The 48,495-nt window shown below is 44.3% G+C and carries 30 protein-coding genes; 24 read left to right on the top strand and 6 right to left on the bottom strand.

What is annotated here, in order from left to right; genetic code table 11:
* The 14 genes from QL982_RS07240 to QL982_RS07175 all read left to right on the top strand — a co-directional run.
* A partial coding sequence (locus QL982_RS07240; protein WP_290190249.1) for an Ig-like domain-containing protein occupies positions 1-3,141 on the top strand: 3,141 nt, incomplete at its 5' end.
* 605 nt (positions 3,142-3,746) lie between these two features.
* A complete protein-coding gene (locus QL982_RS07235; protein ID WP_290161535.1) occupies positions 3,747-4,511 on the top strand; it encodes an ABC transporter ATP-binding protein in 765 nt (254 codons plus the stop codon).
* Between the two features lie 50 nt (positions 4,512-4,561).
* On the top strand, positions 4,562-5,575 hold the full coding sequence (locus QL982_RS07230) for an ABC transporter substrate-binding protein (protein ID WP_290161533.1): 1,014 nt from the start codon (positions 4,562-4,564) through the stop codon (positions 5,573-5,575).
* Positions 5,572-7,749, top strand: a complete 2,178-nt coding sequence (gene fhuB, locus QL982_RS07225) for a Fe(3+)-hydroxamate ABC transporter permease FhuB (RefSeq protein ID WP_290161531.1) — start codon at positions 5,572-5,574, stop codon at positions 7,747-7,749. Before QL982_RS07230 ends, fhuB begins: the two co-directional genes overlap by 4 nt.
* 309 nt (positions 7,750-8,058) lie before the next feature.
* A complete protein-coding gene (locus tag QL982_RS07220) occupies positions 8,059-9,408 on the top strand; it encodes a diaminobutyrate--2-oxoglutarate transaminase family protein (RefSeq protein ID WP_290161529.1) in 1,350 nt (449 codons plus the stop codon).
* 129 nt (positions 9,409-9,537) lie between these two features.
* Positions 9,538-11,043, top strand: coding sequence for an aspartate aminotransferase family protein (locus QL982_RS07215; protein ID WP_290161527.1), 1,506 nt, complete (start codon positions 9,538-9,540; stop codon positions 11,041-11,043).
* Position 11,044: 1 nt separating this feature from the next.
* A complete protein-coding gene (locus QL982_RS07210; RefSeq protein WP_290161526.1) occupies positions 11,045-12,874 on the top strand; it encodes an IucA/IucC family protein in 1,830 nt (609 codons plus the stop codon).
* A 275-nt stretch (positions 12,875-13,149) separates the two neighbouring features.
* The gene (locus tag QL982_RS07205; protein WP_290161524.1) at positions 13,150-14,547 is read left to right on the top strand and encodes a SidA/IucD/PvdA family monooxygenase; all 1,398 of its coding nucleotides are present in this window, start codon (positions 13,150-13,152) and stop codon (positions 14,545-14,547) included.
* A gap of 69 nt (positions 14,548-14,616) precedes the next feature.
* Complete coding sequence (locus tag QL982_RS07200; protein ID WP_290161522.1) at positions 14,617-15,219, top strand: GNAT family N-acetyltransferase; 603 nt, start codon at positions 14,617-14,619, stop codon at positions 15,217-15,219.
* Entirely contained in the window at positions 15,219-16,718 is a 1,500-nt protein-coding gene (locus tag QL982_RS07195; RefSeq protein ID WP_290161520.1) for an MFS transporter, read from the top strand. Before QL982_RS07200 ends, QL982_RS07195 begins: the two co-directional genes overlap by 1 nt.
* Before the next feature lie 120 nt (positions 16,719-16,838).
* Complete coding sequence (locus tag QL982_RS07190; RefSeq protein WP_290161518.1) at positions 16,839-18,788, top strand: IucA/IucC family protein; 1,950 nt, start codon at positions 16,839-16,841, stop codon at positions 18,786-18,788.
* Between the two features lie 4 nt (positions 18,789-18,792).
* On the top strand, positions 18,793-20,910 hold the full coding sequence (locus tag QL982_RS07185; RefSeq protein WP_290161516.1) for an IucA/IucC family protein: 2,118 nt from the start codon (positions 18,793-18,795) through the stop codon (positions 20,908-20,910).
* 4 nt (positions 20,911-20,914) lie between these two features.
* Entirely contained in the window at positions 20,915-21,580 is a 666-nt protein-coding gene (locus QL982_RS07180) for an RraA family protein (protein ID WP_290161514.1), read from the top strand.
* Between the two features lie 375 nt (positions 21,581-21,955).
* Positions 21,956-24,331: a TonB-dependent receptor gene (locus QL982_RS07175; RefSeq protein ID WP_290161512.1), complete on the top strand. Its 2,376-nt coding sequence runs from the start codon at positions 21,956-21,958 to the stop codon at positions 24,329-24,331.
* 71 nt (positions 24,332-24,402) lie between these two features.
* Here the strand turns inward: QL982_RS07175 and QL982_RS07170 are convergent, their stop codons facing one another.
* Positions 24,403-25,698 (bottom strand): dicarboxylate/amino acid:cation symporter, encoded by a 1,296-nt coding sequence (locus QL982_RS07170; protein WP_290161510.1) that lies wholly within the window; start codon positions 25,696-25,698, stop codon positions 24,403-24,405.
* A gap of 446 nt (positions 25,699-26,144) precedes the next feature.
* Between QL982_RS07170 and QL982_RS07165 the strand changes: the two genes are divergently transcribed.
* The 4 genes from QL982_RS07165 (at position 26,145) to QL982_RS07150 (ending at position 31,663) form a co-directional block, all read left to right on the top strand.
* The gene (locus QL982_RS07165) at positions 26,145-27,056 is read left to right on the top strand and encodes a LysR substrate-binding domain-containing protein (protein ID WP_290161508.1); all 912 of its coding nucleotides are present in this window, start codon (positions 26,145-26,147) and stop codon (positions 27,054-27,056) included.
* Positions 27,057-27,334: 278 nt separating this feature from the next.
* Positions 27,335-28,612, top strand: coding sequence for an aspartate aminotransferase family protein (locus QL982_RS07160; RefSeq protein WP_290161506.1), 1,278 nt, complete (start codon positions 27,335-27,337; stop codon positions 28,610-28,612).
* A 69-nt stretch (positions 28,613-28,681) separates the two neighbouring features.
* A complete protein-coding gene (locus QL982_RS07155; RefSeq protein ID WP_290161504.1) occupies positions 28,682-30,124 on the top strand; it encodes a VOC family protein in 1,443 nt (480 codons plus the stop codon).
* 141 nt (positions 30,125-30,265) lie between these two features.
* Positions 30,266-31,663 carry an FAD-binding oxidoreductase gene (locus QL982_RS07150; RefSeq protein WP_290161545.1) on the top strand — a complete coding sequence of 466 codons (1,398 nt, stop codon included), beginning with the start codon at positions 30,266-30,268 and terminating at the stop codon, positions 31,661-31,663.
* Between the two features lie 203 nt (positions 31,664-31,866).
* On the opposite strand, the gene arcC is transcribed toward QL982_RS07150, so the two are convergent.
* From arcC to arcD, 4 genes are all read right to left on the bottom strand, one after another.
* A complete protein-coding gene (gene arcC / locus QL982_RS07145; protein WP_290190248.1) occupies positions 31,867-32,820 on the bottom strand; it encodes a carbamate kinase in 954 nt (317 codons plus the stop codon).
* Positions 32,821-33,069: 249 nt separating this feature from the next.
* The gene (locus tag QL982_RS07140; protein WP_290161500.1) at positions 33,070-34,080 is read right to left on the bottom strand and encodes an ornithine carbamoyltransferase; all 1,011 of its coding nucleotides are present in this window, start codon (positions 34,078-34,080) and stop codon (positions 33,070-33,072) included.
* Between the two features lie 261 nt (positions 34,081-34,341).
* Positions 34,342-35,586 (bottom strand): arginine deiminase, encoded by a 1,245-nt coding sequence (gene arcA / locus QL982_RS07135; RefSeq protein WP_290161498.1) that lies wholly within the window; start codon positions 35,584-35,586, stop codon positions 34,342-34,344.
* A gap of 143 nt (positions 35,587-35,729) precedes the next feature.
* Entirely contained in the window at positions 35,730-37,166 is a 1,437-nt protein-coding gene (gene arcD, locus QL982_RS07130; protein ID WP_197102690.1) for an arginine-ornithine antiporter, read from the bottom strand.
* 697 nt (positions 37,167-37,863) lie between these two features.
* On the opposite strand from arcD, the gene QL982_RS07125 reads away from it, so the two are divergent.
* The 4 genes from QL982_RS07125 to QL982_RS07110 all read left to right on the top strand — a co-directional run bounded on the left by QL982_RS07125 (position 37,864) and on the right by QL982_RS07110 (position 44,570).
* Positions 37,864-38,937, top strand: coding sequence for an HlyD family efflux transporter periplasmic adaptor subunit (locus QL982_RS07125; protein WP_290161494.1), 1,074 nt, complete (start codon positions 37,864-37,866; stop codon positions 38,935-38,937).
* Positions 38,938-39,051: 114 nt separating this feature from the next.
* Positions 39,052-41,823, top strand: a complete 2,772-nt coding sequence (gene rbbA / locus QL982_RS07120) for a ribosome-associated ATPase/putative transporter RbbA (protein WP_290161492.1) — start codon at positions 39,052-39,054, stop codon at positions 41,821-41,823.
* Entirely contained in the window at positions 41,824-42,942 is a 1,119-nt protein-coding gene (locus tag QL982_RS07115; protein WP_290161490.1) for an ABC transporter permease, read from the top strand.
* Between the two features lie 158 nt (positions 42,943-43,100).
* Positions 43,101-44,570 (top strand): TolC family protein, encoded by a 1,470-nt coding sequence (locus QL982_RS07110; protein ID WP_290161488.1) that lies wholly within the window; start codon positions 43,101-43,103, stop codon positions 44,568-44,570.
* A gap of 6 nt (positions 44,571-44,576) precedes the next feature.
* Here QL982_RS07110 and QL982_RS07105 read toward each other — a convergent pair whose 3' ends face one another.
* Positions 44,577-45,509, bottom strand: coding sequence for a LysR family transcriptional regulator (locus QL982_RS07105; RefSeq protein WP_290190247.1), 933 nt, complete (start codon positions 45,507-45,509; stop codon positions 44,577-44,579).
* A gap of 151 nt (positions 45,510-45,660) precedes the next feature.
* On the opposite strand from QL982_RS07105, the gene QL982_RS07100 reads away from it, so the two are divergent.
* Both QL982_RS07100 and QL982_RS07095 read left to right on the top strand, forming a co-directional pair.
* On the top strand, positions 45,661-46,101 hold the full coding sequence (locus tag QL982_RS07100; RefSeq protein ID WP_290161484.1) for a DoxX family protein: 441 nt from the start codon (positions 45,661-45,663) through the stop codon (positions 46,099-46,101).
* Between the two features lie 341 nt (positions 46,102-46,442).
* Positions 46,443-48,128 (top strand): NAD-dependent malic enzyme, encoded by a 1,686-nt coding sequence (locus QL982_RS07095; protein ID WP_290161543.1) that lies wholly within the window; start codon positions 46,443-46,445, stop codon positions 48,126-48,128.
* Positions 48,129-48,495 lie beyond the last annotated feature (367 nt).

Raw genomic sequence — 48,495 nt, 5'->3', positions numbered from 1 at the left:
AATGGCACCGTGCCACAAGTGGGTTACACCGTGACCGATGCTGAAGGCAACACCGACAGCACCACCTTAGACATCACTGTCACACCAGTCAATGATGCGCCAGTGGCTGTGGATGATGAAAGACTGGATCAAATATTTGGTAATGCAATTACTGTTGCTGTAGTCGGAAACGACACTGATGCTGAAAATGATCTTGACCCAACCAGCGTGGTGATCACGCTATCGCCAGCGGGTGGCACCATTGCCGCTGACGGTAAATCAGTTGATGTAGCCAGCGAAGGCGTATGGACGGTTGACCCAGTATCAGGTGATATCACCTTTACCCCAGAAGCAGGCTTCACGGGCAACCCAACCCCAATCAGCTACACGGTTGAAGATACAACTGATCTATTATCTAACGAAGCGACTGTCACCATCGACTATGACCAATTGACTAAGATTGAAGTGGAACCACCAGGTCGCGTTTCTGAAGAAGGGTTAGCAGGAGGCAATCCAGACTCTGATCCAAATCCAGAGCTTGATACCACTGACTCATTAACTGATTCCGATAATAATTGGATCAAAGTAACGGACACGGATACCAGTCTTACTGACTCTGTTGTTAAATTTGTATTACCAACCGTGGATAACGGCATTACGAGTCAAGGCAACCCAGTGGTTTTCAGAATTGATCCAACTACGGGTGACATCATTGGTGAATATACCTATATAGACAGCGCTGGTGCCACTCAAGTTCAGAATGTACTGACCGTCGGTTTAAATGGTAGTAAAGAGGCTATTGTTGATGGCTATCAGTTTGGATACAACGTCACATTGGGTGCACCTGTAGATCATGCTCAAGGTGACAATATTGAAGGCATACTGTCTGTGAATTTTGGTATTGAGGTGTTTGAAAATGCCACAGCTGCCAATCCTCTGATTACATCTGATGAGTTGCTGGCTATCATCGAAGATGATTCTCCTGCTCCCCAACCAGTTGTTTGGAACGTTGATGTTCAGCAAGAAACCGTTACCATCACTGGTTTGCAAACAGGCTTTACTGAAACATTATTTTCTCAGCCAGCAGCGACAGCAACAGGTTATCTAGTGGCTAATAATCCTGCAGCTGGTAGTGCTGGTACTACGGTCTCATCTAGGGATTATGGTGCAACGGGAATATTGTCTGCAGAACAAGATGCGACGTATACAGCACCTGATGGAAATACCTACATAGACGCTATGGATGAAGGTATTTACTGGGGTAGACCAGGAGATGCCGACAGCTCTCCTGCAGGCTATACCACCTATGAAAGCACCAACTATCAAGGTGCAGGTGAAGAAATTAAGTTTGAAAGCGATATTGATTTAGGTGATTTCTCACATATTAATTTTGGTATCTTTGGAGATGGCGGTACTTTGATTAATACGATACTAAATATCAACTTTACGGTTGATGTTAATGGTAACTCGGAGCCAGTCAATGTCGATTATTTGTTGAAACATAACGAAACGCCCAATAACTTAACGGCTGCTTCCTATGGTTTAGATTCTACAATTTACTCAGATGTGTTTGTTCAAAGTGATTTCATTGTTATACCAAATGCTTCTCAGGTTGTAGAGATTGCTGGTCAGCAATATAACCTTGATTTAATGCTCGTGAATAAAGATCCTAACGCTGCTATCGACTCTGATAAAAACAAGGCGTTTTTGAAGGCATATCAAAATAACAATGGCGTCGATGACAATGGTGATGGGCTAATTGATCAGTCAATGTATTCTACTCTTGGTAAGTTAATTAATGGGTTCAATGATCAGGCTGCGAATGGTACTTTTTACTATAACTTGAATGGTAACGGCACTATAGGAGATGTAGGCGACGCGCAATATGTAGGCGATACGACAGGTGGCTATAGATATACCGTTATCGGTAACAGTAATTTTGCTTATATGGATTTAGACAGAGACTTAGTCTCAGATGGCATTGATTTCGATGGTGATAACATCATTGATACTGTTCTAGATACTGCTGGTAATCTCGACTATGTTGTCTTTAGTACGAATGGCAGACGCGCTGAAGATACCAATAATGACGGTATTATTGATAAATATGACAGTGATGGTGATAACATCGTTGATACCGACTTTGCTTTGAATGAGTACGATCCTGCTTTAGATGATGAAGGTACTTTTGTGGTCAATAGTGAAGAAGGTCAGGAAAATATCTATGACATCATCGGTAAATTAACGCCTCTGAACCCTTTACCTAAGTTAGATAATAATATCGTCATTGAAGGAAAGGTAGCGGTTGGTGGTGATGCGGTTGATTATCTCAACTCGACTACCACTGGTATTGTCTGGTCAGGTGTGTCAACAACTGATAGTGATGGAGCGATTGCAGTTATCGATACCGATGGTGACACGACCAATTATGAATTCCAAACGGACTACGGATTATTTATTGGCTATGCTGATGGTAGTTATAAGTTTGATCCAGTGGAAAACATTGCAGATATCGTCACGCCTGGCGTAGATGATATTGATGTATTCTCATTTGCTTATCAGGACTCTGATGGTGACATGGCCAACTCAACAGTTACCTTAAACTATAATGAGTACGCAACACCGCAAAGCCCAGATTCAATAGATGATATTGCGCCACGTGGTACCGCTGATAATGACTATTTGGTCGGTACTAACCAAGCAGAAACGCTAAGTGGTGGCAAAGGAGACGATACGTTAATTGGCCTGAGTGGTGCAGATAGATTGCTGGGTGGTGACGGTAACGATATTTTGATATTTGATAAAAATGATATCGAAATTAACGGCGGCGAAAACTCAGATGGTAGCCTAGACAATGATACCTTGGTGATTACTGATACGAGTATTGTGTCTAGTATCGATTTGAGTAACGTGACTAATTTTGAAACCATCAATATGACCAATGATACCGCCCAAACGCTTAGCTTAGGATTGAGCGATGTTATTAGCATGACGGATACTAATAACGAATTGTTTATCAAAGGCGATAGTATTGATGCTGTCAATGTGTCTGGTATGACTAAGTCTGGTACTTCTGACCAAGCGGGTTATGATCTGTATCAGGACAGTGGTAATTTGGCGAAGTTGTACATTCAGACTGCTGTAGATGACAATGTTATCTGATAATGACATTTAAGCTGTAAAAAAACGCTCCTAAAAGGGAGCGTTTTTTTGTATGGGTTTAGGTCATAGATAGTCTTTATCGGTGCAATATTCAATATTCAATAGACCCTAAACTACTACAGCGTTACCCATCCCTAGATGTACGACTTGTACAATCTGCAGTCAGCTGCCATGTATCCGTTTTAGACTTTTTTGACTGTAGCTAGGGCATGTCCTCAATTCAATCGATAGTTATCTAAATGGGTTAAAAATGGCTAAATCTTGCCAAATGGCGTCAAATAGCTGACTAATATCTCGATATTATCTGCGCTATTTTCCTTGTTTGACTGCGATTTATCTCATTTTTATCACCATTTTTAAAATGAGGACACGCCCTAGTATATGCAGGGGTTAGCCAAGTATTTTAGGAACACTCCCATACTCACCATCAGCGTAGCATTGAAGGTAAAGCGAGCGATTTTTAGTTAATGATAATTGTTTTTGTTATCGTTTACGAGTAAAATCAGTTTTTATTGCTGTTTGATCATCAAAAAATTGAGCTATCACCAATAATCGATAAGCAATGATTTTTATTAAATATACCTTTATCAATAATGAGAGCTTATATGCTACGTGCAGATCAACTGACTATCAACCGTCAAGGAAATACTCTATTAGACAATGTGAGCTGTGAGATTGATACCAATCAATTGGTGGCTTTGGTTGGGCATAATGGCTCTGGCAAGTCGACCTTGATAAAAGCGTTAGCGGGCGAAATGGCAAGTAGTAGCGGCACTATCACATTAGATGAGCACAGTATTAATGATTACGGCAATAAAGAACTGGCGCGGCAAATGGCATATCTGCCGCAGCAGTTGCCAGAAGCTGCTGGATTCACGGTGCGTGAGTTGGTCATGCTAGGGCGCTATCCCCATCAAAAATGGCTGCAAAAGCCCACCCAAATTGATAAAGATAAAGTGGCACAAGCATTAAAGGTGACTCAAACCGAAGCCTTCGCTGATCGAATCACGGCCACGCTATCAGGTGGTGAGCGCGCTCGTGCTTGGCTTGCCATGTGTCTGGCACAGGATACCCGTTACCTGTTGCTCGATGAGCCACTTGCTGCCCTCGATATGCATTATCAAATCGAGGTCATTCAGCTCATTCGTCGTTTGGTGGACGAGCAAGGCTTGAGCGTGGTAATTATTATCCATGATATTAATTTGGCCGCGCAGTATGCGGATCGAATCATTGCGCTGAAAAATGGCCGAGTGTGTCACAACGGTGATATCGCCAGCACCATGCAACCTACCGTGCTACACGATATTTTTAATGTCGATATGCAATTACTCAGTCATCCCATTACTGGGCAGCCTGTCGCAGTCGCTTAGCCTCTAATTATTGCTTCTTATTTCTAACTCGCTTACAAAGATATGCTTCTATGCTTCCTCTTTTTTATACAGAACAATCATCCAAGTATCCAACAGTCACGTCAGCTACTGTGACAGTATTTAAGTGGTTTTTTCTCTCATTGTGCTTAGTATTGACAGCCTGTGATAGCCCAACACCCACGCAAAAAAATACGGATCAGCTCGATGAATCATCGTCTACTCTTACCTCAAAAGCAGAAAACCGTCACAGTGATAGACTCAACATCGTCTCTCCTGACTGGGGTAATGCGGCGACTTTGACAGCGATGGGGCATGCGCCGATTGCGACAGGCGATGTGAGGGTTTGGGACAGATGGGTTGGTAGCCCTAAGCTGCCGACGTCAATAACAGACTTAGGCATCCGCTATCAGCCCAATGCTGAGCTAATCGCTCAACTGCCTGTCGATATGGTCATAGACAACTACTTTTATGAGCATGCACGCAACTTATACGGCGATGTGCCTGCAGAATCTGTGATGTCTGCGGCAAAAGGAGAGACAGCAACGTGGACGGACTATACCGAACCAACGCGAGAGCTAGGTGCACTCATTGACAACCCAAAAATGGCTGAAGACTATATTGCACAAAGTCAAAAAGATATCCGTCATGCCAGTCAAAAATTTCAGCAGCGCTATCCAAAAGTCAAAAAGTTTGCGGTGGTACAGTTTGCGGATGCCAATAATATGCGTATGTATGTGGCAAACAGTTTGTTTCAACCTGCCTTAAAACAAATGGACAAAGAGCTTGTGGTATTGGGCAAGGGTAATCAGTGGGGATTTGTGCCGATAAGAATGGGAGATTTGACAAAACTAGATGATGAGACCTGCTTGTTAATTATCGATCCATTAAGCCCAATCACTAGAGCTGAAATTGATGACAGCTTGATTTGGCAGCGCCTAGGTTATGGCAATACCCGCTGTGTGGGCGAGCTACCACCAGTATGGATTTATGGCGGGATGTCGTCATTGGTCAGCCTAGCAAATAACTTGTCAGAAGTTTCATTAAAAGGCGGGGAAGTACTATGAGCGCCAATGTAGACACTCACAACAACCACAATAATCACCTCAATAACCACACCGATAGTGCTCATACTATGACATCAGCCTCTCAATCAGCAACGGTTTCAAAACCCTCATCAACGTCATCAACGTCATCAACGTCATCATTAAAACAGTCATCGCCGCCACCGAATCAACCCAAACCTCAAACTTCTCTATTTACCAATATATCTTGGCGACTGTGGGTCATGCTCATCGGATTAACGGCTCTATCATTATGGAGCAGTTGGGTACTGATAGATCAAGAATGGACGCGCCCATTCCGTGATTTGTTGATACCAAGCTCGCAATTGGACATTGCCAGTATGGCGATACAGCTGCATATCGTGGCGACCAGTGTGGTGGCGTTATTAGCTGGCGGGCTGTTAGGCGTGGTCAGTATTTTGCTACAGCAATTGGTAAAAAACCCTTTAGCATCCGATACGACGCTAGGGGTGGGCGTTGGTGCGCAGTTGGCCATGCTCATCGTCACGTTGTTTTTGCCAAGCTTGGCCATTTATGGCGGACTTTATGTGGCCTTTGTGGGGGCTATCATCAGTATGAGTCTAGTGTTTGCGTTATCAGCACCCAGTCGGTTTAACCCATTGATTTTGATACTGGCTGGTTTGGTGGTCAATATTTTGCTGGCAGCCGTGGCCAATGTATTGGTGTTGTTTTTCGCTGAGCGTAGTAATGGCATGCTGTCATGGGCGGCTGGGTTTTTGGCACAAAACAGTTGGCATACCAGTATCGCGTTAGTCGTTACTGCAGCGTTGATGGCGATAGTATGTCTGCCCTTATTAAAACCATTGACCATCATGAGTCTAGATGACACCCAAGCAAAACGTTTGGGCGTTCCTATTAATGGTATTCGCGCACTTGTCGTGTTGATTGTGGCAATTGTGACTGCTTTAGTGATTAGTGAAGTTGGCTTGATTGGATTCATTGGTCTTGGTGCGGCAAGTTTGGTCAATGCACTGGGCATTTCTTCTATTGGTAAGCGTTTGGCCGCAGCATTTGGGTTGGGAGCGCTGCTGTTATTGTTGACCAGTAATGTCGCATTATTGCTTGAGCCAATACTTGATATGCAAATTCCAGCTGGTGCCATGACAGGTATCTTGGGTGCACCGTTGATTATTTGGTTGATGTTGCGTCAGCGTCGCGAGCGGATAGAGACAGTGACGCCTATGCTTGCGGGTAAGCATACATCCATTGCATTTTGGCGATGGGGTGTTGGGGTGCTCGCCCTTATCCTGCTGGCTTGTCTTTTTGTACAAGACATTAATGGTTGGGGGCTCAGTACAGACTGGGCGCTCACTCAGCAGTACCGCTTACCTCGTAGTTTGAGCGCTGCGGCCACAGGCTTGATGTTGGCAGTTGCAGGCGTGCTACTGCAAACTTTAACGCGTAACCCCATGGCCAGTCCTGAGGTATTGGGTGTCAGTTCGGGTGCCGCACTTGGGGTCATTTTAGGGTTTTTATTATTACCAAGTTTAGGGCTATCCGCTGGAGCAGGGACGCTATTAATCTCAGGATTGTCAGGTGCGATGGCTGTGCTGCTATTGATTATTTGGCTAGCACGCAGGGTCAGCTCAGGTTATTTATTATTGGTGGGCATAGGCATTGCCGCCATGATGGATGGGGTGATGCATATGGTCAAGCTCTCAGGAGACCCGCGTTTAGAGGCGATGCTCAGCTGGCTATCAGGGACAACTTATAGCGCCCAGCCCAGTACGGTATGGTATCTCATTGGTATTGCATCTATCTTATTTGCACTCAGTTTACTGCTGATTAAACCTTTGCGAGTTCTTGGGTTAGGTGCAGGTGTGGCGCGTAATCTAGGTGTGGCAGTCACGCCAGTTACCTTGTCGCTATTGGCATTAGTGGCAGCGCTTAGTACGGCCAGTACACTTGCCGTTGGCCCGTTGAGCTTTATTGGTTTGATGGTGCCACATTTGGCTACTTCACTCGGTGCCGTCAAGCTTGAACGACAATTGCCATTAGCTGCACTTTTAGGGGCAGGCGTGATGGTAATAGCAGATTGGATTGGTCGTTATGTTATTTTCCCTTATGAGCTACCGGCGGGTACGATTGCTGCCATTATTGGTGGTGGCTACTTTTTATGGCTCATTCGTAAGGTGCCAGCCTCAGCCTTTAGATAGCTACTAGCAAATAATTCAAGCGAGCATAGATGGTTTTAGAACTGTCTGTGCTTATTGGCTGTGTGTCACTGAGCGGTCGACGGTCTGTGATGGTCACCAAAACACTTTTCTTTATTATTTTTACCTCTCGAAAAACCAATAAATTGGGTTGACAGCAAATCATAGGTAGTAGATACTACACCGCATTAAAGATAATGATTATCATTTATATTATCATTCAATATAAGAAAACAGTATTTTAAGAAGTAAGCGTCAAAATTTACTTTTGAATGTTTACCCAAGACGACTGACAATAACAAGGCTGAAGCTATGGACACGATCCTCTTAGACGAACCACTTGATAACGAATGCTACTTACATCGTCAAGAAAAATTTGAATCGAAGGTTCGCAGTTATCCACGTAAGCTACCTTTTGCGATTCAATCAGCCAAAGGGGCGTGGATTACCGATGTGGAAGGTAATGAGTATATCGACTGTCTATCAGGCGCTGGCACGCTGGCACTTGGACACAATCATCCCGTAGTCACAGAAAGTATCAAAGTGCTATTAGACAGCAACCTACCGATGCATACATTGGACATTACCACACCGTTAAAAGACAAATTCAGCGAGTTTATGTATAAGTTACTCGCTACCAATAGCGATGAGTATTGCTTGCAGTTTTGCGGGCCGACAGGCGCTGATGCGGTAGAAGCGGCTATTAAACTCGCCAAACAAGTCACTGGTCGTTCAGGTGTTGTTAGCTTTAGCGGTGGCTATCATGGTATGACGCATGGCGCGCTGGCTGTGACAGGGAACTTGGCACCTAAACAAGGTATCGAAGGTCTGATGAGCTCGGTACAGTTCTTGCCTTATCCCAATATGTATCGCTGCGCGTTTGGCTTGCCTTTTGAGCAAAGCATCCACGCCCATATGCGCTACTTTGAAAACTTCTTAAAAGATGTAGAGAGCGGTGTGGTGAAACCAGCCGCGGTCATTTTGGAAGTCATACAAGGGGAAGGCGGTGTCAACCCTGCGCCCATAGAATGGCTGAAGCATGTGCGCCGAGTGACAAAAGAGCTAGGCATCATGCTGATTATTGATGAAGTGCAAACAGGGTTTTGCCGCACAGGACGTTGGTTCGCTTATCAATATGCGGATATTGATCCCGACATGATTGTGATGTCAAAAGCAATCGGTGGTGGTCTGCCACTTGCGGTACTGGGTATCAAAAAACAATACGATGTATGGCAGGCGGGCAATCATTCTGGTACGTTTAGAGGCAATCAATTAGCCATGGCGACTGGCCTTGCCACCCTCAATTACTTAAAAGACAATAACGTTGCTGATTATGTTTTAGAAATAGGCGCATGGTTCATGTCGCAGCTAAAAATACGCCAACAGCGCTATCCAAAAATGGGCCAAGTCAGAGGGCGTGGTCTCATGATTGGCATAGAGATTGTCAATCCCAGCCTACCTAAGCAAAATGACGGTAGCTATCCAGCAGACAGCGATGTGGCTGCCAAAATCCAACAAGCGTGTTTCAAACATGGATTGGTGATTGAAAAGGGCGGTCGCGGTGGCACCGTACTGCGGTTGTTACCGCCCCTTAATATAACCAAAGATGAGCTGCAGCAAGTCTTGCAAAGGCTCGATATGGCGCTAGAAGACAATCAATAGTATTGCCAGCGCCTTAGCATGATTCACACATTTATAAAAAAACTCTGATAACAACTCTAATAACGACTCTAATAATAAGTCACTTATTTTCGATTTATACAATCGTAGAATAGGACGGGTGAGGACATTTTGCATTTATTAAACCAGCAAACCAGTGAACAATATGTCACGCATATGCAAAAAACCAGCGCTGTTATCAAACAGTGGCTAGACGATAATAACGTGTATTTGGGCGGCACACCGCAACAAGTGCAAGCAACCAATGCCTTTAGCATCCGTGAGCAAGGCCGAGACATCGACACGATACTCGCTGATATTCAAAGTAAGTTTTTACCCAGTTGTGTGTCGACGGCCAATGCGAATTGCTTAGCCCACTTACATCCACCCACACTGGTCATCGGTCAGATTGCTGAGATGATTATAGCGGCCACGAACCAAAGTATGGACTCGTGGAACCAAAGCCCAGCAGCGACCTATATCGAAAAAGACTTAATCCATTGGCTGTGTCAACGTTGTCAGTTTGATGACATCTCTGGTGCCCTCTTTGATGAACAGATAGGCCATAACGCTGGTGGTGTCTTTACCAGTGGCGGTACGCAAAGTAATTTGATGGGTCTACTCCTAGCACGCAATCAATTCTATAAAGCTAAGGGCGTTGATGTGCAAAAGGATGGTCTGATGGGTCAGTCTGTTGGCGCAATCCTGTGCTCAGACCAAGCGCACTTTTCTATCGAAAAAAACGCGGCGCTATTAGGTTTAGGTCAAAAATCCGTCATTAAAATAGCGACCGATGCATCAGGTGCCATGCTGATGTCTGATTTACAACATCAGATAGATAAGCTGGGTGCTGACAATGTGATGGCCATCATCGCAACCGCTGGCACAACGGACTTGGGTGCTATTGATCCTCTAATGTCTATTGGTAAAATCTGCCGTGATGAACAGATATGGCTACATGTCGATGCGGCATGGGGCGGGGCATTGCTACTATCACAGCGCTATCGACACTTAATTGAGGGTCTGAATCAAGCTGACTCTATCACCTTGGACTTTCACAAACATTTCTTCTTGCCGATTAGCTGTGGTGCTTTTCTCTTACGAGACAATCAAAATTTTGAGAGTATTCGCCATCATAGCGAATATCTAAACTCTGCTGATGACGAACAAGACAATATTCCAAACTTGGTGACGTACTCTTTGCAGACCACACGCCGATTCGATGCCTTAAAACTGTGGATGGCGCTGGACTTACTGGGAACGGATGACTATGCAACTTTGATTGATAGCTGTCTGGATACCGCCAAGCAAGCGGCACAGCTAATTGATGCAAATGAAAATTTTGTACTGGTACATGAGCCTATTATCAGCAGTGTTTTGTTTTACTTTACACCTAAAGATACCGCGCTATCTGATGACCAACTCGCACAGCTCAATCGCCACATTGCACAAGAATTATTGGTCAATAACATTGCCAATGTAGCCACCACCCAGTTTGAGCAGCGCCTTTGCCTTAAATTCACCATTCTAAATCCCAATACCCAAATCAATGATATTGCAGACATCATTGAGCAGATGGCTATTGCTGGTTTTAACCGACTCAATTCTGACAACCTGAACGTTGATGGGAAGAAATAACATGATGCAGCATAAAACGCTTGATCGACTTACACTACAAAATCTAATCAATGCTTACTGTTTTGAGACTGGGCGCGGCGATATTATTGCCGTAGAGCAGCAGGATGATATACAGAAGCAGGCCTCACAAAACAAGCCTCTATTAGTGCTAATGCTATTGCCTTCGAACACGGTAATGGTCGTACCTGTCGATAGCGTGAGCCAATTGGGTCAGCATCGTTTGGCGGGCACGCCGCTTACATTAAATAAGCAGGTCAGCATACGATCAGACTCAAAATTAGACACGCAACTGGACGACCCTTTGCAAAACAGCCGATGGATAAAATCCTCTGCTATGAGTTTAGCGTCTTTGATTATTGAAGACATCGTGCATCGTTATAAAGAGAAAGCGACGCTAGATGCCAATGGTGTATTAAAGCGCTGGATTGAGAGTTATGAGGGGCTACAGATTATTTTAGAGCATCGCAATGATGAGATTGATGACATCATTGACTATCAGCAAGACTTTATTCAGACTGAACAAAACCTTATTTACGGTCATGCCATGCATCCTACACCCAAAGGCCGTGCTGGTTTTTATGGTGCTGAGTGGGCGAAGTATGCGCCCGAGACCAATAGCAAAACCCAGCTGCATTATTGGCTAGTGCACCCCAGCTGCATTACAGAAGAATTCGTAGATGGCGATAGCATTACCACAGCGCTCAAATCAAAACTAAAAGCTGATATGAGTGGCTATCAGCAGCAACTTGTCGATGAGCATCCTGACTATAAGCTGTTGCCATTACACCCTTGGCAAGCAAGGTTTTTGCAGCAGCAGTCGTGGTATCAAAAACTGCTAGAACAAGGCCAATTGTTTGACTTGGGTGAGCTCGGTTGGTATCTGCATCCGACTACATCAGTACGCACGCTAGCGGCCTTTGATGCGCCTTGGATGTTTAAACTGTCGTTGTCTGTGGCGATTACCAATTCGGTGCGGATTAACCTGCCCAAAGAATGTAAACGCGGTATGCATGCCTGCCGAATCTGGCGTAGCGACTATGGTACTCAGCTCAAAACCGAATACCCTACGATTGCGGTATTGAATGATCCTGCTTGGATTGCCTTACGTGTGGATGGAAAAATCATTGATGAGACCATTTGTATCCTACGTGATAACCCGTTTACAGAAGAGACGCAAGTCACCAATCTTGCCAGCCTAAGCCAAGACCATCCAACTCGTCTTACCAATCGCTTAGAGACATTGTTTAAGTCTATCCATAAACGGACAGATGAACCTCTAGAACAGGTGGCTATCCAATGGTTTGATACTTATTTGCAAGTTGGTTTTATACCGCTGGTTCATATGTATTATCAGCATGGTATTGGGTTTGAGGTACATCAGCAAAACAGTCTGATTGAGCTAAAAGACGGCTATCCTACTAAATTTTGGGCCAGAGACAATCAAGGCTTTGGCTATATTGCGGAGTACGCCACGCCACTCATTGACGCTTATCCCGAGCTGATTAGCGAAGGAGAGTGTGTCATTCCAGAAGACTTTGCTGACTCACGCTTTGCCTATTATTTAGTTGGCAACAGTATATTTGGTCTTATCACTGCTATTGCTCGTACTCAGCTTGTGAGTGAGGAGACATTAATCACGACGTTTAAAGAATGTCTAATGGCGTTAGAGCAACAATACCCACATCGTTCGTTATTTGACTTGTTGTTGCGTAGCCCTACATTGCCGTTCAAGGGCAATCTACTCACCAGACTCTATGCACTCGATGAGCTGACCGCACCTGTTGAAACCCAGTCTATTTATGTCGATATCCCAAACCCTATGATGACGTAGCACGTCATATTGGAACGGCAAAGATAAGCACACGATAAAAGTTAGGGTTCAACAAGAATTAGGGCGTGTCCTCAATTCAAACGATAGTTATCTAAATGGGTCAAAAATGGCTAAATCTTGCCAAACGGTGTCAAATAGCTGACTAATATCTCGATATTATCTGCGCTACTTTCCTTGTTTGACTGCGATTTATCTCATTTTTATCACCATTTTTAAAATGAGGACACGCCCTAGCATCAGAATTAATGTGACTACCAAATCACTAAGGGGCGACCGTGTTAGACATTATTGGTATTGGCGTAGGGCCGTTTAATCTAAGTTTGGCGGCATTACTGACAAAGACCGACGTAACCGCCAAGTTTTTTGAGCAAAAAGCTGAGTTTAATTGGCATAAAGGCATGATATTGCCAAACACCACACTACAAGTGCCTTTTATGGCAGACTTGGTGACATTGATAGACCCAACCAGTCCGTATTCTTTTTTGAATTATTTGCATACTCAGCACCGATTGCTCAAGTTTTACTTTTTAGAAGAATTTAAAATTTATCGTAAAGAGTACAATCATTATTGCCAATGGGTAGCAGAGCAGCTGGATAGTCTGAATTTTGATGCGGCAGTGATAGACGTGGCGTTTGACGATAGCAATGATGGGTTTGTAGTGACAGTCTCTGAACAAGGTACACAAAACACCTATCATGCTAAAAATCTGGTCATAGGAACAGGAACACAGGCCACGCTACCACCATCGCTGCAAGATATTGCCAAACAAGCGCCTAACCGCTGTATGCACACTGCCCATTTTGCAGACAATTTTGACTTGGATAGCCTCAATAATGCTAGTAGCCTTGATGTGAATAGCACCAAGACTGAAGGCAAACTGACAAAAGTGTTAGTGTTGGGATCTGGGCAATCTTCAGCAGAGGTATATCGAACGCTGTTTGATCAGCAGTTTGATGGCGATGATAGTACTAATGACGACCCTAAGTTTCAGCTAGATTGGATGACTCGCTCGGCAGGATTTTTTCCCATGGAGTACTCCCCATTAGGTTTGGAGTATTTTAGCCCTGCGTATACAGATTACTTTTATCATTTAGACTCAGCAACCAAGCCTCAAGTCACTGCCAAGCAAGATCTACTTTATAAAGGCATGGGCTTTGAGACCATACGTGATATCTATCATCGCCTCTATGAGCGTAGTATTACCAATCAAGATTTGTATTCGACGTTGCTGTCTAACTGTGAAGTGGTTGAGGCAACGCTGACAACAATGCTAGAAGCGCCAGAGCCGGCAGACACCATAAAACTGGTAGTTAAACAGCGTGAACAGAATCAAGATTTCACTGCTGAGTATGACTGTGTGATTGCTGGTACAGGCTATCGTTACGGTCTGCCTGAGTGCTTAAATACGCTACTACCTAGCATCGCGCACGATGAATTTGATCAGCCAGTCATTGATAGAGACTATGCACTGAAATATGTGCTGACGCATCAAAAAAACATCGCGACTGATGGCAAAATTTTTGTACAAAACCAAGAGGTGCACACCCATGGCGTTGGCGCACCAGACTTGGGGTTGGGGGCTTATCGAGCAGGGTGTATCGTCAATCAGTTAACAGGTGAGCAGACTTACGACACCGATGCCTTAAAAGTATTTCAAAATTTTGGCGCGTAGTTTTTATAAGCATCCTATTCCATCAAAACCATATTAACCACATAGCAAAATAATAACTAGGAGCAAGTCATGCCGACTATCACCCAAAACCTACCCGATACGTTTAGCATTGAAGCTTATCAAAAGACGTTTGCATTGCGACCTGTCAGCTACCCAGATGATATGCCATTACTGTATAAGTGGATGCATGCTGAGCATGTGGTTGATCAGTGGCAGCTACATCTCCCGATGCCGCAGCTAAAAACCCATTTTGAAAAAATGCTGGCCGATGACCATCAGCGTCTCTACCTCATACTTTGTGATGATAAGCCGATTGGCTATACAGAGATTTATGAAACGGCTCGTGACCGGTTGTCTCAGTATTACAAAGCCAAAGAGACGGACATGGGCTGGCATATTTTGCTTGGCGATCCAGCGGTGGTTGGCAAAGGCTATCTCAAGCCAACAGGCATGATGATCAGCAAGTTTATATTTGAGCATACTGAGGCCAAAAAAATCGTAGTCGAGCCGGATAGTAAGGTTGAGGTGTACCAATGGATTGCTGATAGCTTCGCTTATCGCGTACAACGTCTGATTGAAATGCCAGAAAAAACCGCCTCATTGTATTTTTGCAATCGCGATGAGTTTCTAGAATCTAGAGGGTATCTGAATTTCTATGGTGCCACTGCTTAATGAGCAATGCCCCTATAAATAAAGCCCCTATAAATAAGGCATCTACAAATGAGTCGCCTATAAGCGAAGCCTCTCAAAGTAGTAGTAATGGCTTGACCGACAAACAGGTACAGCAGGTATTACTGACATTACTACTCGGCGGTACGGTCGTCAGCTTTAGCAATAGCGCGCTCAATCCAGCGATTCCTGTCTTTATGTCGGTGTTTGATGTCGATATCGTGATGGGCGGCTGGGTGTTAAATGCTTATGTCTTGGCCATGAGTGTGGGGCTGATGCTAAGCGGCTACTTAAACAAAAAATTTCCTTTTAAGCATGTTTATTTGGCGGCAATTTTCGGATTTATGCTGGGCTCAGTCATTGGCATGCTAGCGTCTAGCATGAGCTTTGTCATCATTGCTAGGGCCATACAAGGACTGAGTGGCGGTCTGATCATTCCACTGTCTATTGGTATGCTGTATCAGATTTATCCGCAGCAGCAGCACGGCAGAGTAATGGCGCTATGGGGCATTGTTATTATGATGTCGTTGGCGTTTGGCCCTTTGGTCGGTGCTTACTTGGTTGAGCAGTTTGCGTGGTGGATACTGTTTGCCATTACCTTGCCACTCAGTGCGGCGGTCATGGCGATGGTGTGGTGGTTAATACCTGATATGCGCTCACATGATAAAAAAAGTCCTTTCGATATCATCGGGTTTATCAGCTTACTCACTTGGCTGCTTGCGATGATGGTTTGGCTGAGCACGCTGAAAATAGACTTCACTAGTGGATTGTTCAGCAGTGACGGATTATTAAAGATAGCCACGTTGGGTTTATTGTCTGTCGGATTTTTACTGTCCGCGATGGCTTGGTGGGCATATGAGCGGCGTCAGAAATATCCGTTATTAAACGTGCGCTTGTTCCGTAATAAAACCTATTTGCACAGTAATATCATCAGCATTAGCCAAACAGTCGGTTTGATGCTGTGTCTCTTACTATTACCCGTGCTGATACAAGACGTGATGGGCGAGAGTGCTTTATGGACAGGTGTTGTCCTGATGGTCGCGACGCTCGTGGCCAGTATCACCACGCATTACGCTGGCAAGATGGTAGATAAGCAAGGTGCCAGAGGGATTGGCATCGTAGGAATTGCGATTAGTGCGCTATCTACTTTGATGCTGGCATGGTGCTTGTATCAGCCCACGCTTTGGCTATTAATGTTGATTATGAGTATGCGAGGTATTGGGGTAGGTTTGGCTTACCTGCCAACCACTACCGTTGGGTTTAGTAGCTTACCCAAAGAATCAGTCACTGAAGGCGCCGCCCTTAATAACATCAGTCGCCGCATCATCTCTACCATATTTATCACGCTGTCCACCCTTTATATAGACAGTCGAAGTGCGCAGTTATTAGCATCAGGTAGTAGTCAAGGTATGGCAAGCGCGATCCAAGAAATACTGGTGGTCATCGCGGTGATTTTATTATTTACAATTCCTTCAGCATGCAAATTACCACGATCCTCATAAACAAATACCCCGTATCGGGGTTTACTTTAACTTATTAACGTAAATAATTATCATTCGCTTTATATGCATCTAAATTCATACTTTTATTTGATTCAATTTTCAGACAGGAAGCTTATACCTATGTCCAATCATCTAGCAAACTCTACCAAAAATAATAATAGTGCAAATGTCACTTATGCAACTAAACCGTGGCAAGCACCTGTTAATTCTAAAATTATAGCACGCGCTGAGCAACGGGTGATCAAGCAATTGCTACAAGCATTACTATATGAAAATATCATTGAGTTTGAATCTGAAAGTGCGAACACCACTCATGAAAGTACTGGCAACGAGACGCTGCTGAATTTTGTCATACAAGCAAGTGATGATGTCCGTTATACCGCGCAAGGCTATATTCATTATAGTTTTGACATCATTCGTTTGAATGAGTTAAATGTGCAGCGAGTGGTTAACGGTGTTGCCGAAGACGCCATTCTTGAGCATGTAATCAGTGATATCTTGCTCAACATTGAGGGTGCAGAACTCAAAGACAGCTTTATCAAAGAGCTGCGCCATACCTTAGTGAACGAAACACAGTCTCAGATACTGGCTTCTAATGTGCCTGTAGCTATTAATAAACTCACTTATGAGCAACTCGAAGGCTATTTGACGGCAGGGCATCCTTATCATCCGTGTTTTAAGTCTCGTATTGGTTTTGATTTGCAAGATAACTATGACTACGGCCCAGAGTTTGATCAAAACATCGACGTAGTGTGGTTGGCGGTCAAAAAACAGCTACTGGTGAGCAATACCACTACTGGTATCGATATAAACGAATGGGTGAAAGATTATGTGGGTGCGGATGAATTTGATGCACTCAATGCCAAACTCACAGAAGTACTTACAATCACAAATAAGCAAGACGAAGGTACAGCTAGTCATGAAGTAGACGAGACGGCTAATAATTATTGCCTGATACCTGCGCATCCTTGGCAATGGCAAAATACTTTAATTCAAGCATTACAGCCACTGCTTGCCACGCAAGAAGTTATCTACTTAGGTAGTGCAGGTCATCAATATCGTGCTCAGCAGTCTATTCGCTCACTGACGATGCTTGGTAATAGCGATGACAATGGTAACAATGACACTATTAATGATAAAGCCTACCTAAAACTAAGTATGCACCTGATTAATACCTCAAGCACACGAATACTGGCAAAGCATACCGTGATGAATGCGGCTGTTGTCACCACTTGGTTGAATCAACTGATTGCAGATGATAAGACAGCCCAAGCATTACCCATTGCGTTTTTAGGTGAGACCGTTGGTGTCAGTCTCGACCATGAGGCGTTACGCGCGCGCGGCTACCAGCATCCAAATATGTATGGCGGGCTAGCTGCGATTTGGCGAGAAAACGTCAGTCAGTATCTATCAAAAGGTCAAACCGCATTTCCGCTCAATGGTGTCAGCTATGTCAATGCTGATGGCTCGCATTTAATAGCACCTTGGCTTGATAAATATGGCGTAGAGACATGGATTGCGCAGTTAATTAAGATCACTATCACCCCTTTATTGCATATCTTATTTGGTTATGGTGTGGCACTAGAATGCCATGCGCAAAACATCGTCTTGGTACATGAAGATGGCTATCCCATAAAAATATTACTAAAAGACTTGCATGACGGGGTTCGCTATTCACCTAATCATTTGACCCAACAACACTTGCGTCCAGACTTTTATAGCTTGCCACCTGCCCATGCTGCCTTAAATAGAGGCTCATTCATCGAGACCGAAGATACCGATGGTATTCGTGATATGACGGTTGCTTGCTTATTCTTTGTGGCGTTGTCAGACATCGCAATTTTTATGCAGACGCATTATCACTATGCTGAAGTGGCGTTTTGGCAACAGGTTGCTGACTGCGTGATCGACTATCAAACCTCTCATCCAGAGCATCAAGTACGGTTCGGCTTGTTTGATGTATTCGCTGAACAAACGCGCATTGAGTCATTGGCTAAGCGCCGATTATTCGGAGATAAAGCATTCCCGATTAAATACATCAATAACCCATTGTTTAAAAGTCGGGGGTAAAACGATGCATACCTTATTTCCTGTGCAAACTTATGCGCAAAACAGCCACCTTGATGCAAACCCTGAGCTAGATGTCGAGGCTGTTCAATGGTCGCTGATTAGCCATTTAGTAGAGTGCTTTCTATTAGAGCAGTGGGTGGATGAGCAACTTATTCAAGTGACAACTACCACCGAGTACTTGGCAAATCATCAGACGACTCAAGCTCAAGACGAGCATCAATTTTTAGCGTCGCTACCACAGCAGTATCAAGACTTCTTTGACCAAGATAACCCATTGATGGTGATGCAACTTGACCAAGATAGACAGTTGTTACTATTGGTAGAGCCTGCTTACGCGTCACCGTGGCGATTGTCTAAATCTTGTCTCCCTGTCATACATAACGCTAATCTCAGTTTTAACAGCAATCTTAATAGCATCCTTAATAATAGCCATCATGTGAACAGCGCTTTGCTAGAGCCAGTAGGCTCAGCACAGCAGTTGTTAGATATCTTCTTATCAATGATGGATAGTGCCGCATTATCTGATGTTGGTGTCTTAAAGCTAAAAGAGAGCTTAGAGGCTTCTTTTATAGCTCAGAAACAATCAGCAACTGCAAATATCGCGACTACAGTATGTCAGCATACGCATTGGCATCAAACCTTGATTGCGGCGGAGCAGTGGGCCTCACTGATGGATCGTCCTTTTCATCCATTGGCTAAAGGCAAATTAGGCTTTACTGCACAAGAATATAAACGCTATATGGCAGAGTTTAACCAGCCCATTACGCTGGTATGGGTCGCCATTGCCAAAAGCCATGTCATGGTGGCAGAGCATGTTCAAGACACAACAACGCAAAACCCAGCGAAATATCTTTTGGATACTACGCAGCAGCAGAAGTTGATGCGAGAGCTAGATGACAAAGGTATTGCAGACACGCACATTGCGATGCCCGTACACCCTTGGCAAATGACTCATGTAATTGATGAGATGTATGCCGACGATCTTGCCAATGGCACAGTTGTCGCCCTCAAGTTTGATGCGCTCATCACTTATGCCAGCTCATCCATGCGCAGTATGTTAATTGATGCTGATACGCCAAATAGCATTAAGCTGCCTATAGGTGTGTATGCACTGAACTCAAAGCGTTACTTGCCAGCCCTCAAGCTGATCAATGGTGAAAAAAACCAAGCCATATTGATGCAGGCAAGAACGTTAGACCCTGTACTATCAGCACAGCTACGGTTATGGGATGAGCGCCTGTGGTGGGGTTGTATGTCTCCGTCTCATTTGCATGATAAAAGCGCTATTAATCCGCAATTTTATCAAGAAAAGCCCACGCATCTAGGCGCGATGCTACGTCAATTACCAGCAGATCTATGTGACGATACGATTCGATTATTACCGATGGCAAGCTTGGGTATGTTGGTCTATAAGCAAGGTGTTAGCCATCACATTTTTGACGGCATTGTTCAGGAGGGTATTGATAGTACTACCCAGAATAGTAGCCAAAACAGTGCTCAAGACAGCTTTCAAGAAGGCTCGCCACAGAATAAAAAACTCGCTGTCATAGCGTGTTTTAAAAACCTTTGTGATGTGTTTTTGGGAACGATGCTGCGCTGTCTACGCCTAGGGTTTGCGCCTGAGATGCATGGGCAAAATATTGTTATCGTATTAAAAGACAATCGTTTTACGAGTCTGTTACTACGTGACCATGATTCCGTACGCATCCATCTACCATGGCTGGCACGCCACAAAATATCAGATCCTGAGTATCTAAGCCCACCAGATTTTAAAAACCGTTTATATCGAGAGACGCCGCAAGCGCTGATATTTTATCTACAGTCATTAGGGTTATTAGTCAATATTCGAGCGATTATCGAGTCATTGGTTGAGCACTATCATATCAATGAAGATACGCTGTGGCACGAGGCAATGACTAGTATCGAGGAATCCTTAGTGACTATCGATTTTGATGACGATCAACGTCAGATACTTCATGACGAATTATTAAGCAGTTCACACTATCCGCATAAAACATTGCTATTGCCTGTGATTGCCCGTGGCGCTGATCCTCATGGCAGTATGCCAGCGGGAGAAAGTAAAACGAACAATCCGTTCAAGCGTATCAGGAACAGTGGTTAAAATTATGAAATACCATGATGAGAACATAATGGATGACATCGATATTCACGACCTTATAGACAGTTATAAAGAGATAGGTACCTCAACCATTGGTCATCTGACGGGAGAGGGGTATTTACCAGATATTAAGCCACTTAATCCTTGCTCAAATACTATAGTAGGCCGAGTGTTTACGGTGCAACTAACCTCGGATAATACGGATGCAATCAACCAAGCATTGATTCAAGCAGCGCCTAATGATGTGTTATGTATTGATGCTCAAGTATTAGGCATCAAAGCATGTTGGGGAGCACTGCGAACTTGCGCGGCTATCTATGAGAAGCTATCCGCCGTCATTGTCATTGGACAGGCAACTGACTCGGTACAAATTCAACAATTGGGATTTCCTGTATTTGCACAAGGTGTCAGTGCTGTGACCACCTTTAAAAGCAATCACATACAAGGCACGCTAGCATCCGATATTGCCTATCGCTTTGGTGAGCAGACCACGCCTATCCGTACAGGCGGCATTGCCATTATGGATAATGATGGTGTGTTTATATTGCCTGTTGATGTCGCGCAGCAGCTATTATCAGATTGTCAAAAAAAGCACAAATCAGATGAGGTGAAGTTTCAGATATTTTTTGAGGCGTATCGTAATAATCAGCTAGATAAGTTGTTTGAGAGCTAGGGCGTGTCGCTATTTTGAGATGAGGATACACCCTAGGGCGTGTCCTCATTTTAAAAATGGTGATAAAAATGAGATAAATTGCAGTCAAACAAGGAAAATAGCGCAGATAATATCGAGATATTAGTCAGCTATTTGACGCCATTTGGCAAGATTTAGCCATTTTTAACCCATTTAGATAATTATCGATTGAATTGAGGACACATCCTAATACCATGAGAAGATAAACTTACATTATTGTAAATACACCTAGAAATAAAAACGATTATCATTTAGAATGCGATTCACAAAGTTAGTACACACAGTATTATTAGCTAAATATAACGCATACCACTATTTGACTACCCAACTAAGTGAAATAACCTAAGTGAAATAATTATGAAAAGCCATCATCAAGTTGCTCTATCCGTTCTAACCCTCTGTATTAGCCAGCAGTTATATGCACAAACCAATGATAATACGGCATCTGTGGCTGAAGATACTTCAGCAGAGCTGGCTTTGAGTGCAGCATCAACTGAGACACCCAATGTGACTTTAGACGCCATAAACGTCACTGCACAAGCCAGAACGGGGACTGCGCTGGCGCAAAAAATCAGTGAGATGCCAGCCGTCACGCAAGTGATTACTGAAAACGAGATTCAGATGCAAGCCACGGGTGACCGTACCACTGGCGACATATTGGCACAGCTGGTTCCGAGCTTGGGGGCGAGTAGCGGCTCAACCAGTAACTACGGCACCACCATGCATGGCCGCCCTGTGCAGTTTTTGTTGAATGGTGTGCCGTTGAGCAGCTCACGTAGCCTATCACGCGAGCTAAACAGTATTGATCCTGCGCAGCTTGAGCGGGTAGAAGTGCTCTCGGGTGCTACCAGTATCTATGGTGCTGGCGCGGCAGGTGGTCTTATCAACCTTGTGACAAAATCTCTCGTGGGTTATGGCCCGATCAGACAGACCAGAGTCGGCATCAGTAGCAGCCGAGATTTTGAGTCAGACTCATTGGGTTATCACGTAGGGCAAACTTTAGGATATGGTGGCGAGCGGGTTTATGGGCGTTTAGATGTCGACTATGATAGCAAAGGCGGCAAGTTTGATAGTCATGGCGATCGTATCAGCCCAGACGCCAACCAAACGGATCAACAAGATACCAAAGCTTTGAGTGTGAACGGTAGCTTAGGTATGGAGCTCACTGATAGCCAACGTCTTGATCTCGCCGTGACTTATTATAAAGATGAGCAGGACACCGACTATGGCCCAGACTATGGTAAGGGTTTAGGCGTATTATTTGGCGAGACACCCTCTCTAAAAGCTATTGATGGCGCGAATGTAAAAAACGAGCCTTATACGACTAAGACATCAGTCAACCTAAACTATAATAATGATGATATTGCAGGCTCAAATCTGAGTGTTACTGGTTATTATCGTGACGAAAAAGGCCGTTTTTATCCTTCTGCCAAAAGTGCAGGAAGCCAAGCAGCTGAAGTATGGCAGGCGAATGGCCTTACTGACAAAGCCACGCTGAAAAAGCTTAAAAATGCCGCCGTATTTGTGACTCAGTCAGAAGCGGATATCGAAGTCATGGGTTTGCGTGCTGCTATGCAAACAGATAGTGAAATCGCGGGTAAAAAGACACTGTTTAGCTATGGTGTGGATATTGAGCGCGAAAAAAGCGAGCAAACTTACGACGGACAAGACTTAAATAAATTTAAGGCCAGCAACGGTCTAAGCGCTCAGCCAAATGGCCTTAGCTATAACGGCGGACCAGATACCACCATTGATAAATGGGGCGCTTTTGTCAATGCGGATGTAGACTTGACGGATAAGTGGCATACCAGTGCTGGCGTGCGTTACCAAAAGCTCAAAGCAGAAACCAAGGCCTTCACGCCTATCTATGAGCAACTGCTTGAAGAGTATTTTAATGATCCTCTTATCAGCGGAACAAGCGCAGCTTATGGCATTGACTATCAAGCAGGAACCGTAGAAAAAGGCAACACCGACCATGACAAAACCTTGTTCAACATCGGTACGAGCTATCAGCTAACACCAAATGACCAAGTCTTTGCCAATTTTTCACAAGGGTTTACCACCGCAGATATACAACGTGCGCTGCGTGATGTGCGTGCAGGATTTGTGGTCAATTCAGACAACGTACAACCAATTGCGATTAACAACTATGAGTTTGGCTGGCAGGGCAAACATGGCGATACCGCTGCCCGTTTGAGTGGTTTTTATAACGAATCAGATAAAGTAGTACGCTTTACAGACAGCTATACTGTCGAGGTTGTCGATACCGATGAGCGCATCTATGGCGTTGAAGGGTCGCTCAGCCATGACATTAGTGATAAATGGCAAGTGGGCGGTAGTGTGGCCTATACCCGTGGTCAATATGACAAAGATGGTGACTGGCTGGAGCTGGATGCCGTGCGTTTGACACCGCTAAAAGGCACTGCATTTGCTCAATATAACTTTGATGAAGGCAGCAACATACGTCTGCAAGCACTGGCGATGGGCGGTGATGATAGAGCCTTTAAGGATCAACAAAAAGACGCTGACTCTAGTGCATTACCTGTGACAGGCTATATGACACTTGATGTGTTAGGACAAGTAAAAATGCCAGTCGGCCGAGTAGGTTATGGTATTTATAACTTACTCAATAAAGACTATCTAACGGTCTATCATCAAACCACGTTTGGTGACTTGAACCGCTTACCTGCCTCGGGCACGACTTATGGTCTAAGCTATACCGTCGATTACTAAAAAACCAACGCATTAAAAAAACCCTTCATGCTAACTTTTTATAGCGTGAAGGGTTTTTTAATGTGCTTATTTTACGTGTCGGTAGCGACTAAGTTTGAACGGTCCGTTTGAGGCATTGTTTTATCACCAGCGAAGGTGCCAAAAACACTTTTTTTCTCAGTCTGATCTACTATTTTGGCGCCCACTAAATCACCAACGACGTTGCCAAAGGTGAAGATCATATCGACCAAAATATTGATACCTGCGGTGAGCGCAACGATTTCAATAGGCAATCCCGCTTGGGTAAAGACGATAGACATACCGATTAATCCAGCACCTGGCACACCAGCCGTACCAATCGCAGCCATAGTGCCAATGATGACAATGGTGGCCAATTCAGGTACCGACAGTGACATGCCCATGATTTCTGCTGCAAAAATAACAGCGACACCAAAACGTAATGCCGTCCCATTCATATTTACGGTTGCGCCAATAGGCAATGTCAGTTTGGCAACACGCTCACCAATACCTGCTTTTTCTGCACATTTAATGGTAATCGGTAGCGTGCTCAGACTACTGCTGGTCACAAATGAGGTAAAGGCCGCTTCTTTGATGTTTTTATAGAATTGAATGACTTTCACGCCAAACAGTTTCAACATGATTGGGAACACAACCCCCACCAATATGATGACGCCAAGGTATGACGTACCAATAAATTTACCCAGCGCAATAACGACGTCCAATCCTTGCGTACCAAAGGTATTGGCAGTGATGCCCAATACACCAATCGGTGCATATAATAGAATACCGCTTAGTATTTTGGAGACGACTTCGTTGCAAGCTTCGAGCAGTCTGAATAAAAAATCGCCCATTTCTTGTTGCTTCTCATCTGCCGAATGGCGCATGAATAAAATAGCCAATCCAGAGATAACCGCGACAAATACGACAGCGAGAATATCACCTTGAGCAAAAGCATGGAAAATATTGCTGGGTACCATATTCAGTAAGGTATCAATGAAAGACGGGCGGGCAGGGGCGTCCATAGTGACGGCGGTGGGCAACGAAAATCCTGCACCAGGATTGGTCATTTTTGCCAAAATAATACCAACGACCACCGCAATACCCGTTGAGACGATATAAAAGGGGAATATTTTTAGCCCTATACGACCGAGCTCTTTAGGGTTGGAGTGATTGACGGCGACCATCAAAGAGAAAAGAACAAGAGGTATCACGACCATTTTTAATAAGTTTAAAAACAGGGTTCCAAGCGGTGACAGAAAACTACTGTGCTCGCCCAGTACCAGTGCCAAAAAGATACCTATTAAAAAGCCGCCCGTCATTTTTACCATGAATGACATGCTGGTATACCAACGCCAAATTATTCCCATTACTATCTCCTGTTATTTACAATATCTGTCACTGACTTTTAAAAGGATATGTCGAGATGGGCAAGAGAATATTTCGATTTTAGACATTCCATTGTCCAGTCCTGTATGATTCAAACGCTTTGGCTTGATACGGATGCTGTCAGTTTTCAGACATGTGATATTAGAATTTTTCCTTAAGGTAAGGATACTAAACACCAACAATCACTGAAACAAGCGAATTAAATGATGGCGAGCATTCCTTTTTTTCTTACTAATGGAGGAATGTGCGCCTATTTTTAGCGAATGCTTAGGCGCTTTACTTGATATATAGTCGATCAATTTAAAGCGGATACAGGATGGTTGGGATAGGTTTTACAGCCTTTGGAGTGTTTTGTACACAGCAAGCGAGGCAGGATTATACCAGCAGACCTTAACCACAATTACTATTTTGGATTTAAAAATAAGTTATGAAAACGGATACCAACAGTTCGCTAGATTTTAGAAAATATCCTTCCACCAAAGCTTTACAATGTTTTGAGACAGCGGCTAGACACTTAAGTTTTACCAATGCCGCGCAAGAGATGCACATGACTCAAAGCGCCATCAGTAAGCAAGTCGCGCAGCTAGAGGAAGTGCTAAATATTGCTCTGTTTTATCGAACACCGCAAAAAATCTCATTGACGCCTGCTGGCAAGATGTATTATCTGGATGTGCTAGATATACTAAAACATATCGAGATGGCAACGACCAACTTAGTGTCGCACAGTGATAATACTGAGGTGTTGAGAATTGTCTCGCACCCAACGTTTTGTTCACGCTGGCTCATTCCTGCGTTGAGTGGGTTCAATGAGGCGCATCCTTTAATCAACGTAGAAATCAAAGAACAGGTTGGACCGTTTTTCTCTGAAGACCAAAATGTCGATATCGCGTTTTTGTATGGTACGGGTATTTGGGGTGGCATGGAAGCGATTAAGCTGTTTGATGAATACAGTGTGGCTGTCTGTCATCCTGATTATTTAAAAGACGAAAAACCCTTCACGAGCACTGTCGCTAATTGTACCTTATTGCACCTCAACTCACGCTTAAATGCATGGCATGAGTATTTTGATCAACAGGATATCAGTGTTAACACGACGTTCGTTGGCCCACGTTTTGATACGTTTCAGGCATGTATATCAGCGGCATTATTGGGGTATGGTCTCGCGCTGGTACCGCTACGCTTGGTAGAGCGTGAGCTGCAGTCAGGGGCGCTGGTCACCGCATGGGATTATGCTGCAAAAGGCAGAGGGTCTTATTATATGACCTATCCATTATCACTTGGTGAATCACACAGAATAAAAGTCATTATAAATTGGATATCTGCTTATCTTGAAACTTAGGGCATATTGAACCGTTAAAAAACGAATCGTGCTTGTTGGTCAGATAAATATTTACCGCTAATCGATAGTAATCAGTGCAAGTGTGTTTAATTGGAATTTGTTGAAAGGCTTCATAAGACTTTGATTGAACATATATTTATGCTTAGGTCTTTCTTGTTTTAGCTTTGATTTTTACCACAATGACGAAAAGGAATGAAAGCACAACTATTATTCGTTTGCTGAGTGCATCAGGTTTTGCTGAAATGAGGGTCACATTTAAGGAAGATAAGAGACTCTTAATGGATAAGCTATACAACGTTACTGATGCTTTTACGATGGTGCATCCCATCACCGTAACCAAAGGTAAAAATGCAAAAGTTTGGGATAATAACGACCAATGCTATATTGATTTTGTGGGTGGTATTGGCGTCTTGAACTTCGGACATTGCCACCCTCACATCGTGACGGCCATTATCAATCAAACCCAATCGCTCATTCATTATGCTTACAATGCAGCTGCTCACACTCCCTATCAAACCTTCATGCCACGATTGTGCGAGCTCATTCCTATCAGTGGTGAGCTCTCGGGCATGCTCACCAATTCTGGTGCGGAAGCCACAGAAAACGCCATAAAAATTGCCCGTCTCAAAACCCAGCGCGTCGGTGTCATTGCGTTTGATGGTGGGTTCCATGGACGGACACTTGCTGCTGTCAACTTGAATGGTAAAGTTGCTCCTTACAAGCGAGGATTGGGGCCGTTAGCCGGCAGTGTCTATCACATTCCTTTCCCTAGTCCAGATAATGAGGTGAGCGACCAACAGGCAATCGATGCATTAAATCGTTTGTTTGAAGTAGAAACTGACATCAATAATATTGGGGCGATTATCGCAGAGCCCATACAAGGGGAGGGCGGGTTTCAATTAATGTCGCGCTCTTTTGCTCAGTACCTGCGCGCCTTTTGTGATGAGCACGGTATCTTGCTGATTATGGATGAGATCCAATCAGGCTATGGGCGTACTGGTTCACCTTTTGCCTTTTCACATTTGGGCATTGAGCCAGATATGATACTGCTGGGCAAAAGTATCGCAGGCGGCTTGCCCTTAGGTGCGGTTGTAGGCAAGGCCAGTGTCATAAATGGCCTGCCTAAAGGCAGTTTGGGCGGTACGTACTCTGGTAATCCAGTGGCGTGTGCAGCGGCAAATGCCACGATAGACATCATGCAAGAGGATGAGATATGGGCATCTGCGAAGCACTATGCGCAAGTGATTGAAACAAGTATCGCGCAATGGCAGGCGGAAGGCGTTTGCCCTTGGCTGTATGGTCTCACGGGTATTGGGGCGATGCGTGGTATTGAGCTGCGTCATGCGGAGTATGGCTCTCATCCTAGTGTGATGACTCACGTACTAACCCAAGCACGAAAGCGAGGCTTACTGCTTATGCCAAGTGGCAAGCACCGTCATATCATTCGATTGTTACCACCGCTGACCATTGAGCCTGAAACGCTACAAGCTGGCCTTGATATTTTAAGAGACGTATTACGTACGATTCCTAATCAAAATCCAGTCGACTGGTCTTAAGCACAAATTACTAATAAATGAGTTACCAGCAATAGGCTCTCTCAGTAGCTATAAAAAGGATAAATATCTATGAACAATAACAGTTTTATGAGTAGTGATTTTATGAGTAGCGATGATATTCGCCATCAGTTTTCTGTGGCCATGTCAGCGATGTACCAAGCAGAAGTGCCGTTATATGGCGATCTTGTTGGTTTGGTCACTGACGTGAACACCGAGGTTTTAGCTGCTCAACCTGATCTTAAAGCGCAGCTTGAGCATACTGGCGAAATGGATAGGCTCAGTATGGAGCGCCACGGTGCCATTAGAGTGGGTACTGCTGATGAGCTTAGTATGATGCGTCGATTGTTTGCAGTGATGGGTATGTATCCTGTGGGCTACTATGATTTGGCCCCAGCTGGTGTGCCCGTACACTCCACCGCATTTCGAGCGACTGATGCAGCGTCATTGAGTAAAAGCCCCTTTCGAGTGTTTACGTCATTGTTACGTTTAGATCTCATTGGTGATGAAACGCTCAAAGAAGAGGCCGTAGCAGCATTGGCCCGCCGCAATATTTTTACTGATACTGTCATCGAGCTTATCGAGTCTTTTGAAGCGCAAGGTGGTTTGAGCAAGCAAGCAGGCCAGCAGTTCGTCGTTGAGGCACTAGAAACGTTTCGCTGGCATGACAGTACCCCTGTGTCAAAAGAGCTATACCAGCGGCTATTACATCAGCATCCGCTTATTGCTGATGTGGTTGGCTTTAAAGGCCCTCATATTAACCATTTGACGCCTAGAACATTGGACATCGATGTGGTGCAACATGAGATGCAAGCAGCAGGCATACCGTCAAAAGCCATTATCGAAGGACCACCACGAAGAGCTTGTCCGATCTTACTAAGACAAACAAGTTTCAAAGCGTTAGAAGAGGCTGTGAGCTTTAAAGTTGCCAATACATGTGACTCAAATGGTGGCTATGAGCAAGGCTATCACACTGCACGCTTCGGAGAAGTTGAGCAACGTGGAGTCGCATTAACGCCAAAGGGTAGAGCATTATATGACCAGTTGCTTAACGATGCTCGTAACCAGCTAGGGGTGACCCCAAATGAAGCCAATGCCTCACAGTATTATCAGATTTTAGAGGCGACATTTGCTGCATTCCCTGATGACTATCAAACGCTACATAGCGAAGGCTTGGCGTATTTTTATTATCAACCCGTGGATAACAGCAATACTGACTTGCAGCTCACGAGCTTGGAGATGGCGGAGTCCAAATCTGCGATTATCGAGCTGATCGAAAAAAACGTGATACGTATTGAGCCTATTGTTTACGAAGATTTTTTACCTGTGAGTGCGGCAGGAATTTTTCAGTCGAATCTACGTGGTGATAAACAAAGTAGCTATGAGGGAAATTCAAATCAGCAGGATTTTGAAAAAGCACTGGGTACTCACGTTCAAGATGAATTGGCTTTGTATGAGATGACCCAAGCTCAGAGTCTGCAAGATTGTTTTGTTGCCTTACAAAAGTCAGCATAAGTGTTAAACACGTATGATCGGCTCAAAATAGCACAACCTCTGTGTCACTATTGATAAAAATAGTGGCAGCTATTAATGCGTTTTTATTTACTATCGTAGGGAATATATCCGGTGAATAATTTTTCAGACCTCTCACAAGGGGTGGTTGATATTATCATACAAAAGTTGCAACAAGATCATGGTTACGACCCCAGCCAAATCAAAACCGACGCTGAGAGCTTAGCGCACTGGGGCAAAGACTGGACCAAGCATTTTGCCCCAGCGGCTGCCGCCATCGTCTTTCCAAAGACCACTGAACAAGTACAGACTATCGTACTGCTTGCCAATGAGCACAATGTCGTCCTAACCCCAAGTGGTGGTCGTACAGGTCTCTCTGCTGGTGCTGTCGCTGCCAACGGTGAAATCGTCGTTAGCATGGATAAGATGAACCGTATCGGACAGTTCTATCCTGCCGATCGCATGGTTGAGATTGAAGCAGGTGTCGTCACCCAGCAGTTGCAACAGTTCGCCGAATCAAAAGACCTATACTACCCTGTCGACTTTGCCTCAGCAGGATCAAGTCAAATCGGCGGCAATATCGGTACCAATGCTGGCGGTATCAAAGTCATTCGTTATGGCATGACCCGTCAATGGATCATGGGACTGACCGTCGTCACGGGTAAAGGCGATATCTTGCAGCTGAACCGCGGCATGGTAAAGAACGCCACGGGCTATGATCTTCGTCAACTGTTCATCGGCAGTGAAGGTACGCTTGGCTTTGTCACTCATGCGCAAATCAAGCTGGAACGTCAGCCACAAGACTTAAACGTCATGGTGCTTGGCATGGACAGCTTTTATGATGTGATGAACGTGCTCTCTGCCTTTCAAGCGCAGATTGACTTAACGGCTTTTGAGTTCTTTGACAATGTGGCGATTGACAAGCTAATGGCACATGGTCAAGTACAAGAACCCTTTGAATCACGTACCAAGTTTTATACCCTGCTAGAGTTTGAAGCACCATATGAGCCAATCATGGACAAAGCCATGGCGATATTTGAGCATTGTATGGAGCAAGGTTGGGTCGTCGATGGTGTCATGAGTCAAAGCCTCGCGCAGGCAGAAGAGCTGTGGAAACTGCGTGAGTATATCTCGGAGACCATCTCAGTATTTACGCCTTATAAGAATGATGTATCGGTACTAATAAGCCACGTACCGACCTTTATCGAAGAGATTGATCATATTGTCAGCAGTAACTATCCTGACTTTGAAGTCTGCTGGTTTGGACATATTGGTGATGGCAATTTGCATCTCAATATATTAAAACCAGAAAGCATGAGCAAAGATGATTTCTTTGCCGAGTGTCAGATCGTCAATAAACACGTATTTGAGACGGTACAGAAGTATGGCGGCTCGGTGTCTGCTGAGCATGGCGTGGGCATGACTAAGAAGCCATATCTACACTATAGCCGCAGCGAGACTGAGATTGATTATTTACGAGAGGTCAAAAAAGTCTTTGACCCAAACAATATTATGAATCGTGGTAAGATTTTTGATATGTGATGAGCACTCGAATCACTTACCTAAAATAGAAAAACGTTAATCTAGGGCGTGTCCTCATTTTTATCACCATTTTTAAAATGAGGACACGCCCTAAGAGGCTAGCGTCTTTTTTATGGTTTGAATATATAAGTCTGTTGAATATCCCAGCCATGGTAAATATTGGACATAAAGTAGAGGCAAAAACGACAGATTAAATCGAGGAGTTATGCTGTGTTTTTCGGAGATACAGCGGCATACGTGAGGCCTTCATACTCCGTTGAAACACGAGTACCGCCACCTCCCTCAAGTGTCTGACCAATATTGGTCAGTGAGCCGATGATGGCGGTGTTTCCAGTCGCACGCGCAAACTCGCAAGCCGCTGCAACTTTTGGTCCCATAGAGCCCGCAGGAAGATCAAGCTCACTTAAAGCATCTGGATGCGCCTGCAAGATGCTTCGTTGTTTGTCAGTCCCAAAGTCTGTATAAACATACGCCACATCTGTGGCAATCACCAATAACTCACATTCAAGGCTACGGGCAAGTAAGGATGCGCACAAATCTTTATCGATTACTGCCTCGACCCCTTGCAAACAGCCATCTTCATAAAATGCCGTTGGGATACCACCTCCGCCTGCACAGATCACAATCGCGCCCTTTTCAAGGAGCCACTGTATGGGTTTTAGCTCAAATATTTTTTTGGGCTTAGGGCTTGCAACCACTCGCCTAAAGTATTGACCATCGGCTTTAACAACCCAGCCTTTTTGCGCACTTAGCTTTTCTGCTTCCTCTTTTGAGTATACAGGGCCAATAGGCTTGGTTGGATTGTTAAAAGCAGGGTCTTTACGGTCGACTTCTACTTGAGTGAGTAGGGTAGCAATGGAGGAGTCTCTCGGCAGGACATTCCCAAGCTCTTGCTCGATGATGTAGCCAATCATACCTTCCGTTTCTGCGCCCAAAACGTCTAATGGATAAGTATCGACTTCAGTGTAAGCCGCGCCTTGCAACGCAAGCAAACCGACTTGAGGGCCATTACCGTGAGCAATGACTAACTCGTTACCCTCCGTGACCTTACTGATTTGTTCAACGGCCGTCTTGATGTTTTGGCGTTGGTTTTGAGCAGATAACGGCTCTCCACGTTTTAATAAAGCATTACCACCTAAGGCAATTAGTAACCTCATGATATTTCCCTACGCATTGTCTTCAGTTAACGTCATATCAGGGCGTGTCTTCATTTCAAAAATAGTGATAAAAATGAGATAAATGGCAGTCAAACGAGGAAAGTAGTGCAGATAATATCGAGATATTGACCAACTATTTGACGATGTTTGGCAAAATTTAGCTATTTTTAACCTATTTAGATGACTATCGATTGAATTGAGGGCACGACCCAGTAGCCCATGCTGCAAATGGCATACATTCGGTATATGTTAGATATTACCAAGCGCAGAGACCAGAACGGCTTTAATCGTATGCATACGGTTTTCGGCTTGCTCAAATGCGATGTTGTAAGGGGATTCAAATACCTCTTCGGTCACTTCGATACCCTCTGCGAGCTGTGGGTATTTTTCAGTGATTTTTTTACCAACCTCGGTATCTGAGTTATGAAAAGCGGGCAAACAATGCATAAACTTCACTCTTGGATTGCCAGTGGCTTTTATCAGATCCATATTGACTTGATAAGCCATTAGCGCATCGATTCGCTCCGCCCAGCTCTCAATAGGCTCACCCATCGATACCCATACGTCGGTATGAACGAAATCAACGTCTTTTGCCGCCGTTTTTACATCTTCGGTGATGGTAAGACGCGCACCTGATTCTTTGGCAAAGTCTGCACAAGTGGCCAAAAAGTCTGCTTCAGGCCACAAATCTTTAGGGGCACAAAGGCGTACGTCCATACCCATCTTAGCGCCCATTAAATATAATGAGCGGCCCATGTTATTACGCGCGTCACCAAAATAAGCATACTTAATCTGATGGGTTGATTTGTCGGTATGCTCACGCATGGTCATTACGTCTGCTAGCATTTGTGTGGGATGAAATTCATTCGTTAGGCCGTTAAAGACAGGAATATCCGCATATTCTGCCAACTCATTGACAATCTCTTGACCGAATCCGCGATACTCGATGGCATCATACATACGGCTCAACACACGAGCGGTGTCTTTCATGCTTTCTTTATAGCCGATCTGTGATGAGTTTGGGCCAATAAACGTCACATTGGCACCCTGATCATATGCCGCTACTTCAAAAGCACAGCGAGTGCGGGTTGAGGTCTTCTCAAAGATTAGCGCAATGTTTTTGCCCAAAAGATGCTTTTGTTCTGTGCCTGAGTATTTCGCTCTTTTTAGGTCACGAGCCATATCCAAAAGATAAGTAAGCTCGCGTTCACTATGATGCATAAGGCTTAGCAGATCACGGTTGTGAAGATTGAAACTCATGATAATTCCTTAATTTTTAGTGTTTGTTTATTTTGAATGGACTATCACTGTATTTGGCACCGCTATGAGCAGGTAGGATTCAACATGCTCTAGGGTGTGTCTTCATCTCAAAACTGGAGATAAAAATGAGATAAATTGCCGTCAAACCAGAAAAATAGTGTCGGTAATATCGAGATATTGACCCGCTATTTGACGATGTTTGGCAAAATTCAGCCATTTTTAACCCAGTTAGATGACACTCGTTTGAATTGAGGATATGCCCTAATCTGTTGAATCGCGAATGATAGGGCAAGTCATGCAGTGACCACCACCACGTCCACGGCCCAGCTCGGAGCTTGGAATCGTAATCACTTCAATGCCTTGTTTGCGCAGTAACGTGTTGGTATAAGTGTTGCGGTCATAAGAGATGACAACGCCTGGCTCAAGGGCAAGGACATTGTTACCATCATCCCATTGCTCACGCTCAACTTCGTAGCTATTGCCGCCTGTTTCGACCACTCTTAATTTATCGACCCTTGCGGCTTCTTCTACCACTTTCAAAAAGTGTCTGTCATCTTCGCGCACATCTATACCGTGTGGCTTGCTTTCGTCAGGACGAATATGAAAGGTCGTAATATGATCTGTCACTGCCGGAAACACGTTGACCAAATCAATGTCGCAAAACGTAAATACGGTGTCCAAGTGCATTGCAGAACGTTGATTAGGTAAGGCTGCTACGATGATATGGTCAACCGAACCATCGATGAATAAAGTTTTGGCCAGTCTGGTAATCGCTTGTTGTGACGTTCGCTCACCCATACCAATCAGCACGGTTTTGTTGCCAATAGGCATGACATCACCACCTTCTAAGCTACAGCCGCTTAAATCTTCTTCAGTATCATCCATCCAAATTTTGAAATCAGCGCCTTTAAAGTCGGGATGAAATTTATAAATAGCAGAAATAAGAAGCGTTTCTTGCTGGCGGGCGGGCCAGTACATGGGATTAAGGGTAACGCCGCCGTATATCCAATTTGAGGAATCACGAGGGAACTGAGTATTGGGCAGTGGTGGCAATACAAACTCAGTCGTACCTGACAGTGCGGATAATTTTTTGAGTGACGCCCCAATATCATTCGGTAACTCTTCAGTGGTGACACCGCCAATTAAAAACGAGGACAGTTTCTTGTGCTCAAGTTTGGTCAACCAATCTCTCACTTCGCCAGCCAATAAAGTACCGACATGATTATCAGTGATTTTATGATCCATAATCCACTGCATGGCATCACTATTATCAAGGGTTTGTGCGAGCAGTTGATGCATCTCAACCACCTCAATATCACGATCTCGCATCTTTGTGACCATATCATAATGATCACTTTTGGCTTTGCTAACCCACATGACATCATCAAACAATAAATCATCGCAGTTTTGCGGTGTCAGTCTTTGATGGGCAAGACCTGGAGAACACACCATAACTTTGTGTAATTTACCGACTTCTGAATGAACACCTAAAGATTTGTCAGACATTTTTTTATCCTTATGCGGTTTGGGTGCAAGTATCTCACCACTGTTTAGAGGACGAACAATCTAAAAAAGCAACTGATGTGACAATTACGACGAACAGATTTTCTGGTGATTACAACGGTAAGGCATTTTATTTAATAGGGTCACTACAAGCTTAACGTACCGCTGTAGAGGCCATAGGCTGCATAGATGGCACTGACAGTAATGACTGCCAGCACCACTTTTTCGGCTGTATTGAACAGCTGATGCTTGTGCTCTCTGCGTGCTTTTATATAGAGAACCACACCAGGAAGATACAACAAAGCGGATAGTAAAAAGTACTGAATACCAGCGGCATACAACAGCCAAATACTATAAAACAGCGCGGTTACCCCAATAATAATATCTTTTGTGGCACTCTCGGATGGTTTGTAACCTTCTTTGCGATAGGCCACCAAAAATCCATAGGCAGCAGAAAAGAAATAGGGAATCAAAATCATGGAAGTGGACAGATAAAAAATATTGTTATAGGTGCTTTTACTAAAGTAGGTGATGACTAAGAATAACTGTGTCGCTGCAGAAGACACCAATAGTGCATTTACCGGTACATCAACGGCATTTGTCTTATAAAAGAACCTCGGCATGGTTTCGTCTTTGGCGGCAACGAATAAAACTTCGGCACAGAATAGTGTCCAAGCCAATAAACCACCGAGTAGCGAGACGACCAAACCGACTGAGATAAAGGTCGCGCCCCATGGGCCAACGGCATACTCTAGCAAATAAGCCATCGACGGGTTTTTCATCGCTGCAAGCTCAGGGAGGGATCTAACACCCATCGCTAAAAAGTTAACCAGCATTAATAGCACTAACGTAAAAATGAACCCCAATACGGTGGCTTTGCCAATATCGGAGCGTTTTTTGGCGCGTGCAGAATAGACACTGGCCCCTTCAATACCAATAAATACCCATACCGTCACCATCATCATGTTTTTAACTTGATCAGGGACTGACCCTAGATCTGTCTCTCTGCCCCAAAAGTCGCTATTAAACAGATCCATATTAAAGACCGTAAAAATAATGACAATAAAGGTGAACAGCGGTATCACTTTGGCGATCGTAATCAACGTATTGACTGAGGTAGCCGTCTGGATACCTTTGGTAATCATGAAGTTGTATGCCCACAATAATACAGAGGCACCCACCAATGCAGTTAGGGTATTACCATCTCCAAACACATTAAAAAAATAACCCAGCGTACTAAATATCAGCACATAGTAACTGACGTTGCCCAACCAAGCAGAGAGCCAGTAGCCCCATGCAGAGTTGAAGCCCATATAGTTACCAAAGCCTGCCTGCGCGTAGGCATAAACCCCACTGTCCAGTTCAGGCTTGCGATGTGCTAAATTTTGGAACACGAAGGCAAGCATCAGCATACCAATGCCAGTGATGATCCAACCAATCAAGGACGCACCAGGGCTTGCGGTTTCAGCGATGTTTTGCGGCAATGAGAATATACCACCGCCTATCATAGAGCCTACGACAAGGGCAATGAGTGCGGTAAAGTTTAGATTTTTCTCGGATGGATTATGCGTTGTTTCAGACATGGTGAAGACCTTTTATTCTCTGATTGAGAAATATATGAAAGCAACAAAATAGATTTGGTCTTGAAGGTTATTTAAAAACATTGTTTAATATATGAAAACACCACAATATTAGCATGGAATATTATGATTTTGCTAGCTCAATGTCCATCATTAAAAATATTTATGTATCTATATCCGTCAAATAACCGTGAGACTCCATGATGAAAATGTTTGCTATGGCAGCAGGTTTTGTACAAGTAGTACCTGAGTCGGTCAAAAGACTTGCAGGGTTATATTGAATGAATCATAGGATGCTCAAAATAAATGCAGTTTCTGATGGTGTATTGAGGTGGTATCGAGTACCATAACCACAATAAAATTATGGATTTATTGGTATTTCTGACTAAGTCGTGTCCTAATCGGCTCAATATCCAATGAATTAACTGTATTGCCGAACATGAGTACCGAACACCTTATATACCTCACTCAGCATCCTGCATTAGCGTAGAAAGTGTCTTGTACTCACAAAGCGCCAATATTGCCAGTCATCGTGATCGACACGAGGTGTACTTGAGCTGATTTCCTACACCCAACACGCCCTATACTAAAAAATCATTAAAATTTTTAAATTGAGGATATGCCCGAATACGGTTAAAAAACGTATGGGTTGGTTATTTTCTGTTTTATTTCCGCATATAAATAAGATATAGGAACCGTTATGAAAAAAGCATGGGTTTTGATTCTATTGCTTGTCGTGGCCGCCGCTGCCGGTTGGTATTACTGGCAACAGCAGCAGCTTGCACAAGCCCTACCGCTAGGAATAGTCAGCTCAAACGGTAGATTGGAGCTTGAGCGGTTTGATATTGCTAGCCTTTATCCAGGTAGAGTCGAGCAAATGCTGGTGGCGGAAGGAGAGGATGTCGATGTCGATCAGCTGCTTGTGAAGCTGTCTTCCTCACAAAGCGAAAGTCAGTTAGTGGCGGCACAGGCAACCGAGCAGCGCGCACATGAAATGGTGTCACAGGCACGGGCGGGTCGTAAGCAAGGAGAGCAGGCAATGGCGCGTGCCAACGCCCAAATCGATGCGCAGATTGAACAGCAAAAAATAGCCAAAATGGAGTTGGATAATGCTCGCAAGATGCGCCGCGAAGATTTGGTGTCAGATTCAGAAGTGACCAAACGCCAAGCGGCTTACAATGGCGCGGTTGCGGTTGTGCAGGCGGCGAGAGCAGCGTACGCAGAAGCGCAGGCAGCTGTTCAACAAATCGATGCTCAAGTAGCGGAAGCAAATGCTGGCGTCAATCAGGCCAAAGCTCAAGAAAAATCTGCCGCTTCGATGAATGACGATATGTTGATACGCAGTCCTAAAGCGGGCCGTGTGGAATACCGAATTGCCGAGGTTGGTAGTGTGATTGCAGCAGGCAGCAAAATGGTCAGCCTACTAGACACAGAAGATGTGTCTATGACTCTTTTTTTACCTAACGGGCAGATGAGTGGCTTACAAGTTGGTAATGACGCGAGAGTCGTGCTAGATGGTCTGGATAGTGTGTGGCCCGCAAAAGTCTCGTTTATTGCATCACAAGCACAGTTTACACCCAAGTCAGTGGAAACACAGAACGAGCGCGAAAAGCTCATGTTTAAAGTGCGTATCAAATTACCTGTTGAAATAGCTAAAGAATACAAAGGTCTACTCAAAGGCGGCATGACAGGTAATGGTTATGTGCGTAGCAATACCGACGTAGTATGGCCGAGTAACCTTGCTATAAACCTTCCCAAAAAAGGCCAATCCTAGTTTCTCATGTTCGAGTATGACAGCAGAAAATGAGGTCATAAATTATTCAGAGGGTTTTACAACCGAAGAGTTATCTTTATGAATAAATTAACGATACAAACTGAGAGATAACGTATGGATAGCCAACATACCGCCGTTGAAATTAACACTGTGTCGCATACATATGGCAAGACGGTTGCTCTTGATAATATTTCCCTAAATATTTTACAAGGGAGCACCGTTGGGCTAATTGGTCCTGATGGTGTCGGAAAATCAACGTTGTTGTCTCTTATTGCAGGGGTCAAGGTCATTCAAAATGGCTCCGTGCAAGTATTCGGTAAGGATATGGCAGAAAAATCTGCACGTGAGGCGCTGTCAAAACATATCGCCTTTATGCCACAAGGCTTAGGGCATAATCTTTATCCAACCCTGTCGGTATATGAGAATGTGGAATTTCATGCACGACTGTTTGGATTGAATGCGCATGAGCGCCATGTACGAATAGCCCGTTTGCTTGAGGCAACTGGACTAGCACCGTTTCCTGATCGTGCGGCTGGCAAGCTATCGGGCGGAATGAAGCAAAAACTGAGTTTATGCTGTGCGTTGGTGCACAATCCTGACTTACTGATTCTTGATGAGCCAACCACAGGGGTAGACCCTTTATCACGCCGTCAATTCTGGTCATTAGTGGCCTCGCTACAAGCTGAACGTCAAGAGATGACGGTCATCGTGTCGACAGCCTATATTGATGAAGCCAAAAATTTTGAATACCTGCTAGCGATGGATGACGGCAAGCTCTTAGCCAATCAGCGGACGCAAACCGTCATGACAGAGCTGAATGTCACGTCACTTGAAGAAGCCTACATCAAGCTATTGCCACCAGAGAAACAAACGAATGCAGGCGCGTTGATTATCACGCCATTTGTCCCTGATCCTGATGCACCGCCCGCTATTGAGGCAAAAAACTTAACCAAGCGTTTTGGAGACTTTACAGCGGTTGATAATGTCAGCTTTTGTATTGAGAAAGGTGAGATTTTTGGTTTTTTAGGCTCTAACGGTTGTGGTAAATCGACCACGATGAAAATGCTGACTGGATTGATTGATAAAACAGAGGGCTCAGCCAAACTGCTGGGTCAGTCTATCGATGCAAATGACATAGCGACAAAAATGCGTGTCGGTTATATGTCGCAGTCTTTCTCGCTTTATGAAGAGTTGAGCGTACGTCAAAACTTAGAGCTGCATGCAACCCTTTATCAAATAGAAGGGGAGCGTGGACAGCAGGCCGTAAAGGATGCGTTAGATAAATTTGACCTCAGTGCTGTGGCGGATACAGCGCCAGCCTCGTTGTCACTGGGTATCCGCCAACGATTACAGCTGGCAGCGGCTTGTTTGCATCATCCCGAAGTATTGATTTTGGATGAGCCAACCTCAGGTGTCGATCCTGGTGCTCGTGATATGTTTTGGCGACAGCTATTGACGCTTTCACGAGAAGATAAAATCACGATATTTATTTCTACTCATTTTATGAATGAGGCCAGCCGATGCGATCGCATCTCTTTTATGCACCGTGGTCGCGTGCTGGTCGTTGGTACACCGACAGAGCTGACACATAATAAACAAGCGGAAGATCTCGAAGAAGCCTTTGTAGAGTATCTGCTCGAAGATGAAAAAAATGACACTGAACCCACCAGCCAAAACGACACGACTGAAAATACACCAGCAGAATCAGCGATCATAGCGTCTGAACCTGATAGTCAAACCGACAAAACCGACACGCTTAAGTATTGGTTTACCACTGTGTGGACATTTGCCACGCGTGAATTTAAAGAGCTATTACGCGATAAAATCAGGCTGTTCTTTGCTATCGTTGGGCCCATTATTTTGATGGTCATGACTGGTTGGAGTATCTCTTTTGATGTGCACGATTTACCGTATACCATACTGGATCAAGATCACTCTGCACAAAGTCGACAGTTGACGGAGTACTTTTCGGGCTCAGAATATTTTACATCTACGTCACCCGTAGACTCTATAAAGGCCGCTGAATACGCGCTTAGAAGCTCTGAGACGAAATTGGTTATTGATATTCCAGTGGATTATGGACGTGATTTATTGGCCAATAGACAACCAGAAGCGAGCTTTTATATTGATGGGACAGTACCATTCAATGCGGCCAATATTGAGGGCTATGTAGGAGGGATTATGAGGATATATATCAAAGACCTTCTTCAAGATACTGGCTTGCCTATCGATTTAGACCCTGCTGCTGAAGTGGTTCCACGCTTTATGTATAACCAAGACTTCAAAAGTGTGAACGCGGTCATTCCCAGTGTGCTAATGATGATACTCATGTTGATTCCGGCAATGATGACCACGCTGGGTGTGGTGCGTGAGCGCGAAGTTGGCTCGATATCAAACCTCTACACATCACCAGCCAGTGTGCCTCAATATCTGCTCGGAAAACAGCTGCCTTATGTCGTTCTGGGACTGATCAATTATCTCATACTTGTGCTCATGGCCATATTTTGGTTTAAAGTGCCCATAAAAGGCTCTTTTTTGGCGATGTCTTTTGGCGCATTGCTGTTGGTCTATGTGTCTACAGGCTTGGGGCTTTTAGTGTCTAGTTTGGTTCGTACACAGGTTGCCGCCTTGTTTGTCACCGCCATCGTCACTCTGATACCCACCATTAACTACTCTGGGTTGTTGTACCCGCTCTCTAGTATGGACGGCATTGCTTATGCCATTGGGGTCGGGTTCCCCGCATCTTGGTATCAGCGTATCAGTATTGGCGGGTTTACTAAAGGACTGAGTTGGTCCAGTTTTTTGACGGAGTACATGGTTTTGACCGCTTTTGCCTTGGCATTTATCACATTTGCCTCTATTTTCCTGAAAAAGCAGGAGGTATAAGTGCAGACTTTTAAAAATATCTGGACGTTGACCATCAAAGAATTGCGCAGTCTTTTTGGAGACAAGATACTGTTTCTCATGATTGGCTTCGTGTTCTCTGTCACTATTTATACTGTGGCAGAAGGCATCAATACGGATGTACGCAATGCGCCTGTAGGTATTATAGATTTAGACCGTACAGCCCTGACCAGACAAATTCGAGATGCCCTACAACAACCTTACTTTCTGCCTCCTGTCGATGTAAAACGCGAAGATGTCGATGAGTTGATGGACAAGAGCAAGCTTATTTTTGTGCTGGAGTTTCCACCTGGGTTTGAACGGGATGTGCTGGCTGGACGAAAACCGCAAGTTCAGCTGTTAATTGATGCCACCACCATGACTCAAGCAGGTATTGGGCAAGCCTATATTCTCCAAATATTTAATCAGGAAGTGAGTAATTTTTTAAAACAAGCCGATCCACCGTTATTGGTCAAGCCAGTACTGAACATGATATTTAACCCAAACGGAGACAGCTACTGGTACACACCAGTTATGGAAGTCTGCAATATGATTGCGCTCTTGGCAATAGGGTTGTCTGGTGCTGCCGTTATCCGTGAACGCGAACGTGGCACCATCGAGCATCTCTTGGTGATGCCAGTCAATACAACAGAAATCGTGATTTCAAAAATACTTGCCAATAGCTTGGTGATTTTATGTGCCTCCATGTTATCGATGGTTTTTGTGGTCCAGTATCTGCTCGGCATTCCCATCAACGGGTCGCTGCTTTTATTCGGTAGTGGTGTGGTCGTTTATCTGTTCTCCATATCTTCTCTCGGCATTATGCTATCAACCATGGCACCGAGTATGCCGCAGTTTGCCTTATTGATGTTGCCCGTTTTGGTTGTATCGTTACTCTTATCTGGCTCTATAGCGCCACGCAGCAATATGCCCGAAGCGGCACAAATGATAAGCGAGTATTGGCCCACGACTCAGTTTGTCAGCTTTACTCAAAATGTTTTATTCCGTAATGCTGGCTTGGACATTGTTTGGCCTGAGCTATTAGTCATGACAGGTATCGGCGTCGTGTTTCTTATTTTTGCTTTAGTACGATTTAAAGCGATGCTTGAAAAGCTAGGATAATGTGCAAAACAGACTGACCCAATTTGGCTCAATAAAAGCCAGTCATATGTATAACGATATCCTAGGATAGCTTCTATGAGACGTCCTAGGGCGTGTTTGATATTCGACCATGGCACTGAATTAAAAATAATGATAGAGAATATAAGGAGAAGAAGCGCATGTTTCCATTATCCAAAATTGTGAGTTTGGGAGCATTGGTCTTGATCTTAAGCGCCTGCCAAAGCACACAGGTTGTACGCCAAAGTGACATTTCTATTCCGACAATGTTTGACGAAAACAAAGCGGCGAAGGGCAGTCCAGAAATTAGCCACTGGTGGCGACAATGGCAAGATCCGCTATTAAGTCGCCTAATAGAGCAAGGCTTACAAGACAGCCCCGATATCCGTATCGCTGAAAGTCGTTTTGCAGAAGCAGTGGCAATCAGTCGTCTTGCCACTGCTGATCTTGGGCCACAAGCTGGCGTCAATGCTTCAGCGGGCCTTATAAATGGTTCGGCTCATCTGTCTGCAAATGACAACCTCAGTCGTCTATTGGGTGCTAGTACAGCGCTGCTGGAGACGCACCAAGATATAGACAGCAGTCATGCTAATGCGGGATTCTCTGCTGCGTGGGAGCCTGATATATTTGGCAGAAAACAAAGTGATGCTGATGCCGCCCGTTATGCGGCGTTGGGTGTACAAGAAAAAGTATATGGCGCGCAAATGCTACTGGCAGATCAAATTGCTGATCACTATTTTCAGGCCCGTGCCGCCCAGCAGCGTGAAGTCATTACCGCCCGCAATGTAGAGATATTGACGCGCTTTGAGCGATATATAAAAGGGCGTTTTCAAGCAGGTCAAGTCACCATGTATGAAGTCAATAATGTCCAAAGTAAACTCAATGCCATGCGTGCGAAAAAAAGCACAATCAATGCAGAATATGCCACACACGTACGTAGCATAGCCGTACTTATCGGGCAAGTACCGCAAGGTTTTGAGCTACCTTCTACGACTGTAGACATTCTCAATCATCAACCGAGTGCGCCCAGTGGCCAAACGCCACAAGGGTTGCTAGAACGTCGTCCAGATCTGCGTGCCTATGGCGCACAAGTCAATGCCTATTCTGCCAAACTGGCAAGTGCCAAAGCTGATCTGCTGCCACGTTTCTCCATTCGTTTTTTAGGTCAAGGTGGGCGTATTGACGTTGACAGTGATGTGCCAGATTTGAAAGGTTGGGGCAGTATACTGAGTGTGGGTATACAGGTTCCCATTTTTACGAATGGTCGGATTGAGGCCAATATTGACAGCGCAGACGCTCGATTGCAAACGGCGCTACTGCAATATGATCGACGGCTACTGCGCGCGCTCGGTGAGGTAGATAATACCTATCAGGTGCATCAGGCTCTACAGCAGCAACAAAAATTGCTGAATACGGCCTATCAGCAGTCTGCCAAGCGTGCCAGCGATGCCGAAAAACTGTTTCGTTATGGTTATCAAACATTAGATGAAGCTCTGACAGCGCAGCTCGACTCGGAACAAATACAAGAAAACTTGATCTACTCGCAGCTTGCTCGAGCACAAATGCTACTGAACCTTTATAAATCATTGGGAGGAGGGTGGGTAGAGAATGTCACTGCGGAGGCATCGTAAATTTCGCTAACTATTTGCTACTGATTTTCTCACTATCTGCTCATCCCAGTACGGCGGCGTGCCATAGTAGTCCGTCATAAAGTCAATAAAACATCTGACTTTATGGGGCAGCAGTTTTCTATGGGCATAGACGGCATATAAGCCTAAAGGGTTGGGCTCGTATTCAGGTAGGACTATGACCAATTTGCCAGTGTTTAGCGCCTCACTAGTAATAAAAGTCGGCTGCAATATCAGTCCCGCACCTGCAATGGCGGCTTCTACCAGTACGTCGCCGTTGTTACTATGGAAAACGCTACGTTCCTTGAAATGTTTTGTCTTTAGGTATTTATAAATTTGCCCCTGAGTTTCTACATTCATATAGCTATAGTGCAAATAGCGAAGTGCCTCTAAATCCTCAAGTTGTTTGGGCAAACCATGAATTTTCAAATATTCAGGTGAGGCACACAAAACCACGCGGATAGGCGCAATTTGTTTGGCGATGAGCGACGAGCTCTCGAGCTGTCCAATACGCAGTGCGATATCAAAGCCTTCTTCGACGATATCAACTTTTCGGTCGCTCAGCTGTAGATCAACAGTGACTGAGGGATATTTTTCTTGAAAATCAGCGATCAATCTTGCCATGTGTTTTAAGGCAAACGAGACGGGCGCACTGATTCGTAGAACCCCTTTAGGGTGTTGTTGTAAGCCGCCCAACTGTGCTGCCATTTCATCAATACTCGATAAAATATGCTGTGCATGCGTAAAATATTGACTGCCAGCCTCAGTCAAACTGACCTTGCGAGTAGTGCGGTTGAGCAGGCGAGTATGTAGTTGCTCTTCCAGTCTTGCAACATACTTGCTGACCAGCTGCGGTGAGAGTTGCATCGTGATGGCCGCCTTACTAAAACTGCCCTCTGTCACTACCGCGACAAAGGCACGCATTGCGTCAATTCTATCCATATTTTTATCCCAATATTAAATACACTATAAACAATATGTTGATAATTATTCAATATAACTCAGCTTACTATTTTATATCGTTGATAGTAAAGTGTGCTCATATCATTCCCTACACAATTTATCCCAATAATATGTAATCGAGTAATTATCAATGACAACATCACTATTGCACAAAATTTTGACATCAAAAGCTGGGTCAGCAGCTTTAATTCTTCGTGTACCTGTCGGCTTGATTTTGGCAGCCCATGGTGCCCAAAAACTATTTGGCTGGTTCGGTGGTAATGGGCTAGCAGGTACGGCTCAATGGCTAAGCAGTATCGGTATGGAGCCTGGCTACTTGATGGCCATGCTGGCAGGCGGTGCTGAGTTCTTTGGTGGCCTTGCATTAGTCATCGGACTATTGACCAGACCTGCCGCAGTGGTCGCTGCATTCACGATGTTAGTGGCTATTTTTTCTGTTCATATCAGTAATGGATTATTTGCCGCTGACGGTGGCTACGAATATGCATTGGTATTGATGGTGGCTTTGCTTGCTTTAGCAGTACAAGGTGGCGGTGCTCTGAGCATAGATAAGATGCTATCAGAAAAGTAGAGTGGATCTAATGGCTATTAGCAGCCCAAATGCTGCGCTTAGTTTACATGATTATATCTTACTCAGGCATATCCTCAATCTGAACGGTAAACTATAAATGGGCTGCCATTGATCTCAATTTTATCACCACTTTCAAAATGAAGACACGCCCTAATATTAAAGAGTGTCATATCAACCAATATACCAAAAAGTTATTCAAGTAAATATTTGATTAACGAGTCGAATTTAGAGACATGGACTCTATAAAAAATATTGTTATCTATTGTTAAGTGTCACTCGATGCTATGTATAATGCAGCCCTAGCACAGCGTTCACTCATACACCCTTAATAAGAAGATTTCATTATGTCAAACAAGCGTCCTTTATATATTCCCGTTGCTGGACCTGCTCTTTTAGAGACTCCTTTACTGAATAAAGGTAGTGCTTTTTCATCAGAAGAACGTGATAGCTTTAATCTAACTGGGCTACTGCCTCATAACATTGAGACGATTGAGGAGCAGTCATTACGCGCTTATCATCAACTGCGCTCATTCACTAGTGATATGGATAAGCATATTTACTTGCGTAACATCCAAGATACCAATGAAACCTTATTCCATCACCTCATTGAGCAGCATATTGAGGAAGTGATGCCGCTCATTTATACCCCAACCGTTGGTCAAGCGTGTGAAAAATTCTCGCAAATTTATCGCCGTAAACGGGGTCTGTTTATCTCATATCCTGAGCGCCATAAAATTGATGACATGCTGCAAAATGCCACCAAGCAAAACGTCAAAGTAATCGTTGTCACTGATGGAGAACGTATATTAGGCCTAGGCGATCAAGGCATTGGCGGTATGGGAATCCCCATTGGTAAACTAGCTTTGTACACGGCTTGTGGTGGTATTAGCCCTGCTTATTGTCTCCCTATTTTGCTGGATGTCGGCACCAATAACCAACAGCTACTTGATGATCCTATGTACATGGGTTGGAGAAATCCACGCATCTCGGGTGATGAATATAATGATTTTGTCGATTTATTTATTCAAGCTGTTAAGCGCCGTTGGCCAGAAGCATTATTACAATTTGAAGATTTTGCCCAAGAGAACGCGACACCATTATTGAATAAATATCGTGACCAGTTATGCTGCTTCAATGATGACATTCAGGGCACTGCTGCGGTTTCAGTCGGTACCTTGATTGCAGCGTGCTTAAACAAAGGTCAAAAACTTAGCCAACAAAAAATAGCATTTTTAGGCGCAGGATCGGCGGGCTGCGGTATTGCTGAGCATATCATTCGCCAAATGCAGCGTGAAGGATTGACTGAAGAGCAGGCTCGCAGTCAAGTATTTATGGTTGACCGTTATGGCCTACTTACTGATAATATGACAGAGCTACAAAAATTCCAAGAACCATTGGTACAAAAAGAATCAGCTATTGCAAGCTGGGACAAAAGTCAAAAGCTGGGTTTAGCGCAAGTGGTTAAACAAGCAAAAATAACCGTACTATTCGGCGTCAGTGGACAAAAAGGTCTGTTCACCCAAGAAGTGATCGAATCGTTGTGCGTTAATACGGAAAATCCAATTGTACTACCACTCTCAAATCCTACATCTCGTGTGGAAGCAACGCCGCAAGAGGTCATGAATTGGAGTAAAGGTAAGGCAATTATTGCGACGGGCAGTCCTTTTCCTCATACTACTTTTAACGGCCAGTCTTTTGAGGTTTCTCAGTGTAATAACAGCTATATTTTCCCCGGTATTGGTCTGGGTGTTTTAGCAGCACGGGCGACGGGTATCAGCGATAATATGCTAATGGCGGCAAGCCAAGCCCTTGCAGATATATCAATGGAATACGAAAAAGCACCTGGTGCCATCCTACCGCCTATTGAGGTTATCAGAGAGATCAGTGAAAAAATAGCGTATGCAGTGGCATTGCAGGCGGCTCAAGATAAGCTAGCACTACCTATTACAGCGGAGAATTTACAACGTCGTTTAAAAGCAAATTTTTGGTTACCTGAATATCGTAACTATCGCCGTACTTCCTTCTAGGTTTATAAATTAGATATAACAAACCCTAATATTGGGCATATTACCTAAGTACAATACTGAATGAAAAAAGGTTGCTAACGCTATATTATATATAGTGTTGGCAACCTTTTTTTCTGTAAAAATCAGTTATAGCATTTATTAACTTAGGGGCTGTCCTAAATTAGTTGACCACTATAGTCAAAGAATTTATAAATCGCCACACAGCCATAAGAAATAAAAGAACAAGGTATCAACGCAATCTAGCCGCCACTCTTTACGTTTTTGTTTAACCCAAGCCCACATCTGTTCGATATAGTACATCCTTTATAAAAGTGGTACAGTTCTTTTAAAATAAGCGAAAAGTAAAAAGATTATGACTTATTCAGCA

Source organism: Psychrobacter sp. 5A.1 (assembly GCF_030407455.1).
Lineage (GTDB): Bacteria > Pseudomonadota > Gammaproteobacteria > Pseudomonadales > Moraxellaceae > Psychrobacter.
Note: the sequence above shows the minus strand (reverse complement) of the source record. Positions and strands in the feature narration are given on the sequence as shown.

Bases quoted from the DNA above. Each gene is read 5' to 3' on its own strand.
- QL982_RS07235 (WP_290161535.1), top strand. From the start codon at position 3,747: ATGCTACGTGCAGATCAACTGACTATCAACCGTCAAGGAAATACTCTA.
- QL982_RS07230 (WP_290161533.1), top strand. From the start codon at position 4,562: ATGCTTCCTCTTTTTTATACAGAACAATCATCCAAGTATCCAACAGTC.
- fhuB (WP_290161531.1), top strand. From the start codon at position 5,572: ATGAGCGCCAATGTAGACACTCACAACAACCACAATAATCACCTCAAT.
- QL982_RS07220 (WP_290161529.1), top strand. From the start codon at position 8,059: ATGGACACGATCCTCTTAGACGAACCACTTGATAACGAATGCTACTTA.
- QL982_RS07210 (WP_290161526.1), top strand. From the start codon at position 11,045: ATGATGCAGCATAAAACGCTTGATCGACTTACACTACAAAATCTAATC.
- QL982_RS07200 (WP_290161522.1), top strand. From the start codon at position 14,617: ATGCCGACTATCACCCAAAACCTACCCGATACGTTTAGCATTGAAGCT.
- QL982_RS07195 (WP_290161520.1), top strand. From the start codon at position 15,219: ATGAGCAATGCCCCTATAAATAAAGCCCCTATAAATAAGGCATCTACA.
- QL982_RS07190 (WP_290161518.1), top strand. From the start codon at position 16,839: ATGTCCAATCATCTAGCAAACTCTACCAAAAATAATAATAGTGCAAAT.
- QL982_RS07185 (WP_290161516.1), top strand. From the start codon at position 18,793: ATGCATACCTTATTTCCTGTGCAAACTTATGCGCAAAACAGCCACCTT.
- QL982_RS07180 (WP_290161514.1), top strand. From the start codon at position 20,915: ATGAAATACCATGATGAGAACATAATGGATGACATCGATATTCACGAC.
- QL982_RS07175 (WP_290161512.1), top strand. From the start codon at position 21,956: ATGAAAAGCCATCATCAAGTTGCTCTATCCGTTCTAACCCTCTGTATT.
- QL982_RS07170 (WP_290161510.1), bottom strand. From the start codon at position 25,698: ATGGGAATAATTTGGCGTTGGTATACCAGCATGTCATTCATGGTAAAA.
- QL982_RS07165 (WP_290161508.1), top strand. From the start codon at position 26,145: ATGAAAACGGATACCAACAGTTCGCTAGATTTTAGAAAATATCCTTCC.
- QL982_RS07160 (WP_290161506.1), top strand. From the start codon at position 27,335: ATGGATAAGCTATACAACGTTACTGATGCTTTTACGATGGTGCATCCC.
- QL982_RS07155 (WP_290161504.1), top strand. From the start codon at position 28,682: ATGAACAATAACAGTTTTATGAGTAGTGATTTTATGAGTAGCGATGAT.
- arcC (WP_290190248.1), bottom strand. From the start codon at position 32,820: ATGAGGTTACTAATTGCCTTAGGTGGTAATGCTTTATTAAAACGTGGA.
- QL982_RS07140 (WP_290161500.1), bottom strand. From the start codon at position 34,080: ATGAGTTTCAATCTTCACAACCGTGATCTGCTAAGCCTTATGCATCAT.
- arcA (WP_290161498.1), bottom strand. From the start codon at position 35,586: ATGTCTGACAAATCTTTAGGTGTTCATTCAGAAGTCGGTAAATTACAC.
- arcD (WP_197102690.1), bottom strand. From the start codon at position 37,166: ATGTCTGAAACAACGCATAATCCATCCGAGAAAAATCTAAACTTTACC.
- QL982_RS07125 (WP_290161494.1), top strand. From the start codon at position 37,864: ATGAAAAAAGCATGGGTTTTGATTCTATTGCTTGTCGTGGCCGCCGCT.
- rbbA (WP_290161492.1), top strand. From the start codon at position 39,052: ATGGATAGCCAACATACCGCCGTTGAAATTAACACTGTGTCGCATACA.
- QL982_RS07110 (WP_290161488.1), top strand. From the start codon at position 43,101: ATGTTTCCATTATCCAAAATTGTGAGTTTGGGAGCATTGGTCTTGATC.
- QL982_RS07105 (WP_290190247.1), bottom strand. From the start codon at position 45,509: ATGGATAGAATTGACGCAATGCGTGCCTTTGTCGCGGTAGTGACAGAG.
- QL982_RS07100 (WP_290161484.1), top strand. From the start codon at position 45,661: ATGACAACATCACTATTGCACAAAATTTTGACATCAAAAGCTGGGTCA.